Source organism: Methylomonas methanica (assembly GCF_001644035.1).
In the GTDB taxonomy this organism is placed as follows: domain Bacteria; phylum Pseudomonadota; class Gammaproteobacteria; order Methylococcales; family Methylomonadaceae; genus Methylomonas; species Methylomonas methanica_A.
This window is the reverse complement of the sequence record NZ_LUUG01000054.1, coordinates 1-57,671: the sequence shown is the minus strand read 5'-3', so window position 1 is coordinate 57,671 and position 57,671 is coordinate 1. Positions and strand designations below refer to the sequence as shown.

The 57,671-nt window shown below is 50.1% G+C and carries 59 protein-coding genes (1 of these 59 running past the window's edge); 15 read left to right on the top strand and 44 right to left on the bottom strand.

From position 1 onward, the window contains the following. The 4 genes in view from tsaB to A1332_RS07230 are tightly spaced (at most 25 nt apart) and all read right to left on the bottom strand, a layout consistent with a single transcriptional unit that may run on beyond the window. Nucleotides 1–38 carry the 5' end (the start) of a tRNA (adenosine(37)-N6)-threonylcarbamoyltransferase complex dimerization subunit type 1 TsaB gene (gene tsaB, locus A1332_RS07245; protein ID WP_064007878.1) on the bottom strand. It extends 649 nt beyond the left edge of the window, so only the first 38 of its 687 coding nucleotides appear in the window; it begins with the start codon at nt 36–38; the stop codon falls past the left edge of the window. Beyond that, nucleotides 35–1,990 (bottom strand): ATP-dependent DNA helicase, encoded by a 1,956-nt coding sequence (locus A1332_RS07240; RefSeq protein ID WP_064007877.1) that lies wholly within the window; start codon nt 1,988–1,990, stop codon nt 35–37. The genes tsaB and A1332_RS07240 overlap by 4 nt, the downstream gene beginning before the upstream one ends. After that, nucleotides 1,990–2,706: a tetratricopeptide repeat protein gene (locus tag A1332_RS07235; RefSeq protein ID WP_064007876.1), complete on the bottom strand. Its 717-nt coding sequence runs from the start codon at nt 2,704–2,706 to the stop codon at nt 1,990–1,992. Before A1332_RS07235 ends, A1332_RS07240 begins: the two co-directional genes overlap by 1 nt. A 25-nt stretch (nt 2,707–2,731) precedes the next feature. Further along, the gene (locus A1332_RS07230) at nt 2,732–3,271 is read right to left on the bottom strand and encodes a hypothetical protein (RefSeq protein WP_064007875.1); all 540 of its coding nucleotides are present in this window, start codon (nt 3,269–3,271) and stop codon (nt 2,732–2,734) included. Between the two features lie 323 nt (nt 3,272–3,594). Between A1332_RS07230 and A1332_RS07225 the strand changes: the two genes are divergently transcribed. Further along, a complete protein-coding gene (locus tag A1332_RS07225) occupies nt 3,595–5,007 on the top strand; it encodes a PhoH family protein (RefSeq protein ID WP_064007874.1) in 1,413 nt (470 codons plus the stop codon). 5 nt (nt 5,008–5,012) lie between these two features. Here the strand turns inward: A1332_RS07225 and A1332_RS07220 are convergent, their stop codons facing one another. The 13 genes from A1332_RS07220 to A1332_RS07160 form a co-directional block, all read right to left on the bottom strand. After that, a complete protein-coding gene (locus A1332_RS07220; RefSeq protein WP_064007873.1) occupies nt 5,013–6,110 on the bottom strand; it encodes an AI-2E family transporter in 1,098 nt (365 codons plus the stop codon). Between the two features lie 72 nt (nt 6,111–6,182). Continuing rightward, nucleotides 6,183–6,482: an STAS domain-containing protein gene (locus A1332_RS07215; protein ID WP_064007872.1), complete on the bottom strand. Its 300-nt coding sequence runs from the start codon at nt 6,480–6,482 to the stop codon at nt 6,183–6,185. 44 nt (nt 6,483–6,526) lie between these two features. Next, nucleotides 6,527–7,729 carry a methyl-accepting chemotaxis protein gene (locus tag A1332_RS07210; RefSeq protein WP_064007871.1) on the bottom strand — a complete coding sequence of 401 codons (1,203 nt, stop codon included), beginning with the start codon at nt 7,727–7,729 and terminating at the stop codon, nt 6,527–6,529. Between the two features lie 4 nt (nt 7,730–7,733). After that, nucleotides 7,734–8,795 carry a protein-glutamate methylesterase/protein-glutamine glutaminase gene (locus A1332_RS07205; protein ID WP_064007870.1) on the bottom strand — a complete coding sequence of 354 codons (1,062 nt, stop codon included), beginning with the start codon at nt 8,793–8,795 and terminating at the stop codon, nt 7,734–7,736. Between the two features lie 9 nt (nt 8,796–8,804). Further along, the gene (gene cheD / locus A1332_RS07200; RefSeq protein WP_064007869.1) at nt 8,805–9,434 is read right to left on the bottom strand and encodes a chemoreceptor glutamine deamidase CheD; all 630 of its coding nucleotides are present in this window, start codon (nt 9,432–9,434) and stop codon (nt 8,805–8,807) included. Nucleotides 9,435–9,439: 5 nt separating this feature from the next. Then, nucleotides 9,440–10,276: a CheR family methyltransferase gene (locus A1332_RS07195; RefSeq protein WP_064007868.1), complete on the bottom strand. Its 837-nt coding sequence runs from the start codon at nt 10,274–10,276 to the stop codon at nt 9,440–9,442. 24 nt (nt 10,277–10,300) lie between these two features. Beyond that, entirely contained in the window at nt 10,301–10,813 is a 513-nt protein-coding gene (locus tag A1332_RS07190) for an STAS domain-containing protein (RefSeq protein WP_082879580.1), read from the bottom strand. Then, nucleotides 10,813–11,574, bottom strand: coding sequence for a ParA family protein (locus tag A1332_RS07185; RefSeq protein WP_064007867.1), 762 nt, complete (start codon nt 11,572–11,574; stop codon nt 10,813–10,815). Before A1332_RS07185 ends, A1332_RS07190 begins: the two co-directional genes overlap by 1 nt. After that, complete coding sequence (locus tag A1332_RS07180) at nt 11,571–12,077, bottom strand: chemotaxis protein CheW (RefSeq protein ID WP_064007866.1); 507 nt, start codon at nt 12,075–12,077, stop codon at nt 11,571–11,573. The genes A1332_RS07185 and A1332_RS07180 overlap by 4 nt, the downstream gene beginning before the upstream one ends. A gap of 45 nt (nt 12,078–12,122) precedes the next feature. Further along, nucleotides 12,123–14,468: a PAS domain-containing methyl-accepting chemotaxis protein gene (locus A1332_RS07175; protein WP_064007865.1), complete on the bottom strand. Its 2,346-nt coding sequence runs from the start codon at nt 14,466–14,468 to the stop codon at nt 12,123–12,125. A gap of 42 nt (nt 14,469–14,510) precedes the next feature. Then, on the bottom strand, nt 14,511–15,026 hold the full coding sequence (locus A1332_RS07170; protein WP_064007864.1) for a chemotaxis protein CheW: 516 nt from the start codon (nt 15,024–15,026) through the stop codon (nt 14,511–14,513). A gap of 19 nt (nt 15,027–15,045) precedes the next feature. Further along, a complete protein-coding gene (locus A1332_RS07165; RefSeq protein WP_064007863.1) occupies nt 15,046–17,136 on the bottom strand; it encodes a chemotaxis protein CheA in 2,091 nt (696 codons plus the stop codon). Between the two features lie 39 nt (nt 17,137–17,175). Continuing rightward, nucleotides 17,176–17,541, bottom strand: a complete 366-nt coding sequence (locus A1332_RS07160) for a response regulator (protein ID WP_197027008.1) — start codon at nt 17,539–17,541, stop codon at nt 17,176–17,178. Between the two features lie 409 nt (nt 17,542–17,950). Here A1332_RS07160 and A1332_RS07155 point away from each other — a divergent pair, with 409 nt between their 5' ends. The 6 genes from A1332_RS07155 to A1332_RS07130 all read left to right on the top strand — a co-directional run bounded on the left by A1332_RS07155 (nt 17,951) and on the right by A1332_RS07130 (nt 26,325). Next, entirely contained in the window at nt 17,951–18,583 is a 633-nt protein-coding gene (locus A1332_RS07155; RefSeq protein ID WP_064007862.1) for a GspH/FimT family pseudopilin, read from the top strand. Between the two features lie 6 nt (nt 18,584–18,589). Beyond that, a complete protein-coding gene (gene pilV, locus A1332_RS07150) occupies nt 18,590–19,060 on the top strand; it encodes a type IV pilus modification protein PilV (protein WP_064007861.1) in 471 nt (156 codons plus the stop codon). Further along, entirely contained in the window at nt 19,057–20,124 is a 1,068-nt protein-coding gene (locus A1332_RS07145; protein WP_064007860.1) for a PilW family protein, read from the top strand. The genes pilV and A1332_RS07145 overlap by 4 nt, the downstream gene beginning before the upstream one ends. Before the next feature lie 8 nt (nt 20,125–20,132). Next, on the top strand, nt 20,133–20,633 hold the full coding sequence (locus tag A1332_RS07140) for a pilus assembly PilX family protein (RefSeq protein ID WP_082879579.1): 501 nt from the start codon (nt 20,133–20,135) through the stop codon (nt 20,631–20,633). A 52-nt stretch (nt 20,634–20,685) separates the two neighbouring features. Then, nucleotides 20,686–25,752, top strand: a complete 5,067-nt coding sequence (locus A1332_RS07135) for a PilC/PilY family type IV pilus protein (RefSeq protein WP_064007858.1) — start codon at nt 20,686–20,688, stop codon at nt 25,750–25,752. A gap of 102 nt (nt 25,753–25,854) precedes the next feature. Beyond that, a complete protein-coding gene (locus A1332_RS07130) occupies nt 25,855–26,325 on the top strand; it encodes a type IV pilin protein (protein ID WP_064007857.1) in 471 nt (156 codons plus the stop codon). A gap of 19 nt (nt 26,326–26,344) precedes the next feature. Here the strand turns inward: A1332_RS07130 and queA are convergent, their stop codons facing one another. The 8 genes from queA to A1332_RS07095 form a co-directional block, all read right to left on the bottom strand. Next, entirely contained in the window at nt 26,345–27,364 is a 1,020-nt protein-coding gene (gene queA, locus A1332_RS07125) for a tRNA preQ1(34) S-adenosylmethionine ribosyltransferase-isomerase QueA (RefSeq protein WP_064007856.1), read from the bottom strand. Between the two features lie 146 nt (nt 27,365–27,510). Then, a complete protein-coding gene (locus tag A1332_RS07120; RefSeq protein WP_064007855.1) occupies nt 27,511–27,753 on the bottom strand; it encodes a succinate dehydrogenase assembly factor 2 in 243 nt (80 codons plus the stop codon). Then, nucleotides 27,750–28,532 carry a succinate dehydrogenase iron-sulfur subunit gene (locus A1332_RS07115; RefSeq protein WP_064007854.1) on the bottom strand — a complete coding sequence of 261 codons (783 nt, stop codon included), beginning with the start codon at nt 28,530–28,532 and terminating at the stop codon, nt 27,750–27,752. Before A1332_RS07115 ends, A1332_RS07120 begins: the two co-directional genes overlap by 4 nt. After that, nucleotides 28,532–30,316, bottom strand: coding sequence for a succinate dehydrogenase flavoprotein subunit (gene sdhA / locus A1332_RS07110; RefSeq protein ID WP_064007853.1), 1,785 nt, complete (start codon nt 30,314–30,316; stop codon nt 28,532–28,534). Before sdhA ends, A1332_RS07115 begins: the two co-directional genes overlap by 1 nt. Before the next feature lie 3 nt (nt 30,317–30,319). After that, the gene (gene sdhD, locus A1332_RS07105) at nt 30,320–30,700 is read right to left on the bottom strand and encodes a succinate dehydrogenase, hydrophobic membrane anchor protein (protein ID WP_064007852.1); all 381 of its coding nucleotides are present in this window, start codon (nt 30,698–30,700) and stop codon (nt 30,320–30,322) included. 13 nt (nt 30,701–30,713) lie between these two features. Beyond that, nucleotides 30,714–31,085 (bottom strand): succinate dehydrogenase, cytochrome b556 subunit, encoded by a 372-nt coding sequence (sdhC, locus tag A1332_RS07100; protein ID WP_033193911.1) that lies wholly within the window; start codon nt 31,083–31,085, stop codon nt 30,714–30,716. A 36-nt stretch (nt 31,086–31,121) separates the two neighbouring features. Continuing rightward, the gene (locus A1332_RS24675; RefSeq protein ID WP_157203965.1) at nt 31,122–31,298 is read right to left on the bottom strand and encodes a DUF1674 domain-containing protein; all 177 of its coding nucleotides are present in this window, start codon (nt 31,296–31,298) and stop codon (nt 31,122–31,124) included. 18 nt (nt 31,299–31,316) lie between these two features. After that, on the bottom strand, nt 31,317–32,624 hold the full coding sequence (locus A1332_RS07095) for a citrate synthase (protein ID WP_064007851.1): 1,308 nt from the start codon (nt 32,622–32,624) through the stop codon (nt 31,317–31,319). A 430-nt stretch (nt 32,625–33,054) separates the two neighbouring features. Between A1332_RS07095 and A1332_RS07090 the strand changes: the two genes are divergently transcribed. Beyond that, on the top strand, nt 33,055–33,600 hold the full coding sequence (locus tag A1332_RS07090) for a flavodoxin (RefSeq protein WP_064007850.1): 546 nt from the start codon (nt 33,055–33,057) through the stop codon (nt 33,598–33,600). A gap of 173 nt (nt 33,601–33,773) precedes the next feature. On the opposite strand, the gene A1332_RS07085 is transcribed toward A1332_RS07090, so the two are convergent. After that, nucleotides 33,774–34,955, bottom strand: a complete 1,182-nt coding sequence (locus tag A1332_RS07085; protein ID WP_064007885.1) for an NAD(P)/FAD-dependent oxidoreductase — start codon at nt 34,953–34,955, stop codon at nt 33,774–33,776. Nucleotides 34,956–35,098: 143 nt separating this feature from the next. Here A1332_RS07085 and ppdK point away from each other — a divergent pair, with 143 nt between their 5' ends. After that, nucleotides 35,099–37,837, top strand: a complete 2,739-nt coding sequence (gene ppdK, locus A1332_RS07080) for a pyruvate, phosphate dikinase (RefSeq protein ID WP_064007849.1) — start codon at nt 35,099–35,101, stop codon at nt 37,835–37,837. Nucleotides 37,838–37,879: 42 nt separating this feature from the next. Here ppdK and A1332_RS07075 read toward each other — a convergent pair whose 3' ends face one another. Continuing rightward, a complete protein-coding gene (locus A1332_RS07075) occupies nt 37,880–39,115 on the bottom strand; it encodes a diguanylate cyclase (protein WP_064007848.1) in 1,236 nt (411 codons plus the stop codon). Nucleotides 39,116–39,313: 198 nt separating this feature from the next. Here A1332_RS07075 and A1332_RS07070 point away from each other — a divergent pair, with 198 nt between their 5' ends. The 5 genes from A1332_RS07070 to A1332_RS07050 all read left to right on the top strand — a co-directional run bounded on the left by A1332_RS07070 (nt 39,314) and on the right by A1332_RS07050 (nt 43,595). Beyond that, nucleotides 39,314–39,826 carry a transcriptional repressor gene (locus tag A1332_RS07070; RefSeq protein WP_231890233.1) on the top strand — a complete coding sequence of 171 codons (513 nt, stop codon included), beginning with the start codon at nt 39,314–39,316 and terminating at the stop codon, nt 39,824–39,826. Nucleotides 39,827–40,019: 193 nt separating this feature from the next. Then, complete coding sequence (locus A1332_RS07065) at nt 40,020–41,975, top strand: BRCT domain-containing protein (RefSeq protein WP_064007846.1); 1,956 nt, start codon at nt 40,020–40,022, stop codon at nt 41,973–41,975. Next, nucleotides 41,972–42,757 carry a bifunctional hydroxymethylpyrimidine kinase/phosphomethylpyrimidine kinase gene (thiD, locus tag A1332_RS07060; protein WP_064007845.1) on the top strand — a complete coding sequence of 262 codons (786 nt, stop codon included), beginning with the start codon at nt 41,972–41,974 and terminating at the stop codon, nt 42,755–42,757. Before A1332_RS07065 ends, thiD begins: the two co-directional genes overlap by 4 nt. Beyond that, entirely contained in the window at nt 42,754–43,380 is a 627-nt protein-coding gene (gene thiE / locus A1332_RS07055; protein WP_064007844.1) for a thiamine phosphate synthase, read from the top strand. Before thiD ends, thiE begins: the two co-directional genes overlap by 4 nt. A gap of 5 nt (nt 43,381–43,385) precedes the next feature. Further along, complete coding sequence (locus tag A1332_RS07050; protein WP_064007843.1) at nt 43,386–43,595, top strand: dodecin; 210 nt, start codon at nt 43,386–43,388, stop codon at nt 43,593–43,595. A 4-nt stretch (nt 43,596–43,599) separates the two neighbouring features. Here A1332_RS07050 and A1332_RS07045 read toward each other — a convergent pair whose 3' ends face one another. The 14 genes from A1332_RS07045 to A1332_RS06980 form a co-directional block, all read right to left on the bottom strand. After that, nucleotides 43,600–44,649 carry a hypothetical protein gene (locus tag A1332_RS07045; protein WP_064007842.1) on the bottom strand — a complete coding sequence of 350 codons (1,050 nt, stop codon included), beginning with the start codon at nt 44,647–44,649 and terminating at the stop codon, nt 43,600–43,602. A 101-nt stretch (nt 44,650–44,750) separates the two neighbouring features. Further along, nucleotides 44,751–45,665 carry a 1-aminocyclopropane-1-carboxylate deaminase/D-cysteine desulfhydrase gene (locus A1332_RS07040; protein ID WP_064007841.1) on the bottom strand — a complete coding sequence of 305 codons (915 nt, stop codon included), beginning with the start codon at nt 45,663–45,665 and terminating at the stop codon, nt 44,751–44,753. Beyond that, entirely contained in the window at nt 45,662–46,480 is an 819-nt protein-coding gene (gene folP / locus A1332_RS07035; RefSeq protein ID WP_064007840.1) for a dihydropteroate synthase, read from the bottom strand. Before folP ends, A1332_RS07040 begins: the two co-directional genes overlap by 4 nt. 134 nt (nt 46,481–46,614) lie before the next feature. Next, entirely contained in the window at nt 46,615–46,833 is a 219-nt protein-coding gene (locus A1332_RS07030; protein ID WP_020482391.1) for a Nif11-like leader peptide family natural product precursor, read from the bottom strand. Nucleotides 46,834–47,051: 218 nt separating this feature from the next. Continuing rightward, the gene (locus tag A1332_RS07025; protein WP_064007839.1) at nt 47,052–47,540 is read right to left on the bottom strand and encodes a flavin reductase family protein; all 489 of its coding nucleotides are present in this window, start codon (nt 47,538–47,540) and stop codon (nt 47,052–47,054) included. Between the two features lie 54 nt (nt 47,541–47,594). Beyond that, nucleotides 47,595–49,091: a lysine--tRNA ligase gene (lysS, locus tag A1332_RS07020; RefSeq protein WP_064007838.1), complete on the bottom strand. Its 1,497-nt coding sequence runs from the start codon at nt 49,089–49,091 to the stop codon at nt 47,595–47,597. A gap of 88 nt (nt 49,092–49,179) precedes the next feature. After that, on the bottom strand, nt 49,180–49,548 hold the full coding sequence (locus tag A1332_RS07015; protein WP_064007837.1) for a DUF5615 family PIN-like protein: 369 nt from the start codon (nt 49,546–49,548) through the stop codon (nt 49,180–49,182). Next, a complete protein-coding gene (locus A1332_RS07010) occupies nt 49,545–49,775 on the bottom strand; it encodes a DUF433 domain-containing protein (RefSeq protein WP_064007836.1) in 231 nt (76 codons plus the stop codon). The genes A1332_RS07015 and A1332_RS07010 overlap by 4 nt, the downstream gene beginning before the upstream one ends. A gap of 35 nt (nt 49,776–49,810) precedes the next feature. Continuing rightward, nucleotides 49,811–50,908: a peptide chain release factor 2 gene (gene prfB / locus A1332_RS07005; protein ID WP_036277670.1), complete on the bottom strand. Its 1,098-nt coding sequence runs from the start codon at nt 50,906–50,908 to the stop codon at nt 49,811–49,813. Nucleotides 50,909–50,996: 88 nt separating this feature from the next. Further along, on the bottom strand, nt 50,997–51,785 hold the full coding sequence (lgt, locus tag A1332_RS07000) for a prolipoprotein diacylglyceryl transferase (RefSeq protein WP_064007835.1): 789 nt from the start codon (nt 51,783–51,785) through the stop codon (nt 50,997–50,999). A gap of 95 nt (nt 51,786–51,880) precedes the next feature. Beyond that, nucleotides 51,881–52,195 carry a non-heme iron oxygenase ferredoxin subunit gene (locus A1332_RS06995; RefSeq protein ID WP_064007834.1) on the bottom strand — a complete coding sequence of 105 codons (315 nt, stop codon included), beginning with the start codon at nt 52,193–52,195 and terminating at the stop codon, nt 51,881–51,883. A 34-nt stretch (nt 52,196–52,229) separates the two neighbouring features. Further along, nucleotides 52,230–52,952, bottom strand: a complete 723-nt coding sequence (locus A1332_RS06990) for a class I SAM-dependent methyltransferase (RefSeq protein WP_064007833.1) — start codon at nt 52,950–52,952, stop codon at nt 52,230–52,232. 58 nt (nt 52,953–53,010) lie between these two features. Continuing rightward, complete coding sequence (gene sufU, locus A1332_RS06985; protein WP_064007832.1) at nt 53,011–53,463, bottom strand: Fe-S cluster assembly sulfur transfer protein SufU; 453 nt, start codon at nt 53,461–53,463, stop codon at nt 53,011–53,013. Next, the gene (locus tag A1332_RS06980; protein ID WP_064007831.1) at nt 53,463–54,686 is read right to left on the bottom strand and encodes a cysteine desulfurase; all 1,224 of its coding nucleotides are present in this window, start codon (nt 54,684–54,686) and stop codon (nt 53,463–53,465) included. The genes sufU and A1332_RS06980 overlap by 1 nt, the downstream gene beginning before the upstream one ends. A gap of 68 nt (nt 54,687–54,754) precedes the next feature. On the opposite strand from A1332_RS06980, the gene A1332_RS06975 reads away from it, so the two are divergent. Next, nucleotides 54,755–55,327 (top strand): Uma2 family endonuclease, encoded by a 573-nt coding sequence (locus A1332_RS06975; RefSeq protein WP_231890232.1) that lies wholly within the window; start codon nt 54,755–54,757, stop codon nt 55,325–55,327. Here A1332_RS06975 and sufD read toward each other — a convergent pair. The 3 genes from sufD to A1332_RS25925 all read right to left on the bottom strand — a co-directional run. Further along, nucleotides 55,322–56,611, bottom strand: coding sequence for a Fe-S cluster assembly protein SufD (gene sufD, locus A1332_RS06970; RefSeq protein WP_064007830.1), 1,290 nt, complete (start codon nt 56,609–56,611; stop codon nt 55,322–55,324). The two genes, A1332_RS06975 and sufD, sit on opposite strands and share 6 nt — an antisense overlap. Then, nucleotides 56,608–57,357 carry a Fe-S cluster assembly ATPase SufC gene (gene sufC / locus A1332_RS06965; protein ID WP_036277688.1) on the bottom strand — a complete coding sequence of 250 codons (750 nt, stop codon included), beginning with the start codon at nt 57,355–57,357 and terminating at the stop codon, nt 56,608–56,610. The genes sufD and sufC overlap by 4 nt, the downstream gene beginning before the upstream one ends. Before the next feature lie 58 nt (nt 57,358–57,415). Continuing rightward, the coding region (locus A1332_RS25925) for a hypothetical protein (RefSeq protein ID WP_064007829.1) at nt 57,416–57,671 on the bottom strand (256 nt) is incomplete at its 5' end.

The window sequence follows — 57,671 nt, the reverse complement described above, 5'->3', positions numbered from 1 at the left end:
CAGGCGTCGGTGGAAGTTTCTACTGCCAATAATTTCAACTGCTTTCCTCTGTTGCAAAAAACTGCCGCACGTCCTCGATCTCGCGGCTGCGTTTCATGGCCGGCACGCTGTCCAGAAACATTTGGCCGTAGGAACGTTTTAACAAGCGGGGATCGCAGACCATCAATACGCCACGGTCATTGACGTCGCGAATTAAGCGGCCCACCCCTTGCCGCAACATGATGATGGCGCTGGGCAATTGATGTTCGAAAAACGGATTACGGCCCTGCTTTTCCATCGCGTTCATGCGTGCCTTTAATACCGGATCGCCGGGCGAAGCGAACGGCAGTTTGTCGATGATCACGCAGGACAAGGCATCCCCGCGTACGTCCACGCCTTCCCAGAAACTGGCGGTTGCCAGCAATACGGCATTGCCCAACTCCTTGAATTGATCCAGCAACACGCCTTTGGAGCGCGTGCCTTGTACCAAGATAGGATGATCGATTTTACCTTCCAGCAACTGCGCGGCGCGTTGCAAGGCGCGGTGGCTGGTAAACAGGAAAAACGCCCGGCCCCGGCTGGCTTCCAGCACCGGTAACGCGAACTCAACAATCTTGTCGGTAAAGTCCGGATCGCTGGGTTGCGGTAAACCTTTAGGATGATAAAACAAGGCCTGGTTCGGATAATCAAACGGGCTCTCCCAACTCTGGCTCAGCGCACCGCTCAAACCCAGGTTCTTGGAAAAATGCACAAAATTATTAGCGACGCTCAGAGTAGCCGAGGTAAAAATCCAGGTGGCTTTATGCCGCGCCATGAAGCCGCGAAATTCCTTCGCGATATCCAGCGGCGTGCGACTGAGGGTAAACGACTTGCTGTAGGTCTCGTACCATTTAATCCACTGCCCGTCCTGGTCGTTAATCAGGGTTTCCAGTTGCGCGTCCAGCGCTTCGGCGCGATCAAAGCAGGATTCTAGGCCTTTGCTGCGCACCGAGGCGCGTTCCAATTGGTCGGTCAGCCGGGCCAACTGTTTTTGCAAGGATTCCAACGCGCCGGCAATTTTCGGATTGGTTTCGATGTCCTGCCAGTCGCCACGGCGCAGTTCCAGACCAAACGCCAAGCGCAAATCCTTGACCTCATGCTGCAAGTCTTCGCAGGCGGTGCGCAAGTCCGGCATATCCTTGGCGTCGGTGAAATACTCGGCCAAGCTGTCGTCGGCCAGATCGACCAACTGCTTGCCGCTGATCGTCACCCCCAAAAAATTGGAGGCGGTATCGGCCAGTTGATGGGCTTCGTCGATGATGGCTACGTCGGCATCGGGCAACAATTCGCCGAAACCGGTTTCGCGAATCGACCAGTCGGCGCACAGTAGATGATGATTGACCACGACAATCTCAGCTTCTTGCGCCTGTTTGCGAGCTTTGGTGAGAAAGCAATCGGCATAGTCCGGGCAGTTCTGCCCCAGGCAATTGTCGGTGGTGGAGGTAGCATGAAACCAGACCGGATCGCCGTCGTGTACATCGGCTACTTCCGAAACGTCGCCGGCCTTGGTGCGTTTCGACCAGGCTTTGATTTGCGCCAGCGCCGCCGCATCTTCCTGACTGTAACCGAACGCGGAATTCAAGGCTTGTTCCAGCCGATACGTGCACAAATAATTGGCGCGGCCTTTCAACAAACTGGCTTTAAACGGCCGTCCGCTCAAGGCTTTGCGTATCACCGGCAAATCCTTGTTGAACAATTGGTCTTGTAGATTTTTGGTACCGGTGGAGACGATGACTTTCTTGCCGGACAGGATCGCGGGAATCAGATAAGCAAAGGTTTTGCCGGTGCCGGTGCCGGCTTCGGCAATTAGGTTTTGCTGCGACTCAATGGCATACGCAATCTGCTCTGCCATCTCGATCTGCGCGGCGCGCGGCGAGTAACCGCTGATAATCTCGGCCAGGGCGCCGCCCTCGCCGAAAATATCCGCCAATTTTGCGGCAGTGGACTGCGCCGGCTTGGAACTCTCAGCCACTAGCGACCGAAAAAGCTGTCCGCTTTGGCTTTAGCTTCTCTGGCCCCTTGGGAGTTTTGCTGCATTTGCCGGGCTTCGGCGATCAGCAGCCAGCTTTTGCGTTTCAGACCGAGGTCACCGCCAGCCAGCAGAGCCGCCTTGCCAGCCAACTCTTCCGCGAGTTGCGGTTTATTTTGTTTGATTCTAAGCTGCGCCAATTTATAGGTCAGCGTGGGGTTGCGCGAATCGATGCGTAGCGCGCGTTCCATCACTACCACCGCAGCGTCAAGGTCGCCACTATTACGACTGCGGTCGGACTCGCTAATTAAAGCTACCACGGCCGGCGGCGTGCCGCTGGGGATACGTGCGTCTTCTATGACAAACTTCGGTGCCGGCGCAGTTGCTGTTGCCACGGCCGCGGGCGCAATCACAGCCGGACTAGCTGGCGCAGGCGGTGGAATATCGGCCGGCGGCATCAACGGCTCGGCGCGAAAGGTCGGCAAATTCGGTTCATCTTTAAAGTTATTGCTAACGCTTTCGATGGGATAGGTCGCGGTATCTGGAGTAGACACCGGTTTTTTAGCGGTGACTGCGGGTGCTTTATTGGCCGCCGATTTTTTAGACGGGGCTTTTTTGGCAGGTACGCTGCCGGCCACCGGCGGTTCGGAGCCGGGATTACTACACGCCGTTAATATCAGTAACAGAGGGCACAAAATTAACAGAGATTTCTTTTTCATTTACGATTTAAGTAGCCAAGTAAAGTTAAAACAGTTCGATTTCATCATCATCGCTTTGCCGATTTGCTTGTTGAAACAAGGCTAGCGCTTCATCGACGCTTTTGCCCTGATGGATAGCATCAAACATCACTTTTTCAGATTCCATAGTGTACTGGTTACGAATGCTTTCCTGAAACTTATACCATTCGGCAGGATTATATAACCTGTGCGGGGTATCTATGATGATCGACAAGCCTTTTAGATTGTTGGACACGTGTTGCAAGCATTGCTGCAGGCGATCATAAAACTGAAACGCCACAATCGCCGAATAGATTTTATGCTGGGTCGCCTCGCAATGTGTCAAAGCCTGATCGCGGCTCTCGCTCTGCTGAAAACCGCTCAGTAATTGATGGATGTTTTTCATATCTTCAACCATACCGGTAAACGAGTCGGCCAAGGCTGACACCGATTCGTCGCCGGCTTTCATACTGCCTTCAACCTGAGCAACCGAGACGGTCAACAGTTTGATGGTTTCCCTAATCTGGCTCCAATCCAAGTCTGGCTGGCTTGATGGTGAAAATGTCATAAATAGCTATCCTAAAAATACCGATACAAATTAAGTTGTCGCGACATATGCGCGCTATTGTAACCGACTATACAAAACCAATGACGACGGCTTAAGTATAGAGAACCTGGAGAGTAGTCGATTATTGGGGCAAGTATTTTTAAAAAAAACCGGAATTGACGAAGAGATCGCAATACTCGTTATGTCCATGGCACCGGCGCTTATCGGACACACGCCAAGCGATAGTTCGGTTGACGATAACTCCACAGATAGAGTAGAAATACATTCAGCGCAGCACCGGGTTTCTGTTGAAGCCGCCTTTCCACGCTTTTTATAAGGATAATATGAATATTCAATCCGCCGGCAAAAAATTGTTCGTGTTGGACACCAACGTACTGATGCACGACCCAACGTCCATCTTTCGCTTTCAAGAACACAATGTTTTCATTCCAATGGTAGTGCTGGAAGAATTGGATCACGCCAAAAAAGGCTTATCCGATGTATCGCGCAACGTCCGCCAAGTTAGCCGGTTTTTGGACGAATTAATCCGCGATGCCGATCAACAAACTATCAACGCCGGCTTGCCGTTGTCGCGCATCGATTATTCTCTGAATGGCGAGCGAGAATTCGACGGCCGTCTGTATTTTCAAACCCGGCAATTGTCGCATCTACTCCCCGCCGACCTGCCCGGGCAAATTGCCGATAATTCTATCCTGAGTATCGTATTGGCCTTAGGTAAGGAATACCCGGATGTGAATGTAATCCTGGTCTCCAAAGACATCAATATGCGCATCAAAGCCGCGGCGCTGCAAATCAGTGCCGAGGATTACCATAACGATCAAACCATCGAAGACATAGACCTGCTCTACACGGGCACGATGGCGCTGGACAGCGATTTCTGGGAGGAACACGGCGGCAAGATGGAATCGTGGCAAGAAAACGACCATACATACTACCGGGTGAATGGTCCGCTGGTTGCCGAATGGTATCCCAACCAATATTTGTATATGGAAGGCGAAGATAATTTCGAAGCCATTGTGAAAAGCCGTGAAGGCGATACGGCGGTGTTGCAATTGGCCCGCGATTACCGCACCAAGCACAATAGCATTTGGGGCATTTCCGCCAAAAACCGCGAGCAAAACTTTGCTTTAAATGCCCTGCTGGATCCGAACGTGGATTTCGTGACGCTGATAGGCTCGGCCGGCACCGGTAAAACCTTGCTGGCACTGGCGGCCGGCCTGTCTTTGACGCTGGAAAGTAAACTCTATCTGGAAATCATCATGACGCGGGAAACCATGCCGGTTGGCGAAGACATTGGTTTTTTACCCGGCACGGAAGAAGAAAAAATGGCACCCTGGATGGGGGCTTTGATGGACAATCTGGAATTGCTGGGCAGCCGTTCCGGCACGACCGAATGGGAACAAGGCGCATCGCAAAACGTGATGATGAATCGGGTAAAAATTCGTTCGCTAAACTTTATGCGCGGCCGGACTTTTCTGAATCGTTATTTAATTATCGACGAAGCGCAGAATCTTACACCCAAACAGATGAAGACTTTAATTACCCGAGCGGGGCCGGGTACAAAAATCATCTGCATCGGTAACCTGGCGCAGATCGATACGCCGTATCTAACCGCCACCAGCTCCGGTTTGACTTACGTGGTTGATCGCTTCAAGTCTTGGCCGAACAGCGCTCATATTACGCTACGCCGCGGCGAGCGTTCTCGCCTGGCGGATTTTGCATCCGATAATTTGTAAAGCCATCAAGCCAATGATCGACTGATTTCAGCCTTTGGCCACGCCATTAACACCGCTTTAACCAGCGTGGCCAAGGGTATCGCAAAAAACACCCCCCAAAATCCCCACAAACCGCCAAAAAACAGGATGGCCACAATAATCGCGATAGGATGCAAATTCACCGCTTCGGAAAACAGCAGCGGCACCAATATCACCCCGTCCAGTGCCTGAATCACCGAATAAGCGATAAACACGTACATAAAGTGATCACTACCGCCCACACCCCACTGCACATAGGCCACCGCTAATACCGGAAAAGTCACTAATGTCGCGCCGACATACGGAATCACCACGGACAAGCCCATCAGTACCGCGAGCAACATCGCGTAATTCAAGCCCAACAACCAGAAGACTATGTAACTGATCGCCCACAGGATAAACACTTCAAGAAATTTGCCTCTCACGTAGTTGGCGATTTGCCTATCCACCTCATGCCAGACTCGCAAGCTGAGACTGGTATCTTTCGGCAGAAACTGTACAAACCAGCCCAATAAAACCTGCTTATCCTTCAGAAAGAAGAACACCATCAACGGCACCAAAAACAGATAAATAATCACCGCCACCAATCCCACAAACGATTGGGCGGAGCCGGAGATTAAATCCTGACCATACTTGAGCAAGTCTTGCTGAATGGAAAACATGATTTCCCGAATTCGGACTTCCGAAATGAGTTCCGGATGGCGCTCGGGGAAACGCATGATTTCGGCTTGGGTGCTGGAGACAATCTCCGGTATGTGTTGCACCAGTTGCACCGTTTGCTCGGACACTATCGGCACTAGCACGAACAACACAAAACCCAGTACAGCCATAAACGCAAAGAACACGAGATGCACCGAAATCAAACGACCAAGTTGGCGTTGTTCGGCTTTAACCACCAGCCCTTCCAGTAGATACGCTAAAACGATGGCCACAAAAACCGGCATCAGCAAATCCAACAAGCCGTATATCAATAAAAAGCCGCCCAGCAAGACTATGGCTAGGGAAACAACTTGGGAATTGGGCAGAAATCGCTGGAAAAAATTTCTAATGAAATCGGAACTGGAAAAGTCAGTCTGTTGGTTCATGGAATGTTGGCGGCTACGCAACCCGTTGCCGGTTTGATCGCGCCATTAGATTATATAAAAAAGCGGGATTGCTCAGGACAGTGTAAATAATTTATCAAAATTAGCGATTTCCAAAATTTTTTTCACTTCGGTACGCGAATTTTTAATCCGTATTGCCGACTTATCGCCAGCCATTTTGTCTCGTAGCACCAATAGCATCCCCAGCGCGGAGCTATCTAAGTATTCAGTACCGTTCAAATCCACCTCTATCAGCTTTACGCCACTTTCAACAAGCTTGGTTGCTTCGCGAAATTCATTATGCACACCGAAATCGAACCGGCCGCTTATTTTAATCGACAGCACTCCCCCATCAACGCGTGCCTCAATACCCATAATCTTTAACCTCACGTATTATCATGTCATTCCCTACATTTGTACTAAAACAGATCCACTTCGCCTTCCTCCATGGAAGATTGCGAAACAATATGCGATTTTCGGACTTGCCACTGCTGCTTCATAATTTTCAAGCGATCAGAACCTTGCTGTAATTGATCGCGCCAATTTGCATCGCTACCGGTTTTAAATACACCCAACCCTATGCTTACCTCGTCGGATAGCGAGCCGAAATGCTGTAGATTAAACTGTAGGTATTCGATCAATTGTCGGGCCATATCCTCAAATTGCAGCCCTCTGACGGCATTACCGACACTGAACTCAATTTTGTTGGTCAATTGGGAAATTTCGCCGACATTGTTGGAGATATTGGCATTAATGACGGCGATATCATCCATCATCTTGTCGATACTGGCCTTGGAACTAATCGCCACATTCATGTCCTTGGATGCCATTATTTCTATCATGGTTTGCGCTTCGTGGATATTATCCTTGGAGGCCTTTACCACGCGCTTAATTTCTTCACTGAACTTATCCGAGTTTTTCGATAGATTCCGCACTTCTCCCGCAACCACCGCGAAACCTCGACCGGCTTCTCCTGCCCTGGCGGCTTCGATGGCAGCATTCAGCGCCAACAAATTGGTTTGATCGGCAATTTTTTGCACGTCGCCCAACAGTTTTTCAACATGAGCCATATGGCCGCCAACATCGTTGATGACCGCTACCATTTCCATACTCTGCTTACTGATTTGCAGAATATGGTCGATAAAAAACTGCAAGACATTATCGGTTTCCTGGGCAAAACTAGAGAAATTAAGCGTACTACGCCCCTTTTCGGTAGTTCCTTCCAAATCAGTTACCAACGAACATACTATCGACGACTGCCCGGATGTCAAACTAGCCAAACTATTGAAACTACTGGACATAGTGTTCACCGCGTCGGCGAGCATGGCTTTGAGCTGTTCCAATTCCGCGCGGAAATAGGATGCTTCTTGGTCAATACAATCTTTGAGGTGTACTAAATAGTCATCAATCGCGCGCACCAATTCGGCTTCGCTTAGCTCCTTGCTAGATGTCGAGGCTGACAGCTGAGCACGTTGCGCACGAAATGTTTTAAGCATCCACAATATCGTTGGAATTGGGGCCGCTAGCCAATAGACCAAGGCATTGGCAGAAAACAACGGCAATAACAAAACCACCAGCGTCAATAAAACAAGGAGCACGTTGTCTTTAAGGAACTGCAACATAAATTCAATTCACCAGGGCCAGGATTTTTTCCGCTATTTTCTCCAAGGATAACACATGATGCGCGGCCCCCAGTTTATAGGCTTCGCCGGGCATGCCCCAGACTACACTGGATGCTTCATCCTGCACTATGTTGACGGCGCCGGCCTCGCGCATCTCCAGCATGGCTCTAGCACCATCCGCCCCCATACCCGTCAACATAACGCCAACCGCATTGCTGCCAACATTTTCGGCAACTGATCTGAACAGGACATCCACGGAAGGTTTATGTCTATTGACTGGAGGACCGTCATCAAGGCGACACGCGTAACGCGCACCATCTCTCACAACCATTAGGTGTTGATCGCCTGGCGCGATATAGATATGTCCGGGCAATATCAGTTGCCCATCGCTCGCCACGCAAGCAGTCATTTCGGACGCATCGTCCACATGCTTGGCAAACGAAGCACTGAAGGCGAGGGGCAAATGTTGTGTAATGACAATCGCCGGTGCCGTTCTGGGCAGGCTTTTTACTAATTGCTTGACGGCTTCCGTGCCGCCCGTAGAAGAACCCAACGCTACTATTTTATGAGTCGTTTTGAAATGCTTTTTCATCGCAGCAGCTGCATTCTCATTCACTGAACTAATGGGAGAGACATTAGCCCGATTGGTTTCCAAAGCTTTGACTTTTGCCTGCGCAGCCATCCTGATCTTACCGATAATCTCATCGGCATAGGCTCGCAAGCCATGAGAGACATCGACTTTTGGTTTCGCCACAAAATCAACCGCACCCAGCGCCAGCGCGTCAAGGGTCACTTCGGCGCCTTTTTCAGTCAACGTTGAAATCATGACCACCGGCATCGGCCGTAAGCGCATCAAATTCCGTAAAAATGTGAGTCCATCCATTCGCGGCATTTCTACGTCCAATGTCAATACATCGGGATTCAAGGCCTTAATTTTTTCCCTAGCGATAATCGGATCACTTGCCGTGCCGACTACTTGAATATCGCCTGCCTCATTAAAAATTTGCGTCAGCATTTGGCGAATCAGCGCCGAGTCATCAACAATCAATAGCTTAATTTTTGTCATCCTGGTTTCCTAAAATAGCTCTACGCTACCTTCAACCGGTGCGTCCTTGATACTCGAACTATATTGCTTCTCGCGCAGGAAGATAGTTTGATTGTGTAGATCTTTAATTTTTTTCATTCGGACTCGTCCGGTATGCGGAAAGAAATTCACCTTACGCGGATAAATATCGCCCAAATCCTGTGAAACCAGATTCAACGCTTCGGTATCCACATAATCCAAAACGAATTGAATGTTTCTGGCCCCGACATCACCCAGGGTAGCGATGATTTTGCCGCCGCCGAACAACTTAACTTCCAAGTTTTTACGCTTCCCGCCATTTTGCAAAATAGAGTTGATCAAATGTTCCATCGCGTAATTGCCATAGCGTGAGGCATTACCAACCACGGCTTCGTCTCTGTCGTTCAAACGGCTTTTACTCGTCTCCGGCAACATGAAATGATTCATCCCCCCCACGCCGGTCACCACGTCACGTATACAGGCTGCCACGCAAGAACCCAGCACAGTAGTAATCATTTCATCCTGTTTGGTGACGTAGTAGTCACCAGGCATCAATTTTGCCGCCACAATTTGATTTTCTTGATCCCAATAACGGTTGACGTTTTCAAAGCCGGCGATAAGCGGTCTTTCCACATGCGGCATATGACTCACTTACTCGACTTCCTATAGATGGTGTTACCTATCAAACTGAATCCGGTATCGAGCTGATGCAAGGATTCTGAATGTCCAATGAATAAATGTGACCCTTCTTCCAATAAACCGCAGTAACGGTTCGCTAACATCGCCTTGGTTTCCCGATCAAAATAGATCAAAACGTTTCGGCAAAAAATAAAATCAAAACCCCCCTTCAAAGGCCATTCCTGCATCAAATTCAATTGTTTAAACTCTATCAATTCTTTCAATTCCGGTTTAATTCGTACCTTGTTCGCTTGTCCACCCACACCTTTTTGAAACCAGCGCTTGAGGCGTTGCTCGGCTATGCCTGTCACCCGATCAGCCATGTAAATGCCGGCTGCGGCGGTAGCTAAAACATTTGTATCAAGATCGGTAGCCAAGATATTTATGGTCCAATCAGCCGGGACACTTTCCTTCAAGGTCATCGCCAAAGAATAAGGCTCCTCACCTGTTGAGCAACCTGCGGACCAAACTTTAATCTGTTTAGTCGCGGCATGTTTTTTAAGCAAACCCGGCACAACCGTCTTGCTTAAATATTCAAAATGGTGATTTTCGCGAAAAAAAGAAGTGAGGTTAGTGGTGACAGCATTAATAAATTCAGTAAACTCAGTATCCGGGTTATCTTTCAAATAGTGACAATACTGTTTGAAGCTGGTGAAGCCCAACATGCGGACCCGTTTCGACAATCTCGAGTAAAACATATCGAATTTATCGTCCGGCACCAAGATTCCGGAATATTGGTTGGATATTTTTCTTAGAACGTCAAAATCTGCTTGGGTATATTCAAACTCGCGCGCTTTTTCTTTCATTTTGTATATTCGGGTAGTACCCCATCAAAAGAAGCCGGATGCAACCTGATCAACTTCCAGCATTTCGGCAATCCCCAACAACTCCGATGCTTCAATAAATTTATCGGAAGGAAAATCGATAGAAATGGATTTCTGCAAGCCAATTGCGGTTTGCTTTAAAATCAATAACAGTTGCAAAGTCGCCGTATCTATCATCATCACACCAGAAGCGTCGATATCGATAGCCTCAAAATTGCTGAGCATCTGCGTAAGGCGTTGGTGGAGAAGCGCTACATTTTGAATATTCAGTACCGGCTCCAATACTAAAATCGCTCTTTCTCCCTGTTCGGAAGGGAACGACTCCGATGCGATGGTTGGCTCTTCATCATGATTCATTGCCTGGCCTGGGACTTCGGCATTCTCGCTTACGAATGCACTGGCGGCATGTGATTCCAATTTATCGACGTCATCCCGTTGCGAATCTTGATTGAAATCAGATCGATGCATCCAGGCCAGGGGATCGAAACCGATTAAACTATCTTCGTCTTTTTCCGCCATTACATCATCCTCCCTTCCAAAAAGTCTTTAGCAAGTGCCGTAAAATCTCGTGCGGAACGGCAGCCGGGGCGATATTCAAAAATGGTTTTACCAAAACTGGGGCACTCGGCAAGTAAGGCAGTTTCCCGAATTGTGGTCGCCAAAATTTGCCCTGGGAAGTATTTTTGTATGACACTCAACACCTCCTTTGAAATGCGTCTGGTCGGTATATATCTGGACATGACCAGAGAAATTTTATAGGGCCTTTTCAAAGCGCTTTCAAATTTCTTGATGGTTCCCATCAAATGCGACAGGCCTTGTAATGCCAAATAATCACTGGTCATCGGCACCAATATTTCATCGGCCGCAAACAAGGCATTGGCTACCAATACCCCGGAAGAAGGGGGACAATCGATAAAGATAAAATCTTCATCGCGATGGCCATCAAGCAAAGCTTTGCGAAGAAGATCGCCGCTCCTGGCGCCACCGTCCATCAATTGCTCGATTTCCTGCAACCTGGGACCGGCAACCACCAAATTCAGATTTTTTCTAACCGAAATTAATTGCTGCGCGAGACTTACCCCTTCCAGCAAAACCCTATCAATCCCACTTTTTTGCGGATCCACCACACCTAGCGAAACGGCCAAATGACTCTGCGGATCGAAATCTATCACCGTAATTTTCTTACCCAGTTTAGCCAGGGCGTGGGTCAAATTTACCGACGTCGTGGTTTTTCCTACCCCGCCTTTCTGGTTAAGGACCGCTACAATCCTTGCGCTCATTTACCCTCGGCAATAGCAGCAAGCCCGGTAATATCAACAAACTCTTCCGGATTCAAAAGCTTGTCGACATCTAATAACATCACCATATTTTTCTTGCCGACGAACATGCCGCGCATATATTGAGTATTGATTCTCGACCCCAAATTCGGTGCTTCTTTAATATCGGACAGCTTAATATCCAACACATCGGATACCGCATCAGCGACGATACCCATCACCGAGGCGCCAGAAGGAGTGTTGACACTCATCACAATCACTACCGTCACGGGCGTATATTCAACTTTTTCCATCTGAAAACGTTCGCGCAGATCGACAATCGGCACAATGGAGCCACGTAAATTCAATGCACCTTTAACAAAATCAGGCGTATTGGGAATTTTTCTGATCGGCTCCCAGCCCCTGATCTCTTGGACTTTCAAAATTTCGATGCCATATGCTTCGCCCTCTAACTCGAAAGTCAGAAATTGCTCAACGTGCTGATTGGATTCTAAATCGGCTGTCATGGCATTTATTCCCTATCTAATGTATTGGTCAATCAGGCAACTCCGCTAAAAATCCTGCCATTCGTCGTCGGCATTGGAGGTCTGCTTAAAACTACTCGGCTGACGAACCGGCTGCGACGATGTCGCTCTATTGGCTTCCGCCCGCACGACACTAGAACGATCTGCATGATGGGAAACTTGATGCTCAGCAGCTTTCTTTTCTGTTTTGAAAAATGCCAACATCTCGACCATATTGGTCGACAAGTCACTCATTGAAACGCTGGCAGCAGATGCTTCTTCGGCTAACGCGGCGTTTTGTTGGGTAATTTCATCCATCTGCGCCACGGCCTGATTGACTTGGCCAATACCGGCGGACTGCTCGACACTGGCGTCGGCAATCTGAGCCACAATGTCGCCGACCTTTTGCACACCAGCGACAATTTCGCTAAGGGATTTACCCGTTTCGTTGACAAATTCGGTACCAGCTCTGACCTTCTGCACACTGGTTTGAATGAGTTCTTTGCTTTCCTTCGCTGCTGTAGCGCTGCGCTGAGCCAAATTCCTTACTTCCGTGGCGACCACCGAAAATCCTCGGCCTTGCTCGCCAGCTCTGGCAGCTTCCACTGAAGCGTTCAAAGCCAATAAATTGGTTTGAAAAGCAATTTCATCGATCACGCTGATAATATCCGCTATCTTATTGCTGCTCTCGTTGATCTCTTGCATCGCGGAAACCGCAGCCTTAACAACATTACCGCCCTTTTCAGCCAGCTCTTTGGCATTATTAGCAACGAGATTCGCTTGTTGCGCGTTATCAGCGTTATTTTTAACGGTACTGGTCAGCTCTTCCATACTGGCAGCGGTTTGTTGCAGATTCGCCGCTTGTTGCTCCGCGCGTTGCGATAAATTGTTATTGCCGCTGGCAATTTCTTGGGATGAGTTATTAATGAAGTGCGCCGACTCGCTAACCTGACCAAAAATCTCGTTCAGCTTATCAATCGTGGTGTTGATATCGTTCTTACAGTTTAAATAGACACCTTGGTAATCGCTAGTAATTCGATTGGTCAGATCGCCTGCCGCCATGCTTTGCATGGTGCTGCCGACATCTCTGAATACATTTTCTATCACATCGGTCAATTCGTTGATGCCTTCGCTAAGCGTTTCAAAAAAGCCTTGTTTATCAGCTAGTTCGATCCGACTAGATAGCTCGCCGGCCTTGACTTCTTCAACAATGCTGGCAATTTCCTGCTCAATTTTAACTTCATGTGTTCGATCTAGCCACTCAACCACGATACCAATGCGTTCGTTTTCGTCGCTCTTAACCGGATTGGCAACGATATTCATGTGTCGACCGCCAATCACCAACGCCGAACTAAACGTGCTGGATAGGTTTGCTAACAAACCGCGTTGATGCGCCGGTTTTTTATGGAATTGATCGATATTTGCGCCCATCAGCTTGCTGGCATCAAATTCAGGCAATTGTTTGCGAATGTCCGCTTCGGCATTTTGAAACATTTCCGCTACGGTCTTATTCATATAAATGATGTCTAAATCGTTGTTAGCCACCATGACGCAGGACTGCACATTGTCGAGCGCTTGTTTAATCCGCATCGCTTCTGACGCTACCTGTTTGGAATAAGCCAAATCAGAATTCAATTTAACCTGCATGCCGTATAAGGCCCGATAGAAGTCGCCTATTTCATCGCCGCGATCCAGATCTATGGTATTTCTGAATTGTTCATCCGCCATCCGGTAACAAATGCGTATCGAATTCTCTAAAGCCTTTACAACACTACGAATCACCGAATATCCCAATATTGATGCAAATCCGGCCAAGCCCAAAAACAGGAACATCTCCGGGTATTTTTGTTCAAGATAATGATCGTAGATTGAATTGATCGTCGGCAACAAGAAGATCAGGTAGATAATCCCGACTTTTTTCCACAAGCCCAATTCCAGCAATTTTTTGATTACCGCACTAATCCCGGTCGGCCGTATTGTGGCTTTGTTGGCATTCAGTTTTTCGTATAAGGACTCGGCTTGTTGAATTTGTTCTCGGGATGGCGCATAACGAACCGACAGATATTCCTGTACTTTGCCATTCTTAAAAACCGGCGTAACGTTGGCTTCTACCCAGTAGTAGTCTCCGGATTTGGTCCTATTTTTGACAGGTGCGGTCCATGGGCGCCCAGCCTTCAAACAATCCCATAAATCTTGGAATGCCGCCGGCGGCATGTCAGGATGCCGAACCATATTGTGATTGGCCCCGACCAGCTCATCTTTGCTAAAGCCGCTGATTTCGATAAAAGCGTCGTTTGCATAGGTAATAATGCCTTTCAAATTGGTGCGCGTGACCAAAATGGTGCCTGGCTTCATTAAGACTTCGCGATCGGTCACAGGGTGATTGAGTTTCATTGCATATCCTCCGTTACAACCCAGCCATAAACAGCTCTTTTTTCAACTTTCATCTTCACCATCCAGGCCATCAAGTTTTAATAATTTATCTACATCCAACAGCATCACCATTCGGCCGCTTACCGAAACCAAGCCATTAATAAATTCAGTACTGACTTTTGCGCCAAAATTCGGTGCGCTCTGGATACTTTTTTTATTGACATCGACAACATCGGAAACAGAATCCACCACAACCCCGATGATTCTGGTTTTATCGGCCATTCGCGCTTGCAAGACCACAACTACCGTCAAAGGCGAATAATCGCTGTGTCCCAGTTGAAAGCGCTCGCGTAAATCGATGATAGGCACAATCGCACCGCGTAGATTGACCACGCCTTTTTCGTAGCTTGGCACATTAGGAATTCGCGACACCGGTTCCCAACTGCGAATTTCCTGAACTCGCAGAATATCCACGCCATATTCTTCCTGGCCCAAGGTAAAGCTTAAAAACTGCAAACTAGTGTCCAACCTTTTTGCATCTTGCTGGTCTGCACTGCTAAGTTCGATTATTTCGGACATGACACGCTTAAGATTAGGTTTATTGATTGGCTAAACGCACCAGACCGGGGATATCAAGTATCAGAGCCACCGAACCATCGCCCAGAATAGTTGCTCCGGATACGCCTTCGATACGTCGATAATTCGCTTCCAGTGACTTGATCACCACTTGCTGCTGCCCAAGTAGATCATCCACGAACAATCCGCAACGCAAACCTTGTCCTTCTACGACAACTATTAAACCTTCGGTAAGCTTGGTGGTTTTCGCAGTGAGTACATTAAAAATTTGATGCATTCTGATAATCGGCAGATATTGGCCGCGTAACAGGAAGGTTTCTCCTTTGCCAGCCACCCGATTGAGCCTGTCCTCCTTAACGTGGAGCGACTCGATAATAGAACCCAAGGGTAAAATGTAGGTTTCATCACCAACCGCAATCGACTGACCATCAAGGATAGCCAGAGTAAGCGGCAGGTGAATGGAAATGGTGGATCCTTTACCTAACTCGGAAAGGATTTCTATGTTACCGCCCAAAGCCTGGATATTGCGCCGAACCACATCCATCCCCACCCCGCGACCGGAAATATCGGTAAGCTTTTCGGCTGTAGAGAACCCGGGCATAAAAATAAGCTCATATGTTTGCTTATCGCTCAAGATTGCATCGGCATCGATCAGACCCTTTTCAATTGCTTTGGCCCGCAATTTATCCTTGTCGAGGCCTTTACCATCGTCAGCCACTTCAATCACTATATTCCCGCCGCGATGATAGGCTTCCAGCGTGACCGTACCCGTTTCAGGTTTTCCTGCCGCCAGCCTGACATCGGGCATTTCAATGCCGTGATCCAGACTGTTTCTGACTAAATGAACCAAGGGATCGCTGAGCAGTTCGACGACTGTCTTATCCACTTCGGTATTTTCACCCACCAATTTGAGTTCGATTTTTTTGCCGAGTTTGCTGCTGATATCATGCGCCAGTCGCGGGAAACGACTAAACACAAAGCTGATAGGTAGCATGCGTATATTCATCACGCTTTCCTGCAGCTCGCGGGTGTGCCGTTCTAGCTGAGAAAGACCGTTTTTCAATTGATCCAGTTTATTCAGTTCGAAATGCTCGCCTAATAAGCTGAGCATGGATTGCGTAATAACCAACTCCCCCACCATATTGATCAAGGTATCGATTTTACTGGTATCCACACGTATGGAACTTGAACCTTTCGGTGCGGCTTTTGCGTCCTCTTTTTTGCCGCTTTTACGCTCTAGCGAATTCGACTCGGATTCTTCGGCACTCGTCAGCTCTGGGCTTACGTCTTTGGAAACGCAATTTGCTGCGGGATTTATCGCTACGTCTGGAGCGCTGTGTAATGGCGGCGCTTCTGTTGGCGTTTGATAAATGGGTTGTTTAGCCAAATCGCAATCGTCTTCGACCCAATCGAAAATCTCGTCGATTTCTGTCTCCGGAATATCGCCCAAAACACTCAATTTCCAGGATAGATGACACTCTTCAGGATCCAAATCGTAAAGATCGGGTACCCCTTGTAAATCGACAGTTGTCGTCAAATGCCCCAAGGATGCCAGCTCCCTAAACATCCGCACCGGTTCGTTACCGGTCTTCAGCAAATGTAAATGCGGACTGAAGGCGATAACCCAACCCGCTATTTGCTTTGATTCATCAGCAGGTAAAGCCGCAGCGCTGTTTGACGCTAAGGCTTCTGGAGTGTGTTTTCCAGCCGAGGAACTCTGCGCGGCATTGTTCAGCTCGTTATCCAAAGCGAACTTATGCTCAGCGACATCGGACTGGTCAACTTCGCTGCCGTTTTGTATCGATTGCAGCATATCTCTCAGACAATCGACTGACCCCAACAACACATCGACCGCCGGTTGCGTGATTTTTCTACGCCCGTCCCGCATTTCATCGAGCAAGGTCTCCATGACGTGGGTAAAGTCCGAAACAGAGGTAAAACCGAACGTTCCGCTACCGCCTTTTATCGAATGCGCTGCGCGGAAAATTGTGTTGATGTCTTCGGCGTTAACATCCCCCAAATCAAGATTGAGCAACCCCGATTCCATCGCGTCAAGCCCTTCGAAACTTTCTTCGAAAAAAACCTGATGAAATTGAGCCATATCGATTGACATAGAATTACCCAGTGCTGATATCTCTGAAGAGGCGGATATTTAACCCATCACTTTTTTGATGGTTTTCAAGAGCTGGTCGGGATTGAATGGCTTTACAATCCACCCGGTCGCACCGGCATCTTTGCCCTGCTGCTTTTTATCCGTTCCAGCCTCTGTAGTCAGCATCAACATCGGCGTAAACTTGTAGTTGGGCAAAGCCCGCAAGTCTCTAATCAACTCGATTCCGTCCTTATTGGGCATATTCACATCGGTAACAACGCAATCAAAGGCTTGCGCTTTAGCTTTGTTCAAGGCATCCGCTCCGTCCACCGCTTCCACCACGTTGTAACCCGCGCCTTTTAAGGTAAACGCCACCATCTGCCTCATTGATGCGGAATCGTCTACAGCAAGAATTGTTGCCACAATTTTCTCCTCCAAATTTATCGAACATAGTTTAAAACTGTTAAATCCTTTCAGACTGCCATTGTCAGTTCACCTTGATCAGATTTACTTTGCTGAGATTGTAGCTAAGCTCAGCTAAGATTGTAGTTAGAGAAAGTTGATCTTGCCGAAAAACACTCATTTTAAAAATCTCAGACGTTTCGTTGCCTACATCGCTATCTTGGCGAAAATCCGTAAACACTCGCACTACGATTGTGGTTTAACTCGCATAACTTTGTTAAATCCTGTGCTATCTTCAAATTCGATTTTGACGAGCCAACGCTTTCCTGCACCAACTTTGGAAAAGCACTTTTCAGAGGTCGGAACGGCAAATAACAGCAGTTAAATTTGAGTTCATTTCCGCCCAATTACCTGAGTCACAATCAAATAAATTATGCAAAAATTATTCACCGAAACATCTAAAGGATTCACGTTGGTTGAGCTGATGGTGACCATCGCCATCGCCGGCATTCTGGTGGGTATTGCAATTCCAAGCTTTACGTCGATTATCTCTAGCAACCGCTTGACAACATCAGCAAACGAATTAGTCACAGCGTTGAATTTAGCGCGAAGCGAGGCGGTAAAACGTGGTAGATCGGTGACAGTGCGCAAAGTTGACGACAAATCGTCGACGCACTTAAATCTAACAGCATGGGCTTCAGCTAACTGGGAGCAAGGCTGGGATGTTTTCACGGACGCAAATGAAAATGGAGAGTTCGACACAGGCAATGATGAACTTCTAAAAACTTATGCGGCGCTAAGCGCCTCTTATACCCTGCGCGGAAATAATTTTTCCAACTTCATTCGATTTACCCCATCCGGGCAAAGCAATACCAACGGCAGCTTTGTGATTTGTAACAACAGCGACAGCAACAACACTCCAGAAGCAAACACTTCCAGACTAATTATCGTCAACTCGATAGGTCGAGTCCGCATGGGCCTCGATACCAACAATGACGGCATACCAAACACTGACACGGTGGCAAGCACCGCTTCGAATATCACTTCTTGCTTACCCCCATTTTAGTTACCCATGAAAACAGCCAACGGTTTTACATTAATAGAAGTCTTGATCGCGGTGGTGATTCTTGCGCTGGGTTTGCTTGGCTTGGCCGGCTTGCAATCGACAAGCCTACGAAATAACCAAAGCGCGTATTTCCGCTCTCAGGCCACCTTACTTGCTTACGATATAGCTGATCGAGTCCGCGCAAATTCAGTGGGCGACTACAACAATCAAGGGGAAACGAATAATGATTGCGTGGCAAACACCTGTACACCTGCGCAAATGGCAGGTTACGATCTAAAGCAATGGAACAGCCAATTAAGCAGTCAATTACCCAGCGGCGAAGGGGTAGTTTGTAAAGACAAAACCCCTGGGGATGGAAATTCAAAATCCGCACACAACTGCGACGGGATAGGTGAAGCGTACGCGGTAAAAATTTGGTGGGATGACGACCACGATGGGGCGGCTACGCAACGGTTTGTAATGAGTTTTCAGCCATGAAAAAAAATCAGATCCGTTCCCTGCAAACAGGTATGACTCTCATAGAAATTATGATTGCACTGCTACTCGGTGCGTTTTTGCTGGGAGGGGTAATCAAGATTTTCGTGAATGCCAAGCAGACTTACGGAATGCAAGAAGGCTTATCCCGATTACAAGAAAACAGCCGTTATGCATTGGAAATTCTCAGCAAGGATTTGCGCTTAAGCGGTTTTCAAGGCTGTATATCTGTAACTGCTTTAACACCCACCAATACCGCAACAACAGCAATTACCTCCCCGTATGCGGCGCCGGCTATCTCGTCGCCAACGCCTGCCACAATCCTCGTTGGCTACAACGGTAGCGAAGCGTCCCCAGCAACCACTACATGGTCACCAACCTTACCTGTGGCTTTATCGGTTTTGGCTACTCCGGTTACACCAGGCTCTGATGTAATCACTGTAGTTTACGGCGAAAGTTGCGGTGGTTACTTGTCGCAAAATATGACCAGCTCGACCGATGATATTCATATCACTAGCCCAAACACTTGTGGTATCGCTGATGGCGATCCCGTGCTCATATCTAGTTGCACTAACGCCGATCTTTTCCGCGCAACAACAGGCACCACATCGACACTGATAAAGCACAATGCAGTGTCTTTACCGGCAACTTGTGCCTCCCCACCATGTTACAAAACTACGGCGGAAGTCTTCACCTATCGAGCCTACAGCTATTTCATTCGTCCCGGCGCAAGCGGCGAACCTGCGCTTTGGCGATACGACAACACTAAGGCTGCAAGTAGCAGCAATCCCGTTGAAATACTGGATGGCATCGAAAACCTGCAAATTCTCTATGGTGAAGATACTGATGCCGATGGGGTAGCCAACCAATATAAAACCGCCGCTAACGTCACCGATATCACCGCTGTAGCCAGTGTGCGTATCTCAATCTTGGCGCGCACCAGTGAGAATCTAGCCTCGCAAACCCTCACTTACGATTACAACGGAGCCACCGGCATCAACCCTGGCGACCGGCGAATTCGTCGCGTGTTCAACGCGACGCTTGCAGTGCGTAATCGGCTGCAATAGGGGGCGCCGTGAATAACCCGAAGACAAAACAGACCGGTGCGGTGCTAATCGTCAGCTTAATCATGCTGATGCTTCTGACGATAATTGGCGTAACAGGCACCAATGTAACAAGCCTGGAAGAGAAAATGGCCGGCAATATGCGTGACCGCAATCTCGCCTTTCAAGCTGCGGAATCTGCTTTACAAGCGGGGGAAACCTGGCTAACCACACATACTTTCACATGCAGCGCTGCCGGCGGCAGATTCAATCCGCGCGATAAGGATTGCAATACCGCGACGGCGGAAACCTCTGAAGTTTGGGACAGCATCAACTGGAACGACAACGACTCGGTACTTTACACCGGCGTTTTATCAAACCTGAGCGCCAATCCCCGTTACATAATCGAAGACCTAGGCTGCTTACCCGCACCAGCAGCATGTCCAGGAACTCACAACTATCGAATTACCGCCAGAGCAACCGGCGGCACAGCGGACACTATCGTCATGCTCCAGTCTATTTACCAAATTTAGTCAGTCATACCGGCTATTTATTTTCAGACAGAAACACGCAGAGGGCAAAGCCATGAAAACCAAGCAACTCCAAATAAAAGCCTTCTATTTGCTGATTCTGTCTCAGACATTGCTGCCAGGCTTCAATGCGTCTGCGGGTATTTCTCAACAACCCTTATTTCTGACCTCCAGCGTTCCACCTATCGTCATGCTTACCATGGGCCGCGATCACAAACTGTTTTACGAAGCTTATAACGATGCATCCGACCTCAACGGCGACGGATTAATTGACGTTGGCTATAAACCGACAATTGACTACTACGGCTATTTCGATTCAAAACGTTGTTACGATTACAACAGTACGGGATATTTCGAACCCAAAGATGCCACAACCGATAAAAAGTGCTCAAGCGTGGCCGGTGATTGGAGTGGCGACTTCCTTAATTATCTGACCACTGCCCGCATAGATGCATTGCGCAAAGTGTTGTACGGTGGTTACCGGGGTGAAGACAGCACCACGCAAACGCTATTGAAACGCTCGTTTATTCCCCAAGACGCCCACGCATGGGGAAAAGAGTACGATCCAGCCAATACCCCCGGCTACTTAATTTCGGACTACACCCCACTTAGCGAACCGGAATTGGGTAAGCGGCACTTATTTGCCAACGTTTCTCTGAGTTACTCCGGCCAGCCGTTACTGCGCGTACTGGACAATAGCCAATACAGAATATGGGAGTGGGTATCGATAGAGCGCCCCGTTGCCGGCACTAAATGTTTACACGGCGGTACGGGACCGAATTGCACGGTAGCGAGCACTTCCAGCTGGTCAGTGGTTCCGAGCAGCGTACTGAGTAGTCTGGTGCGAACCACCTACGACGTATCGTCTAGCGATGAGAGCGGCCACCCCGACAACCATAGCGACTTTAACAGTTGGGTACTAGCCTACGCCAAAACATCTAAAGAATTCGGCAGCGGCTCTATGACTAGGCTAGAGGGTAACGATCAAAACCCCTACGGCCGCGACGAATATTACATGACGGTTGTCAAAGGGAAGATCACCGTTCCGGCTACCGGCACCTACAAATTTTCCGTCGACGGAGACGACGCCATCGAAGTCATAATCGGCACTAGCGTGGTTGCAAGCTGGTATGGCGGACATGGTAAATGCAATTGTAACGATCATAGCGGTACCATATATCTAACTGGTGGGACGGCTTACGATATCGAGTTTCGCCATGAGGAACGCGCCGGCGAAGACAACTTTGTGTTGCGCTGGGAAACCACAACGGGCGGCTCCAGCATGACAGACTATAGCGTCAACGTTAAAGTCTGCGAAACCGGCAAATTGGAAGCCAACTGCAAAGCCTATACTAACGGTACCACCACCACTTACAAACCTACCGGCTTGTTACACACATACGGCGAAAACGACTCCATGGCGTTTGGTTTGTTAACCGGGTCTTACAAAAAGAACATATCCGGGGGCGTATTGCGGAAAAACATAGAATCCTTCAAAAACGAAGTTGACGCGAATACCGGGATATTCACCACGACCAACGGCATCGTAAATACCATCAACAATCTACGTATCAACACTTTTAACTATTCGGATCACGCCTACGCGTCCGGATGGATTACCACTCGGGCTATAAACCAAGGCGAAGCGGCCGAATGGGGCAATCCCATTGCGGAAATGATGTACGAAGGCTTACGGTATTTTGCCGGCAAAGCTGCGCCTACATCCGCTTACTCCATTACTTCCACGGATACGCCGGATGCAACCTTAGGATTACCGTTACCGAACTGGCTGGATCCCTACTCATCCACTGGCGGCAAGTATTTGAGTTGCGCCAAACCCATGCAGCTTGTGATAAGCGATATCAACGCATCGTACGATACCGACCAACTGCCTGGCAGTTATTTCAATTCATCCTTCACCGGCGATTTGGCAGGCCTAAGTGTGGAAACATTGGCGGATACGATATGGGGTAACGAATCAGAAGCCAGTAATCTGTTTATCGGTCAATCGGGGACTATAAGTGATGGCGCCCCCACGGCAAAATCGGCAAACAGCTTTAAAAATATCCGCGGCCTTGCTCCGGAAGAACCTACTAAATTAGGTGGCTTTTATGCCGGCAGCATTGCTCTGCACGGCAGAAAAACAGACTTAAACTCCGCTACCGGCGATCAGAAGACCGATACTTTGGCCGTCGCATTGGCGTCGCCGCTACCCAGAATCGAAATACCGGTAAACGATAAGATAGTAACCTTGGTACCGTTCGCGAAATCCGTAGCGGGCTCCAGCATCACCGCGACCTCAACCAGCTTTCAACCCACCAATCAGATCGTAGACTTTTATGTGGAAAAGATTGTCAACACGGTAGAACCTGTATCCGGTGTGACAACAGGGAATAAAGATACCTCGATTAACGACGGACGCCCGTACGGAAAATTCCGTATAAATTACGAGGACGTCGAGCAAGCCGCCGATCATGATATGGACGCAATTGTGGAATACACATTTACGGTCAATGCATCAAATCAAGTAGTGGTCGATCTAAATTCAACCTATGCCGCTGGTGGCATAACCCAACACATGGGATACGTTATTTCCGGCACCACCAAGGACGGCGTTTACCTGGAAGTCCGTGACAAACCTGACTCTGGAGAAAATGATAAAGATTATTTTCTTGATACACCTCCAGGTCAGTTTCCTGGTGGTACTTGGGCAGATGGCGTAGCTTTACCACTCACGGCATCCAGAACATTTACCGTCGGCACTACAACTTCAGCCAGTTTCGTGAAACACGACCCGCTCTGGTATGCGGCGAAGTGGGGCGTAAGCGACAAAAACAAAGATAACATTCTCGACACGAGTGAATGGGATGAAGACAACAACGGAATCCCGGACGGTTATTTCCTGGTCACCAATGCCGGCAAACTTTCTGAACAATTGGGAAAAGCTTTCGCCAAAATACTGAGCAATGTCAGCTCCGCATCAGCAGTAGCTGCGAATACAACCAAACTCAACACCGGAACGCTCGTCTATCAAGCCAAGTTTGATCCGCGAGACTGGAGTGGTGAACTGCTGGCTCTTCCTGTAGATGACGTCACTGGAGCACCGGATACTAGCAATCCGAATTGGGAGGCTGCTTCGTTGTTACCATCAGCAACAAGCCGCAATATTTATACCTTTAATCCGATTGCAACTAGCGCCCCTCGCGGCATACCGTTTCAATGGGCTAGCTTGACAACCACCCCCATTGGCACCTCACAGCAGGATTATTTGAACCAACTACTGGGAGTTGCAGATGGCAAGGGAGAACTAAGACTGAACTGGTTACGCGGCGACAATGCGCAAGAGTTGCGTCTAAGCGGTAGTTTAAGAAACAGAATCAAGAAATTTGATGGTTCATTCCTGACAACCAGCACAGAACTGGCAAATAATACTATTAAGACCAACAAGTTAGGAGACATCGTTAACTCAGACCCTATTTATGTCGGCACAGACGATTACGGTTACGGTACATTGCCTGGCGCCGAAGGCAGCGACTATATCTCCTTCCGCGCCAGCAGCAGCTATCAAAACCGCATCCCAATGATCTATGTCGGAGCTAACGATGGTGTATTGCATGGTTTTGACGCCAGAAAAAATGGGGGCACTATTACCACTGGAGGGACCGAAATGTTTGCCTATATCCCGAACGCACTGTTCCCGGAACTGAGCAAACTCACCTCAACCAGCTATTCACATCAGTATTTTGTCGACGGCATATCCAACGTTGGTGATGTCTATTACGATTCCAGCTGGCACACCTTACTTGCGGGAGTAACGGGAGCGGGCGGCCGAGCCGTATTCGCACTTGACGTAACTAATCCGAGCAGTTTCGGCACAACTAGCCCTTTATGGGAGTTTACCAACCTAAACGATATCGATTTGGGCTACACCATAGGTCAACCGACGCTGGCAAAAATGGAAGACGGTCATTGGGCGGTAATTGTTGCGAATGGATATAACAGCGATGCCGGAAAAGCAGTGTTATTTGTTCTCGACGCAAAAACCGGGGCAATAATCAAAAAATTAGATACCGGAGTCGGCGACGCCACGCTAAAAAACGGCCTATCGTCGCCAGTAGCTGTAGATACCGATGCGGACAGAATGATCGATACTATATACGCAGGTGATCTATACGGTAACTTGTGGAAATTCGATGTAAGTACAAACTCCACAAGCAGTTGGGTTGTTGCCAATAGTGGTTCACCACTTTTTGTAGCATGCACCACAACGGGTACTACCTGCGCGTCTGCCGACCGACAACCGATTACCGGAAAACCGAGTATTGGCGCAGTAGGGGCGGATCAATCCGGCGGAATCATGGTTTATTTCGGCACGGGAAAATATTTTGAAACCACCGACAATGTGATACCCACTAATCCACAAGTCCAGTCTTTTTATGGGTTATGGGATGACAACACGGGAGTGATAACTGATAGGGCAAAACTGCTCGAGCAAACCATTACCTTCGAAGGCACTCCGGTAAATAGCGCTAATACGACAGGCACTGGCATAATCAGAGTGACATCAAGGAACACGGTGTGTTATTCCGCTTCTACAGCTCCATCGACAGACGACGACACTCCTACAACTACATGCACATCTTCAAACCTTAAAAAAGGTTGGGCTATGAATCTTCTTAAACCGACCAATATCGCTCAAGGCGAACGAGTTGTAAGTCCGCCTGTGATGTATCAGGATTTGGTTATTTTCTCGACGATAATTCCTAGCGCGGATGCATGTACAGGTGGTGGTGTAAGCCGACTTATGCTGCTTGAAGCGGTAACGGGTAAACGCCCGGCCACTTCAGCATTCGATTTGTTTGGAGGCACATCTAGCTCACCAACCACATCGAAAGACGGAAAAGTCGATACTGCGGATCTGGTAAAAATCAATGGCAAGGTAGTCGCTGCATCCGGCATGGATATGGGTATCGGCATACATAAGAACCTTAGTGTGGTGGGAACCCACGGCTACGCATCCGGTTCAACAGGGGATTTGGGCACGATTACTTTGAAAGGAACTAATAGTGGCACGGGCGGCGGAAATAGCGGCAAAAGAACTTCTTGGCGCCAGTTAAGGTAATCAAATCGCCACTGCGGAGTTGGCTTGATCGGAACTTAACTAGTTGACTTCCCGGCTCCCGGTTTCGCGGGAGCCATCCATAAACATAACTCAGTCAAAAAAATGAATAAAATAGGCAAAATTCAACAAGGCGTAACGCTTATAGAATTGATGGTTACTGTAGCAATTATCGGCATACTTGCAGGTATTGCGATACCCAGCTACCAAGAGAGTGTGCGCAAATCACGAAGAGCCGATGTGAAAGGCGTATTGCTGGGACTAACCAACGCAATGGAGCGACGTTTTACGGAAGCCAATAGTTTCTGTGACGCAGCGGCGGGAGGAGCTGCGGTAACCGGTTGTGGAACAGCAACCGGAGATACCGGCACACCATCGATCTACACAATCCCTACCGAAACCGCCAGTTTTTACACGGTAGAGATTAGTGCCGCCAGTGCTAATAGCTATACGCTGAGGGCTGTTCCAGCCGGAGCCCAAGCCAGCGACAGCTGCGGTACTTTGTTAATTGACAATACCGGCAGCAAAACGGTAGCGAGTGCAACATTAGATGCCTCCACATGCTGGAGCAGATAAACCCTGGCTCAACAATCGTTCAGATAACTAGCATGGCATCGCCATAGCTAAAAAACCGATACCGTTGATCAATAGCATGACGATATGCGTTCATTACTGAGTCATAACCGGCAAAGGCCGAAACCAACATTAACAAGGTCGACTCCGGCAAATGGAAGTTGGTCAGTAGAGCGTCCACCGTTTTAAACGAGTACCCTGGCGTGATAAATAAATCGGTATCGCCGAATCCAGCCTGCAACAGACCGCTGCGCGATGCTGACTCCAACGCTCTCACCGCCGTGGTACCTATAGCTACGACCCTGCCACCTCGGGCTCTTGCCTGGACTACCGCGTCTACACAAGTTTGAGAGACGCTGTAAGATTCTTTATGCATCACATGCTCTGATAAGTCTTCGACACGTACCGGGCGAAATGTGCCGCTGCCTACATGTAAAGTGACGAAACTACGGGCCACACCTTTTTGATCTAAGCGATCCAATATTGCATGATCGAAATGTAACCCGGCTGTGGGTGCCGCGACGGCCCCGATTTGTTCGGCAAACACGGTTTGATAACGATCCAAATCGCTCGCTTCGTCAGTCCGGCTAATGTAGGGTGGCAGCGGAATATGCCCAACTTCGTCCAATAGCTTCAACAAGCCAGCTTCGGTTTCAAACCGCAGTCGAAACAAATCGTTATATCTGCCAATTACCCTGCAAATCGCACCATTCTCCAAGGTCAACAAAGCATCGGTCTTTGGCGACTTACTTGCTTTAACATGAGCAAGTGCGGTATGAGTATCCTCGATACGCTCTATCAGCATTTCGACCTTACCGCCGCTAGACTTATGCGCGAACAAGCGAGCAGGCATCACTTTGGTATTGTTAAACACCAATAAATCGTTGCTGCCTATCATGTCGACAAAATCAGCAAACTGGCAGTCTGCGATTGCCGCACTTTGTCTATCCAAACGCAGCAACCGACTGGCGCTCCGTTCCGGTAGCGGATATTGAGCAATAAGTTGCTCAGGCAACTGGTAATTGAAGTCGCTCTTTTTCATTACAGATATTATTTAAATGACTTTTGAACAGTCTTGGGACTCTATAATCCGCAAGATAGATAAAGGAGATTTTTTACGGTTTTTAAATACTTAAGATATTGGTATCGAACGCAATATTCGCTACGGGAATAGGCGTTAATCAAGATTTAAACTGGCAAAGCCCTTATTGCCAAGACCAGATTTTTCAAACTCTCGTCGTTCGGCAATTGTTCGCCCATCAAGTATCGCATCAATTCAGTGTCTTCAAGTTCCAGCATTCGCAAAAACGTCTGCTGTTCCGAAAGCTCTGCGGCCAGATAACGATTTTCCAAATACCTCAGCAGCATCAAATCAAGCTCAAGAGTACCGCGCCGGCAACGCCAGCGCAGTTTATTGATGTTTTCGTTCACAGATGGTCGCGTTCTACCAATAGTTTCTTGATTTCGGCAATAGCCTTGGCCGGATTAAGCCCCTTGGGACAAGTATCCGTGCAGTTCATGATGGTGTGGCAACGATACAATTTAAACGACTCATCGAGTTCGTCCAGACGTTCCTTATCGTTTTCGTCACGGCTGTCGGCCAACCAACGATAGGCTTGCAATAGGATTGCCGGTCCGAGATATTTATCGCTGTTCCACCAATAGCTCGGACAACTGGTCGAACAACACGCGCAGAGCACGCATTCGTACAGGCCGTCCAACTTAGCCCGCTCATCCCTACTTTGCAGACGTTCGGTGTTCTCCGGGGCTGCGGATTCGGTGGTTAACCAGGGCTTTATCGACGTATATTGCTCAAAGAAATGTGTCATATCCGCAACCAAATCTTTGACCACCGACATATGCGGCAACGGGAATATTTTCACGGTGCCTTTATAGTCGCTGATCGCTTTAGTGCACGCCAACGTGTTTTTGCCGTTGATGTTCATCGCGCACGATCCGCAGACCCCTTCGCGGCAGGAGCGACGAAAGGTCAGGCTGCTGTCGATTTCATTTTTTATTTTGAGAATCGCATCCAGCACCATGGGCCCGCATTGATCCATATCGATCTCATAAGTATCGATGCGCGGATTCTCACCAGAATCAGGGTCCCAGCGATAAACTTCGAAATTACGGATGTTGGTGGCGCCTCCGGCTTTATAGGTTTTACCCTTTTTTATGACCGAGTTTTTGGGCAGTGTAAATTCAACCATTAGTAAACCCTCTCTTTAGGCGCAACGACTTCGACTTCGTCGGTGAGCGTATACAGGTGGACGGGGCGGTAGTCGATTTTGACTTTGTTGTCTTCCCGCCAGGTCAAAGTGTGCTTCATCCAGTTTTTGTCGTCGCGTTTCGGGAAGTCTTCGCGCGCGTGGCCGCCGCGACTCTCCTGACGATTACCGGCAGCGGTGATCGTGACTTGGGCCTGGCCGAGCAGGTTATCCAGTTCCAGTGTTTCCACCAGATCAGTGTTCCAGATCAGCGATTTATCGCCCACGTTAACATCGTCAAACGATGCGGCAATTTCGCCTATGGCCTTGATACCTTCGTTGAGGGTGGATTCAGTTCTGAATACTGCCGCTTTGGACTGCATTGTGGTTTGCATATCCATACGAATTTCCGCCGTTTTGCGGCTACCGTTGGCATTGCGAATTTTATCGAAGCGGGAAAGCGCCTGGTCCGTGGCGTCTTTTGCCAACTGCTTATGCGGCATGCCCGGTTTAATCAGCTCAGTGCAACGAATCGCCGCCGCCCGACCAAATACCACTAAATCCAGTAACGAATTGGAACCCAAACGATTGGCGCCATGCACTGAAACGCAGGCGGTTTCGCCGATCGCCATCAAGCCCGGCACCACGTAGTCGGGATTGCCGTCTTTCAGCGTCACGACTTCAGCCTTATAGTTGGTCGGGATACCGCCCATGTTGTAATGCACTGTCGGCAACACCGGAATTGGTTGCTTGGTCGCATCGACACCGGCAAAAATTCGGGCGGTTTCGGTGATACCTGGCAGGCGCTCATGGATGATGGCCGGATCAAGATGCTCCAGATGCAAATGCACATGATCTTTCTTGGGACCGATGCCGCGGCCTTCGTTAATCTCGACCGTAATCGCCCGGCTGACCACGTCGCGAGAAGCCAGGTCTTTGGCATGCGGCGCGTAACGCGCCATGAAGTGCTCGCCTTCGGAGTTGGTCAAATAACCGCCTTCCCCGCGCGCACCTTCAGTCATCAAGCAACCGGAACCATAGATACCGGTTGGGTGGAATTGTACAAACTCCATATCTTGCAAAGGCAAACCGGCTCTCAAGATCATACCGTTACCGTCACCGGTAACGGTGTGCGCTGAGGTGCAGGATAAAAAGGTACGACCGTAACCGCCGGTTGCCATTACCGTTTGATGTCCGCGAAACAGATGAATGGAACCGTCATCCAGACACCAGGCCAAGACGCCGCGACACTCACCCTCTTCCATGATCAAATCCAGCGCGATGTACTCGACGAAAAATTCGGCGTTGTGTTTTAAAGCCTGTTGATACAAGGTGTGCAGAATCGCGTGCCCGGTCACGTCGGCCGCCGCGCAGGTTCTTTGCGCCTGGCCTTTGCCGTAATGCGTGGACATACCGCCGAAAGCCCGCTGGTAGATTTTCCCTTCCGCAGTCCGCGAAAACGGTACGCCATAGTGTTCCAATTCGATGATGGCCGGAATCGCTTCCCGGCACATGTATTCGATCGCATCCTGATCGCCCAGCCAATCCGAACCTTTTACCGTGTCGTACATGTGAAAACGCCAATCGTCTTCGCCCATATTCCCCAGCGCGGCGCTGATACCGCCTTGTGCCGCCACGGTGTGACTGCGAGTAGGAAACACTTTACTGATACAAGCGGTTTTTAGACCTTTTTCCACCATGCCGAAAGTGGCCCGCAAGCCGGCCCCGCCGGCGCCAACCACCACGACGTCATGTTGGTGTTCGATGATGTTATATGCTGAGGCCATGAGTTACCTTGCCAAAAGAATGATGATAATCGCGAGCAATGCCGCAACACCCAAAACTAAAAAAATCAGGTTGGTGGCGCGTATCGCCAAGTTCCTTACCGGAATAGTCGAGACATAATCTTCGATCACCACCTGCACCCCCAAAGCGGCGTGGTAAACCACCGCCACGGTCCAGGCGATAATCGCCAAGGTGTTTAGCGGGGAAGACAACCACTCGACAGTATCCGCATAGGGTGCGTTTAAGGCCTTGTTTAGAAGAACAATCAACCAAATCGACAACGGCACCAAGGCCACTGCGGTTACGCGCTGGTACCAAAAATGACCTGAGCCGCTATGTACCGAGAAAAAATCGGCGGCTTTTTCCAATGTTGCTTTGTAATCCATAACCAACCCTCCTTTAAGAAACCACAAAGGTAATCAGTGTCAACGATGCGGAAGCAATCAGTTCGTACACTGCGTATTTATCCAAGGTCATGCGCTCGAACGTTTTGCAAAAATCCCAAATCAGATGCCGAATACCGTGCACCAAATGGAAAAATAGCGCATAAATAAAGCCCCAATACACCAGCTTAAACAACCAGTACGACATAAATGCCTGCATGGCACCGTAAGCACCTTCGCCGACGGCGATGGCGAACAGCACATAAACAAATAGCACCAAGCCCATGGAAAGAAATACGCCGGTCATCCGATGCGTGATTGAAACCAGGCCGGTTAAGGGCAATCGATAGACTTGGAGATGGGGCGAAAGTGGTCTGTTTGCTGACATGATTTACCCTAGGTTAAGTTGAAAAATAATGTGTAATCAAAAATCGACGCAACGGCCTTTCCGTTCCCAGTCACCGAAGCGAGTGGGTTCAGGCCCTTTTGGGCCATTAATTTCTGTCGGAATGGCAGGATTTTGCTCCGTGGACGGCGTCTTCTCGGATTCTGTCTGAGCGCTTTCAGGCGGTTCTTGCTTGGTAGTTTGAGCTGACTTCATGTCGGTTTTCTGCATAATTTAGCGATTATTGACAGCCACATAATCACGACGCGGCGGGCCGACGTAGAGCTGTCTCGGCCTGCTGATCGGCGTCGCCGGCTCTTCCATCATCTCCAACCAATGTGAAATCCAACCTGCGGTTCGGGCTATCGCAAACATCACGGTGAACATTTCGACGGGGATGTGCAAGGCTTTATAGATAATGCCTGAATAGAAATCGACATTGGGGTAGAGTTTTTTCTCGATGAAATACTCGTCTTTCAACGCATATTCTTCCAGGGCCAAGGCCAGTTCAAACAAAGGGTCGCTGGTGTTGGTTCTACTCAACACTTCATAGCAGGTTTTGCGGATGATGGTAGCGCGAGGATCGAAGTTTTTATAAACCCGATGCCCAAAGCCCATTAAGCGGAACGGGTCATCATGGTCCTTGGCTTTGGCGATGTATTTGGGTACGTTTTCGACGCTACCGATTTGCGCCAGCATGTTCAGAACAGCTTCGTTGGCACCGCCGTGCGCCGGTCCCCACAACGCCGCTATGCCGGCTGCAACGCAGGCATAAGGATTGGCACCGGTACTGCCTGCCATGCGCACCGTAGAGGTACTGGCGTTTTGCTCGTGGTCGGCATGCAGAATAAACAACAGATTCAATGCTTGGACCAGATTGGGATCGATGTAGTGTTCCTGATCGATATAATTTTGCGAGGAACGCGAGAACATCATGTTCAGGAAGTTCTCACAATAACTCAGATCCATGCGGGGGTAAACAAAAGGTCTACCTATGGAATGCCTATAAGATGCTGCGGCAATGGTTGGCATCTTGCCTATCAGCCTGGTCGCACAGATCATACGGCTAGCGGGATCTTTAATATTCAGATCGCTGTGATAAAACGCCGATAAGGACCCCACCACCCCCACCAGCATCGCCATAGGATGGGCATCGTAATGGAAACCATCGAAGAATTTGCGCAAGGCTTCATGGATGATGGCCCTATCGCTGATTTCCTCGTTAAAGTCGCGCAACTGCACCGCGTCCGGCAGTTCGCCGTTCATCAGCAAATAGGCAACTTCAGTAAATTCGCAGTTCTCCGCCAATTGCTCGATGGGATAACCGCGATACAACAAAATCCCGTTATCGCCGTCGATGTATGTAATTTTGCTTTTGCAAGCAGCCGTGGCAATAAAGCCCGGATCGTAAGTAAAACACCCAAGATCTTTGTTTAAAGAGCGAATATCGACAGTATCTGCACCCAAAGACCCCTTCAACAACGGATATTCAACTTCTTTTCCGGTGGCATTGTGCCTGACCAGTAAAGTATCGTTTGACATGGTTTCCTCAGTTTTCTGTTAGCAAAAGCTTAGCAGTTGAATTCGATTATCACACAGCCAATGTGATTAGGCCAAACGCTTATGCCATGATCCATCTTTAGCTTAAGCCCATAGCGATTAGCTCCTATTACCCGGAAAGGTTCAAGCCATTGTTCGGCTGATTGATAAAAACACCGCTTGGTTCAGAAAAAGCGTTATGCATTAGCCAAACACTGCAACATTTCTGTCAGATTTTGTAAGCAAAGGACAGAGTGTCTGTTTCATTGTTACAAAGATAACCAAATACGTTAGTCACTGTTTCGCCCCTTTCCACTGGGCAGTCTACCGCAAAGCGTTGAAGTTACCGACTTAGCTAGAACTCAGAACCGAAGATAACTGATGGTTTAAATTTTGCTTTGCTGCTTGTAGACAATTCGATGGAGATTTAACAATGAACAAGATTGGAATTTTCTACGGCACCGAGAAAGGTATGACAGCGATGATGGCGCAGGTCATGTACCGAGTTTTGGGCGACGAAATTGCCAGCGAGCCGGTGAATGTCAACCGAGCCTCAATAGCACAATTGCTTGGTTACAAAGCCCTGATTTTAGGCATGCCCAGTTACGGCGTCGGCGAAATACCCGGCAGAACCACCGGCAGCGAAGAAGGCAACTGGGAAGAGTTTTTGTTCCGTCTGGACCAGGCCGATTTATCCGGAAAACGGGTTGCTCTATTCGGTTTGGGGAATCAGCAAAAATACTACGCGCGCTTCGCTAGCTCGTTGATTCATTTGTATCACCACGTTCGCTCTTATGGTGCCGAGGTGACCGGCGCCTGGAGCACGGACGGCTATCACTTCACCCATTCCAGTTCCGTCGTCGACGGCAAATTTGTCGGCCTGGTATTGGATCATCACAACCAACCCGAATTGACCAAAACCCGGATTCTGGATTGGCTTGAGCAGGTAAAGCCGGCATTGTTGGAGAAGCTGAATTAAATTTGACCTAGAACAAATGCGCTAGGAACGAATCGTAACAGCCGAGAGGCTGGACCAAAGGGCGAAAACCTGGGAATACTTTCTTAGCGACAGTATCTTGATCGTTGGTCCGACAACCGAGATCAGAATACCCGTCGCACCAGCGACACCAATTAAAATACTAAAACCAGCCCTCAAACAAACTGCCCTGCACACCACCCAGACGCCCAAGCCCACTGGAAGTTATACCCCCCCAGCCACCCCGTGACATCCAATACTTCCCCAACAAAATACAGCCCTGGCACTTGCAAACTCTGCATGGTTTTCGAAGAAATCGCATCGCAATCGACGCCGCCGACGGTTACTTCTGCGGTGCGATAGCCTTCGGTGGCGTTGGGTTTGATCGTCCAGCTATGCACACTTTCCGCTATGGCGTTCAGGTCTTTGTCGGCGCAATTGGCAACTGTAATATCTAGCTGCCGCTCGTCCAATAACGCTTGCAACAAACGTTTCGGAAGGTATTCGGCTAATAGATTTTGGATTTTTAATTTGCTGCCTTGCCGCCGCTTTTCTTTCAATTCCTGCGACAAATCCAGGTCCGGCAATAAATCCACCTGTAACGCTTCGCCGGGATGCCAATACGAGGAAATTTGCAGAATGGCTGGCCCGCTCAAACCACGATGGGTGAATAAAATATTTTCTTTGAAAGACTGCTGTTGATTGCTTACCCGACACGGCACCGCTATGCCGGAAAGGGGCGTGAAGCGTTGTGAGTCGTCCGGTTGCAGCGTTAACGGCACCAAACCGGCCCGCGTCGGCCAGACTTTGATGCCAAATTGTTCCGCGACTTTATAACCAAACGGCGTGGCGCCCATTTTCGGTATGGATAGACCGCCACTGGCAATCACCAAGGCCGATGCAGAAATCTCACCGTTGCTGGTGTGCAGTAAAAACTCGCCGTATCTGAGTTTCTCTAATCGGTCCACCCGACAATTTAACTCCAGGGTCACGCCGGCTTGGGCGCATTCTTTCAATAGTGCATCCAGAATGTCCTTGGCACTGTTATCGCAAAACAATTGCCCGTGCAGGCGTTCGTGAAATGGGATTTGGTGGCGCTGCACAAAGCCTAAAAAATCCCACTGCGTGAAACGACTAAGCGCGGACTTGCAAAAATGCGGGTTATTGGAAATGTAATTTTCCGGCGCTATGCTGTAGTTGGTGAAATTACAACGGCCGCCACCGGACATCAGAATTTTCTTACCCGGCTTGTTGGCGTGTTCCACTATTTTCACCCGCCGGCCCCGTTTGGCGGCTTCGATTGCGCACATTAAACCGGACGCGCCGGCTCCGACGATGATGACATCAAATTTATCCATGGCGCATAACTTGTAATGACTCGGAAAAATAGGTAAAAAGTGGGGTATTGTAACCGCAATATCCGGCATCCCGAGACGCCAACGAGGTACTCAAGGCGTTTCCCGCAGCCATCATCCAACTTCAACACTTCAACAAGGCCATAATGACTCCAAAATACAGCTATTCATTCAATACGGGCGACGGCAAAAACAAGGCATTACTGGGCGGCAAAGGCGCAAACCTTTGCGAAATGACGCAAATGGGCTTTAACGTACCGCCCGGCTTTGTGATTACCACGCAAACCTGCCTGACTTACCTGGAAAACAAACAATTACCCAGCGATTTAATGGACGAGGTCCGCCAGCAAATCGCCGAAATCGAACGTCTGAGCGGTAAGTCGTTTGGTGGCGCCAGCGACCCGCTGCTGGTTTCGGTACGCTCGGGCTCGGCCATCTCGATGCCGGGCATGATGGACACCATTCTAAATTTGGGCTTGAACAAGCAAACCCTGGCCGGTTTGATCGAAATGACCGATGACCCGCGCTTTGCCTACGATGCGTATCGCCGTTTCATCCAATTATTCGGCAAGGTTGCATTGGGTATCGAAGACGAGAAGTTCGACGTGCATTTCAACAACGTCAAACGCGCTGCCGGCATCAAAGCCGATGTCGCATTGACCGCCGACCAACTTCAGGAAATTAGCGAACTGTTCCTGACGGTAGTCCATGAAGAAACCGGCCGGCCGTTTCCGGAAGACGTTTACCAACAGCTGGAAATCGCCATTCGCGCGGTATTCAACTCCTGGTTGGGCCGACGTGCAGTAGATTACCGCCGCGAGTTCCACATCACACCGGACGTTGCCAATGGTACGGCGGTTAATATCGTCACGATGGTTTTCGGCAATATGGGCGACGACTGCGCCACCGGCGTTGGCTTTACCCGCAACCCAGGCACCGGCATAAACGAGATGTACGGCGAATACCTGGTCAACGCTCAAGGCGAAGACGTGGTAGCCGGCATACGCACGCCTAAGCCGGTGCAGGAAATGGCCAAGGAAATGCCCGAGCAATACCGGCAACTGGTAGAACTGCGCAACAAGCTGGAAGCCCATTATCACGAGGTGCAGGATTACGAATACACCATAGAACGCGGCGTGTTGTATTGCCTGCAAACCCGCAACGGCAAAATGAATGCGACTGCGATGGTCAAAACCTCCATCGATATGGTGGCGGAAGGCCTGATCACCAAGGAACAAGCCTTGCTGCGGATCAACCCCGACATGCTGGAACAATTGCTGCATCCGCAATTGGCCCCCAATCACGAGGTCAAAGCCATCGCCCAAGGACTGCCCGCCTCTCCCGGCGCGGCTTGCGGCCATTGTGTATTCGATGCCGATACCGCCGTGCGTTTGGGCAAAACCGGCCAAGACTTGATCCTGCTGCGCGAGGAAACCAAACCGGAAGACATCCACGGCTTTTTCGCCGCGCAAGGTATCTTGACCAGTCGCGGCGGCAAAACCTCACACGCAGCCGTGGTAGCACGCGGCATGGGCAAGGCCTGTGTGGCCGGCGCGGAAGACATCAAAGTCGATGTGCGCGCTCGTTTGGCCATCGTCGGTGACATCCATATCAAGGAAGGTGACCTGATCACAATAGACGGCAGCAACGGCAACATTTACTTGGGCCGCATTCCGACCATTCCGCCGTCCTTCTCCGAGGAACTGAAAACCCTGTTGGGCTGGGCCGACAGCATTGCCCGCCTGCGTGTGCATGCCAATGTCGATACGCCGGAAACCGCGAGACTGGCGGTCAGCTATGGTGCCAAGGGTGTAGGCCTGTGCCGTACCGAACGCATGTTCAACGCTGCCGACCGTTTGCCGTTGGTGGTAGATATGATTCTGGCGCACAACACCGAAGAGCGCGAAGCCGCATTGGCCAAGCTGTTCCCGATTCAGCGCGACGACTTCCAGCAGTTGTTTGAAGCCATGTCGCCGCACCCGGTTACCGTGCGCCTGCTCGACCCGCCGATGCACGAGTTTTTGCCTAACGAACATCAATTGATCGATGAGTTGGACGCGCTGAAACATTATCTGACCATCGTTAAAGGCCAGCGCGTTACGCTGGATACGTTGGCGCATCCAGCGGAAATGCCGGCGCCGTTCAATATGCTGAACGAAGACGTGATTTTGGAAGCGATCAGCAAAAAACAAATGATGCTGGACAAAGTGCTGGAGCTGTACGAAGTCAACCCGATGCTGGGTCATCGCGGCGTCAGGCTGGGCATGAGCTATCCGGAAATCTACAAAATGCAGATCCGCTCGATTCTGGAAGCGGCGGCGCTTTGTGTGAAACAGCGGATTCCGGTCGAGCCGGAAATCATGGTGCCACAAGTAATCACCGCACAGGAATTGAAAACCGTGAAAGCCTATGTCGACGAGATACAAGCCGAAGTGGAAGCGCAATACAAACTCAAGCTCAACTTCAAATTCGGCACGATGATCGAAACGGTGCGGGCTTGCACCCGTGCCGACCGTCTTGCCGCGACAGCAGCCTTCTTCTCGTTTGGCACCAACGATTTAACCCAAGCCACCTTCTCGTTCTCACGCGAGGACGCCGAAAACAAATTCTTGCCATTGTACGAAGAATCCGGATTGCTGGAAGACAACCCGTTCGAAACCTTAGACGTCGAGGGTTTGGGCAAACTGATGAAAATGGCCGTGGAGTTGGGTCGTCAGCAACGGCCGGATTTGAAAATCGGCATTTGCGGTGAGCATGGCGGGCACCCGCGCTCCATTCGGTTCGTGCATGACCTGGGCTTAAACTATGTATCTTGCTCCGCACCCCGGATCCCAGTGGCTCGGTTGGCAGCGGCTCATGCCAAACTATTGGAAAAGCACTCGTAAATACACCGCATGGCAAGGGCCGGTTAACACCGGCCCATCATTTCAAATCCGGCGTTTTCCAACCCGGTTTCTGCCAGTGGCCTTGGCATCGTAAAGTGCCTGATCAGCCGCATGCAGCAAACTTTCGAAAGACAGGTCGTCACCCGGTACGATACTGGCAACGCCAAGACTGATAGTCACAAATTCGGAAACTTTAGAAGCGGGATGCGGTAAGCGCATATTCTCGACAGCTTTACGCAGAATTTCGGCCAGCACCATGATTTGCTCGGCATCGCAAGCCGCGACCACGCAAAACTCTTCTCCGCCATAACGGGCAATCAAATCGCCAGGTCGCCTAAAGAAACGCTTCAAGGTTTTGGCCACTTGCCGCAAACAATGATCGCCTTCGATATGTCCAAGATTGTCGTTGTACAGCTTAAAGAAATCGATATCGATCATGATCATCGAGATGGGGTATTTATGCCTTAAGGCCCGCTTCCATTCCCTTTTTACAAAGGCATCGTAGTAACGGCGATTGGGTAGCAAGGTCAAAGAATCCAAATAAGCCAGTTGCATACGGCTTTTGGCTTTATCCAGACGCTGGCTTAGTCTGGCTTGCGCCAAATAAGACAACAGCAACACGATTAAACCGACGAACGCCACAATCGCATGAGTGATGGTCAGATGCTCCAGGCGCTCGTTCACAAAGCCATCGATACTGGCGCTGGGTATACTGACACTAATACCGCCGCGAATATCGCCCTCTCTGTAGCCTTGCCGCTGATGGCAAACGAGGCAACTCTGGTCCACATGAAGCGGCGCCATGTAACGATAGAAAGATTGCCCATTGATAGTACCGATACTACTCACGCTTTTTTGACCTTGCTGAAAGGCCAACAAAGCTTCGGACTCCCATTGGTCCGGCCGATTTTCCGGGCGAATCGGATTAAAGCCGGTAACGTGAAAGGCAATACCCGAGTCGTCGCTCATTTCAGCGAGTTGCCGAGTCATATAGGCAGGATTGATCAAAGTAAGGCGCTTGCCATCCGTGGTTTCGACATCCCGTTGCGGAACATCCAGGTAAGGATTGGGCTGAGTAGTTTCAGTAATAGGAACATAAACGCCACCGTGCAACGCATTCCATTTTCTGATCAGCACGATGTGATCGAAAAACATCTCGGCCTGCCGCGTGGCAATTTTTTGCGCGTACTGTTTAGTATCCGTTACTTGCTGGTATAGGTTCAGGCTAATCAACAAAATCCATAGCACTGCATAAACCAGGAATGTAATCCTTCTCATTAATTGCCTCAAAAATACTTATAGCCGCTTCGCAAAAGTCCGCCGAGAAACTGCCAAACAACCATACTATGGCGCTCAAGCGCGCGCCTTAAAAGTACACAAACTCTATTTGGTAATCCGATTTGAAATGGGTTGTTTATGCTGGCACTATAACTTACCGCGTCCACAAAATGAATGAACCTAATCACCCTTTGTAAAATGACCGACAAAGCAATCTTCCCGGCTCCCGAGCATGACCATAACGTATGCATCCACAAGGCGATAAGTGTAGCCGAACAACTTTGCTTAACACGCGGCGTGCAACTCACCCCCATTCGCCATAAAATTTTGGAGTTGATCTGGAACAGTCATAAGGCGGTTAAAGCATACGACTTACTGGATCAAATCAGGCCGGTAAACGACGCCGCAAAACCGTCAACAGTCTACCGGGCTTTGGACTTTCTGTTGGAGCAAGGCCTTATTCATCGAGTGGAGAGTTTAAACGCATTTGTCGGCTGTCATTGCTCCGGCACCCAACACGATCAACTGTTGTTAATTTGCACCGCGTGCCATACGGTTCAGGAACGCGCCGCGCCTTCGGTACTAAGCGCGTTATCCAAAGAACTTGGCGACGCAGGCTTCGTACCGCAGCGTAAAACCATCGAAATTCATGGCTTATGCAAAACCTGCAACCCTGCCACAAATACTCTGGATGAACAGGTTGTTCAATAACCCGACAAATATTGACCTAGATCAACGCTTTTCCCGCGTAAAACTTTATATTAAGCCCATGTCACGCGTTTTCCTACCGTCGACATGATCCTCTTGAAAGATAGATGCTTCGGCGGGCGAGTTCTCTCTCCCGCCTTTTTTTTGCGATATTATCCTCTATAATCGCTGCCCTACCCGACACATCTATCCCCGCATGCTTACCGACAGTCAAAAAGCCATTCTTTTGCAAACCACATTAGATCCTAACGATATTGGTGAGCAACGTTTTTGCGAATTGTGCGAACAAGCGGATCTGCTGAATACCGTCACGGACAACGAATTAGTCGCATTCCTGGAAATTGCCAACGCCTTGTATCGCGGCGGCGAGCCGATTATCAGCGATGCCGATTACGATTTTGTGTATTTGGCGGAATTGAAAAAACGTCAGCCCGAGCATCCGCTGCTGCACACTGTCGAGCCGGAACCGGCATTCGCCGGCAAAACCGTCGATCTGCCAATCATCATGCTGTCCACCGACAAAGCTTACAGCCGTGAAGAAGTGGAGCGCTGGGCCGGGCGCATCGAGAAGGCCGCATTGGAACTTGATAAAAATTTCGCAGAATTGATCTTTAAGGTCACGCCAAAGCTCGATGGCTACGCCGCCTACGACGACGGCCAGATGCTGTATACCCGTGGCGATGGCCGCAAGGGCACGGACATTACCCGCGTATTCGAGCGTGGCTTGCAAGTCGCCGATCAAGGCCAACGCGGTTTGGGTGCCGGTGAGATCGTGATCAGCCGCAGTTATTTCGACACCCATCTGGCCGAATTTTTCGACAACGCCCGTAACTTCCAGGCCAGCGTCATCAAGGAAAAAGAACTGGACGAATATGCCGAACGCGCCATCGCCGATCATGCGGCGGTGTTTTATCCGTTTGCGATACTGCCGAACTGGACCGGCGTGTGGCAGGACCTGATCGACAACTTCGAAACCATCGTCAAAGACATCTGGCATAAACTGGATTACGACGTCGACGGCGTGATTCTGGAAATCGTCGACGAGCAACTCAAGCAAGTGATGGGCGCCACCCGCCATCATCACCGCTGGCAACTGGCTTACAAGGAAAACCTGGAAACGGCTGAAGTGACTGTGATAGGCGTCACGCCGCAAACCTCTCGCTCCGGTCGTATCACCCCAGTCGCCGAATTGGAACCGGTGCGTCTCAGTGGCGCCTTACTATCCCGCGCTACCGCCCATCATTACAAAATGGTGTTGGAGAAAGGCATCGGCGCCGGCGCCTTGATTCGTCTGGCTCGCTCAGGTGAAGTGATACCCAAAATCGAGGAAGTGCTGCGTCCAGCCGAGCCGGCAATACCCAGCGCCTGCCCCAGCTGCGGTCATGACTTGATTTGGGATAACGACTACCTGATCTGTCCCAACAACCTGGAATGCCCGGCGCAAATCAGTAACAGCATGGAGCATTTCTTTCGTGTGTTAAAAAACAACGACGGCTTCGGGGCCGCGACCATCAAGAAGCTTTACGAATACGGCATCCGCCGCGTCGACGAAATTTACGCATTGACCGCAGAGCAATTCGAAAGCATGGGCTTTGGCCCCAAACAATCGCAAAACTTGGTCGATCAATTAGTCCGCAGCCGCAACGAAGCCATCGAAGACTGGCGCTTTCTGGCGGCGTTTGGGGTGTTTCGGATGGGCTTGGGCAACTGCGAACGACTATTGGCTCATTACACCTTGGCGGATATTTTCAATCTCAGCGAAGCCGACATCGTCGCTATCGAAGGTTTTGCGGAGAAAACCGCAGCGGTCATCACGGAAGGCTTTACCAAAATCAAACCCTTGTTCGACAGCCTGATGTCACTAGGTTTTAATCTCACCCCGACGCAAAACCAGGCCACCGACAACGCCCATCCCTTAGCCGGCAAAACCCTGGTATTCACCGGCACCCTGCATAGCGGCAGCCGCGACGATCTCAGCAAACTAGCCAAAGCCAATGGCGCCAAAGTCGGTAGTTCGGTCTCGGCGAAGACCGACTATTTGGTAGCCGGCGATAATGTGGGCGCCAATAAAATCAACGCAGCCCGTGAAAAAGGCGTCAGCGTTATTACCGAGCAGGAATTTCTAAAATTACTGGAAGGTGCAGAAGCATGAGCGGCAACCGCCCAGTGGTACTGTGTTTTTCCGGCCACGATCCCAGCGGCGGCGCCGGCGTGCAAGCCGATATCGAAGCCATCGTCAGCCACCAATGCCATGCGGCTAGTGTGATTACTGCATTAACCGAACAAGACAGCCGCAACGTCAAAAAATTGATTCCACAACAGACCACAGACATTATCAGCCAGGCGCAAACGCTATTGGCTGACTTTAAAGTCTCCGCATTCAAAATCGGCCTAATTGGCGATGCCGGCGTAGCCGAAGCGATTGCACAAATTTTGCGGCAATATCCATCAATTCCGGTAGTACTGGACCCGGTACTGGCAGCGGGCGGCGGCACCGTATTGGCCGGCCAGCAATTGCTTGATGTCATCGTCGAGCAACTGCTGCCGTTGACCACCTTATTGACCCCCAACAGCGAGGAAGCCCGCCGCCTGTCCGGGCAAGACGACTTGGGCGACTGCGGTTGTTTCTTGCGAGGCAAAGGCACCGAATACGTGCTGATCACCGGCACCCACGAAAGCTCCGAGCTGGTACACAACCGCTTATACATGCCCGATGATCTGCATGAAACCTTTAACTGGGAACGCTTGCCGCACAGCTATCATGGCTCGGGCTGCACGCTGGCCAGCGCCTGCGCCGCGCTGCTGGCGCAAGGCCTGGACGTGTTTACCGCTGTCAGCGAAGCCCAGGAATTTACCTGGCAGTCGTTGGCCGCCGCCTATCGTCCCGGTCAAGGTCAATACAATCCGGATCGGCTATTTTGGGTGGAAGCATGAAATTTCCTCACCACGGTCTGTACGCCATCACCCAACCGGAAAACAAAACTATTGCCCAAGTGGTGAAAGACGTAGAGGCTGCCTTGCGCGGCGGCGCAACAGTGATTCAATACCGCGATAAAAATCCGCTGGACGCTAAGCAACTTGCGGGTCAATTATTGAAAATATGTCACGCCTACGATGCTCCGCTACTAGTTAACGATAGCATCGAACTGGCATTGGCGGTTTGCGCGGACGGTGTGCATTTAGGTCGAGACGACGGCGATATTTCCGAAGCGCGACGCTTGCTTGGACCCAATGCGATCATCGGCGTATCCTGTTACAACGATGTGGAAAAAGCCCGGACCATGTCCCAGGCTGGCGCGGATTACGTGGCATTTGGTCGCTTCTTCCCGTCCGGATCGAAACCGCTGGCCGCACCGGCCGACATCGTCAGCCTGGCACGTGCTAAACAATCGATAACCGTGCCGATAGTCGCCATCGGCGGCATTCTGCCGGAAAACGGTGGAACTTTACTGGCGGCGGGTGCAGACTTATTGGCGGTGATAGGCGGCGTATTCGACCATGAACCGGAAGCGGCGGCGCGCGCCTACCAAGCCTTATTCACCCATCAACCGGAGTAAACCTCATGCCAGAACATGTCTATCAAAAAATCGAACTTACCGGCTCATCCAGTCTAGGCATCCAGCAAGCCATCGAAAACGCCGTCGCCAAAGCCGGCGAGACTATCCAGAATATGCGTTGGCTTGAAGTGGTGGAAACCCGCGGCCATATCGACGGCGGTAAAGTGGCGCATTGGCAGGTCACCATTAAACTGGGTTACACGCTTCCGCATTAGGCCATTAGACGCCGCTAAAGCGAATATAGCGCCTTAGCGGCGAGCCGGCGGCCCACACGAAGGCCTCGGTGTAGTAATGCATCAGGGCCAAATAACCGAGAAAACCCAAGGTTACGGCTTTATAAATTTGTGTGGAAAACAGGGTTTGCAGCAATAAATTCACCAGATCATCGCCATAAGCCTGCAATAGATAGGTCAAAACAAACGATAGCAGCGGCAACACTAGCCAAATAGGTAATCGAAACACAGTGGCCGCTCGAAACAGACTATTCTGCGGCTGTTCGCCGTGGCGATTCACATCGTGAGTCACGTAAAAGCTGTAAGCGGTAATGTCGTGCACCAAGCGCGGCATCAAGATCGCCAGAAAATAATACTGCTGGCTGTAAACATACCAACTGCTGACGACCAGCAAAGTGTTAGCCCACAGAAAATACAGCCCAAAGCGACTGGGCACATAGCGTTGACATACCAAAGTGCTAAGCAATAAACCCACGGTCAGCACGCTAGCAACCTGCAACACTAACACCGCTTGCTCCGGCTCCAGGCTATTTTTTAGAAATATCCCCATGTAGATAAAAATCCCGGCGCTGACGCTGAGCCACAATTGCAAATAAAACGCCCAATTTGGCAAGCGACACACTGCCTTGGCGATGCCGTGCTGTTGCTTCAAGACGTGATATACCGTCCAGCAGGCGGTGATGATGTAAAGCGCTCGATAAGGAATAAACAGACTACCGATGCCGAAAAAAACCATGATGAATAAGGTCATGGCGATTAATTTGTATTTAAAGGCTTGTAGATAGTCATGGTGACTGACCAACAACAGACTGCTGGCGATGATATGCGGGGTACCGAACAGGATCTGAAATAGTAAAAAATGACTGGGACTGCTGGGCAGCATATCCCTAAGGGCGTGATCGAAACCTAAGCTATCCAGCCACAGTATCAATAGACACAGCGGCACAATGGCGTACAAACTCAGTAAAAAGCGGAAAGACACCGCCAGTTTATTGCTACTTTTTTGTTCGGGGAATGAAATGATCTGCGCAACCATGATGCCACCTTTTTATTATTTTTTAGGCAGCGGCTATTATCACTATTTTGAGTGCTGACTCAATATCTATCTGATTTTTAACCGGTAAAACGTTAGGCGCATTAATTACGCTTTCCTTGTAAACCCCCTGTGTGTATCGCCACTATCCTCTGCCCGGCGGGGAAATAGTCCTGCCGGATTAAATCGTAGATCGCAAACAGCAATTTTCCGGTATAGATAGGCTCCAGTTCGATGCCGTGCCGCTGCTGAAAATCCTGCATAAACGCCAGCAATGCCGGCGTCGTTTTGGCGAATCCGCCGAAATGGTAATCCACTAAAATTCGCCAGTCAGCCTGACTGGTCATTCCCTGTTTACTCAGCAATTGTTCGACATCGTCGATTAGAAAGTCGCCACCTTTCAGCGCCGCCACGCCGAGAGCGGTTTGAGTTAGCGGTGATGCCAACAAACCTGCCAGGGTGGTGCCGGTACCGCAAGCCACGGCCAAGATATCGAAATCGATTTCGATTTCATCGACCAGTTCGGCAACGCCTTGCAAAGCCAGCTCCGTGGCCCCGCCTTCCGGCAACCAAAATTGACCGGACCGAAATTTGGGTAAGCTATCGTGATCTTGGTAATCACGTAATTGCCGGTAGTCGCTACGCGTCACAAAGCGCAGTTCCATTCCCCAATCAAGCAGATCATGCAGCGTGGCATTCAGTTGCGCGGGCCGCTCGCCGCGAATATAGCCTATGGTTTTCAGCCCCAAGGCTTTACCGGTATAAGCCAGGGCATGTAGATGATTGGAATAGGCGCCGCCCATGCTGACGACGCTGTCGGCGCCACAGTGTAAGGCATGATTGAGGATGTATTTGAGCTTGCGCCATTTATTGCCGGAGATAATCGGATGCAGCAAGTCGTCGCGCTTGATCCACAATTCCAACTGCCGGTCGGTTAACTCCGGATCGTTAATCCTGGTCAGCGGCGATGCAGCCAATTTCGACTGCAACACCTGCAGACGCGGATGTAGATCGGTCACTGCGCTTGCTTGATGGCCCAAGCCACATCCGCAGCCTGGCGATTGGCTTTGACATCATGAACCCGAAACATCTGCACCCCCACCATTACCCCCAACGCAGTGGTCACCGCGGTCGCAGTGACCAATTCGGCCGGTTCGCTGACATTGCAAATACTACCCATGAAGCGCTTACGGCTGGTACCCAGCAACACCGGGTAACCCAACTCAACAAAGCTTCGCAAATGCGCCAAAAGATCGATATTGTCTTGCTTACCTTTGCCAAAACCAATACCGGGATCTATCGCGATATTTTCCGGCAACACGCCCGTCGCCAACGCTTCGGCAATACGTTGTTGCAAAGCGGCGATTACATCGGCCAGCACATCGTCGTAATGCGGCTGATCCTGCATGGTTTTCGGAGTACCCTGCATATGCATCAAGATAATTGGAACATGGGCTGTTGCCGCAAAAGCCAACATCTTGGGATCGCCCAGGCCGGCCGAGACATCGTTGATGATACTCGCCCCCGCCGCCACCGCTGCTGAAGCAACTTGGCTTAAAGTGGTATCTATGCTGATCTGAATTTGGGGATAGCTCGTACGGATCGCAGTAATCACCGGCACCACTCGGCGAATTTGCTCGTCCGCGGCAACGGGATCGGAACCGGGCCGAGTCGACTCGCCGCCGACATCGATAATATCGGCACCCTCGGCTATCATTTTCTCAGCTTGTGCTATTGCTGCCGCCACACCGGTGAATTTACCGCCATCAGAAAAACTATCGGGAGTGACGTTGAGTATCCCCATCAGTCGGGGACTATTGACAGCATTGAACATGTTTGAAAACTCCTCGATAGCAGCAAACGCGTAGTTTACCGTTGTCGAGTCGTTTTTAGAATTTACCGGCTACCGTTTTACGCTATGCCGATAACTGGCGGCCATCCCGCCTAGGGCAGGATGGCACTCAGTCGTTAAACTCTTAGTAGAGCTTTAGCAAGTTTTTCTGAAAGCTGCTCTTCAACAAATTGTGGTTCGTTAGGTGGATACAGTTCATCCTCCTCAATTTCAAACCCGCTTTCCTTAGCCAATAGCAGCATTTCCTTAATTTTGACGCAGGCTTTCAGTTTTTCTTTCAGCCCCTCATCGCCTTTGGCTTTTTCAGAAAATTCTTTGATGACCTTAATTGACATTGATAACTCCGTGATAACTCTGAAGGTTGGATAAAACTCAAAGTTATCTAAGCAAAATAACGGCCATTTTTTTAAAAGCCGTTATTTCTTTTGTAGTTCAAGGTATTACAAAAAAGGTGCCACCAAAAATGGCAGCTATTCACCTAAAGTTCATGCGGCATTTGTAGCAAATACAACAATTGTCGGAGCGTATAGACATAGCTAACGACAGTAAATCTTTAGCCTTGTGTAGCAACCGTACGATAAGCGGAATGGTAATACAGCAATGGATCACCTTCCCGGCACACCACACTATCGACTTCACCAATAATCACCCAATGGCTACCGGCCTGAACTTGTTGCACTACCCGACATTCCAGTGCCGCCAGCGCTTCGCTCAAAATCGGCGCCCCGTTGTCACCCGCTTGCCAGGCGATACTGGCAAAGCGCTGTTCTTGGGTGGTACTACCGGCAAATTGATTGGATACGTCTTCTTGCGCGCTATTAAGAATATTGACTGCAAAGCGGCGGCTTTCCAGCAAGGCGGCGCCGGTATCGGTCGCTTGATTCAAACACACCAAAATTTGCGGCGGATCCAAGGACACGCTGCTAAACGCGGTCGCAGTCATGCCTCTGGGCTGATTGTCACGGCCCTGAGTCGTAACCACCGTTACGCCGCTGGCCCATAATTTAAGGGCATTTTTAAATTGTTTGGCTTCAACGCTCATAATTTTCTCTTAGATCCAATAGCGATAACACAGCATAGATGTCTGATTGTGCAATCAGTTTTTAGGACGCATATGCGGGAATAGCAACACATCGCGAATACTTGGCGAGTTGGTGAACAGCATCACCAAACGGTCGATACCGATGCCCTCCCCTGCGGTCGGTGGCATACCGTGCTCCAGCGCGGTGATGTAATCGGCATCGAAATGCATGGCCTCGTTGTCGCCGGCTTCCTTTTCTTCTACCTGTTTCTGGAAGCGCTCGGCTTGGTCCTCGGCATCGTTCAACTCGGTAAAGCCATTGGCAATCTCGCGGCCGCCGACGAAGAATTCGAAACGGTCGGTCACATGAGGATCGTTGTCGTTGCGTCGGGCTAGTGGTGAGACTTCCACAGGATAGGCGGTGATGAAAGTCGGGTTCATCAAGCGATGTTCGACGGTTTTTTCGAAAATCTCGATTTGCACTTTGCCCAAACCGTAACTGTCTTTGACCGGAATTTTCAGCTTCTCGGCGACTTTCACCGCCGCTTCGCGAGTCGTCAGGTCCGCCAACGTCAAGTCCGGGTTGAAATGCAGGATCGATTCCAACACTGTCATCCGCGCGAACGGCTTCCCGAAATCGTACTGATCCCCTTGATATTCGATCACCGAGCTACCCACCACATCTTCGGCTATGCCTTTCAGCATCGCTTCGGTCAGATCCATCAAATCGCCGTATTCGGCGTAGGCTTGGTAGAACTCCATCATCGTGAACTCGGGATTATGCCGAGTGGACAAACCTTCATTGCGGAAATTGCGGTTGATCTCGAACACTCGCTCGAAACCACCTACGACCAAGCGTTTCAGATACAGCTCAGGCGCAATGCGCAAATACAGTTCCATATCCAACGCATTGTGAAAAGTAGTAAACGGCCGAGCGGTCGCGCCACCGGGGATGACTTGCATCATCGGTGTTTCCACTTCCAGAAAGTCGCGGGCGATCAAAAATTCGCGAATGTAATTAACGATCTTCGAACGCATCAGGAACGTCTGGCGCGTCTCGTCGCTCATGATCAAATCCAAATAGCGCTGGCGATATTTGATCTCCTGATCGGCAATGCCATGAAACTTTTCCGGCAAGGGCCGCAGGGCTTTGGTCAGTAAGCGAATATCGTCCAGCCTAACGCTCAGCTCGCCGACCTTGGTTTTAAACAAAGTACCTTCGGCTCCGACAATGTCGCCAATATCCCATTTCTTGAACTGATCGTTGTAGACTCCTTCCGGCAGATTATCCCGCGCGACATAAACCTGAATCTGCCCGGACATGTCTTGCAAATGACAAAAGCTGGCCTTACCCATGATGCGACGCGTCATCATCCGCCCGGCGATTTTCACCCGAATCGGCTCTGCCAACAGCTCTTCCTCGGTTTTCTCGCCGTATTCGGCCAGCAATTCACCGGCTACCACATTGCGCCGAAAATCAGTTGGGAATGCGATGCCTTCCTCACGCAAGGCGTTAAGTTTTTCGCGGCGTTGTTTGATCTGTTCTTGTTCGTCGTGTTCGAGTTCTGACATTTTGGTAATCGATAAAATCAAATGTGGATAAGGTTTATGGAATTAGGTTTGATGAGGGCTGCATCCAGATGCCCATTGACGACAATAACTATCTCGATAATGGCAATAGACGCACCCTCTCGCGCAGTTCATCGGCAACGATGAGAGCTCCTTCACTTAGCTCTCTTTCAAATCGGCGCAACAAGCAAATAGCTCTCGGACCGAGCACAGAAGGTGAAACATCATGAGTGCGTATCTGAAAAACACTGGGCGATTCCGCATTCGTCAGTGCCAGTAAAGTGCCAAAATCAAGGTCGTGCGTAAAAACGATAGCATTCCGAGCGCGGGCCCAGTCAAATATTTCCGCATCCAAAGCATCAACAGCTCCCACTTCAATCCAGTGCACTGCGTCGAATCCAGCCTCCACCAGCAGTGGTGCCCAGGCAGGCGAAAGATTCATATCCAATAAGATTTTCATGCCGCCACAAGCGGCAGCTCAACTTCTTCGGATCGCCAAGCTGCATAACGTAACGCTTCGGTTATATCGTCCGCTTCTAAATAAGGGTATAAATCAAGGACGTCTGCAAATGTATAGCCACTCGCAATCAGTCCTACAACGGTACCTACTGTAACCCTAAGCCCGCGTAAACAGGGCTTGCCACCCATCACAGCAGGGTTGAAAGTAATGCGATCAAAATTTTTCATGTCGACCTCACTGGCTCTTGCCAATACTGCGAAATTTACAACCCGCTCTTCAAACTAGCCTCAATAAACTGATCCAGCGCCCCATCCAAAACCGCTTGGGTATTGCCGGTTTCAACGTTGGTGCGCAGATCTTTGATTCGGGATTGGTCCAACACGTAGGAGCGAATCTGGCTGCCCCAACCGATGTCGGACTTGGAATCTTCTATCGCCTGCAAGCCTTCGCTACGTTTCAGCATTTCCATCTCATAGAGCTTGGCTTTGAGCTGTTTCATCGCCGTGTCTTTGTTTTTATGCTGAGACCTATCGCTCTGGCACTGGGTCACAATGCCGCTGGGACCATGCGTAATCCGCACGGCCGATTCGGTCCGGTTGACGTGCTGACCACCGGCACCGCTGGCCCGGTAAACGTCGATGCGCAAATCTGCCGGATTGATATCCACTTCGATGTCATCGTCGATTTCCGGTGATACGAATACCGATGCAAACGAGGTATGTCGGCGGTTACCGGAATCGAATGGCGATTTTCTGACCAAACGATGCACCCCGGTTTCGGTACGCAGCCAACCAAAGGCATAGGGGCCTTCGAATTTGATAGTCGCACTCTTGATGCCGGCCACGTCACCTGGCGATTCTTCGATTAACTCGGTTTTAAAGCCTTTGGCTTCGCCCCAACGCAGATACATCCGTTCGATCATTGATGCCCAGTCTTGCGCCTCGGTACCACCGGAACCGGATTGGACATCCAGGAACGCGTTGTTGGCGTCCATCTCGCCGGAGAACATCCGTTGAAACTCCAACGCAGCTACTTTCTTTTCATACTCTTCAAGATCGGCGGCCACGGTATCGACGGTTTCTTCGTCGTTTTCTTCCACCGCCATCAACAGCAGCTCTTCGGCGTCGGATAAACCTTGTTCCAATTCCAGGATAGTGTTGACGATGCCTTCCAACATAGCCCGCTCCTTACCCATGGCTTGCGCTTGCTCCGGTTTATTCCAGATAGCCGGATCTTCCAACTCGCGCAACACTTCCACCAGGCGCTCGCTTTTGCTGTCGAAATCAAGATAACTTTTCAGGCCCGCACTTCGCTCGCGCAGGTCGGCTATCTTGTATTTAATCGGATTAATTTCTTGCATGAACCTCAAAACCCAAGCCAATACCCACACGGGGCACGAAACGCCGAGCTATGCCCGGCGCATTCAAAAAACCGTGGATTATAAACGATTACGCCACCGGGTTGGGCTGACGGTTTTTTAAAGACCAGACGATGCAAGCAATGCCCGCCAGCACAAACGGCACGCTGAGCAACTGGCCGGTGGTAAACATCACACCGGTATCGTACATAGCTTGCTCGGTTTTGAAGTATTCCAGGAAAAAACGCACAGTGAACAACATGCTGATGAAACAACCGAACACAAAGCCTGGCTTATCGGCCTGCTTTTTATAGATCGCCAGTGAAATCAGATAAATCATCAGGTAACAAGCGGCTTCATAAAGCTGTACGGGGTGACGCGGCAGTGGATCTATCCGCGAAAACACCACGGCCCACGGTTGTTCGGAGGGAACCCCAAGAATCTCGGAATTAAAGAAATTGCCGATGCGGATTAGCGCGCCGGCCAGCGCGGTCGGAATACTGACTCTATCCAACAACCAGAAATAGCTATCGCCGTATTTGCGCCTATACAAATACAGGGCCAGGATGATACCCAGCGTCGCGCCATGGCTGGCCAAGCCGCCCTCCCAGACCGCCAAGATCTTTAAGGGGTGCGATAAATAATAGGCAGGATCGTAAAGCAGGGTATGCCCCAGACGGGCACCGACAATGGTCGCGATGACCATATACCAAAGCAGGGTGTCCAGTTCTTCGATGTTCTTGCCTTCGCGCTGGTAAATCCATTGCATGGTCAAAAAACTGCCGACAAAGCCGGATGCGAACATCAAGCCGTACCAGCGAATTTTCAGAAAGCCGAAATCGACAAGAATGGGGTCAATATTCCAGATCAAATGTTCCATGATTATGCGGAAAGTGGGTACGGTTTAAGCAAATGAGCGGCGATTCTAACGCCGACTGAGATTTTTCGCCGTTTATCTTGCGCTAGTCACGCAGGTTAATTTGGGTCGGCTACTTGAATTCTGCCGTCGACGATCCGTACCGGAAAGGTGGCAACATCTTCATAAGCCGGCGCGCATTTGACGGCGCCGGTTTTAACGCAAAAGCGCGCGCCATGCCGCGGACAGACAATTTCATCGCCATCCAGCTCGCCGCTAGCGATTTCAGCACCGTCATGGGTGCACACGTCTTCTATCGCATAAAGTTGATCATCGATTTTAAAAATTGCCACATCGGTACCGTCGACATCAACCAACACATGTTCGCCATTTGCCAGTGCCGATTCGGCTACCACATCAATCCAATCGCTCATATCTGCCTCGTTTGGGTTTAAGTTTTCTGCCAATTTATTTCAGATAAACATCGTATCGGAGCAATTTGCCCTGATAGCTTTCGCTGGGTTTGCCGCCCAGCGGCTCCGCATAATCGGGGCTTTTGACTACTACGCGCTTCCCCGTCGCCTGCCATGCCGCCTGAAACAGATCGGCTCTGTCCAGGTCGTCGCCCAAGATTTCGCGGAGGATAGCCATTGATTTGCGCGTCGCTGCGGTTTGCTTACGTTTGGGAGGAAACATGGGGTCCAGGTAAATGCAATCCGGCGCATCAGGCAAACTGGCCAACAGCTCAATTGCGTTACCCACCATTAGAGCGGGCGGTTGCAATTGCCGGCTCTGCACCCAGTCTTTTTGCGCCAAACGCTGAAGGCCATCTCGAATCAATTCGGCCATTACCGGCGATCTCTCGATGCACTGCACGTCATAACCCATGCGAAACAAAGCCAAGCTGTCCTGCGCCCAGCCCGTTGTGGCATCGATGACAGTTTTGGTTTTCTTGCCGATCGCCTGAGCTAACAAGTCTTTTTTGGGGGCTGGATAGGAGTGTTGCTCGCCGGGACGCGGATCGACATCGACCGCCAAACCGCCTTTTTTCAGCGTCTGTCTATCCAATAGCTTCAGACAACCCTCCCTGAAACACAGGAAGAACTCTTGCGGCATTTCCGAACGCAAACTCTGCAGGGCCAGCAAGGACCAGCCTAAACGCTCGGCAAGGGCTCGACTGGCCGGCAACATCGAGTCATCGGCATAAACGACCGCCCCATGTTCGGACAAACCTGTCACGCGCGATAAATTACTCGGTGGAAATCGACTGAGCTTCGTTTTTCAGCGCCGCGTCAAGAGTATGCCAAGCCAGCGTCGCACATTTCACCCTGGCTGGATATTCGCGCACACCGGCCAAAACTGCCAGCTTGCCGACCGCTTCCAGATTAATTTCTTCGGATTTGCCCGTCGTCATTTCATGGAACTGTTTAAATAAAGCATCTGCCTCGGCTTCGGTTTTGCCCTTGACGATCTCAGTCATTAAAGACACCGACGCCGTGGAAATGGCGCAACCAGAGCCCTGAAAACTGGCATCGATGATGACGTGATCATCTATTTTCAAAAACAAAGTAAGCCTGTCGCCGCACAACGGATTGAAACCTTCCACTTGGCGATTGGCATTGTCCATCACCCGAAAATTGCGGGGATTGCGGTTGTGGTCGAATATAACCTCTTGATATAGATCGCGTAAATCTTCAAACATTAGCCGAACACCTCTATTAGGGATTTGATGCCTTGCATCAACACATCGATTTCTTGGCGGGTATTGTACATGGCAAACGAAGCCCGCGCCGTGGCGGGTACGCCGTAAAAGTCCATCACCGGCATCGCGCAGTGGTGGCCGGCGCGAATTGCGATACCCAAACTATCCAGCATGGTGCCGATATCGTGCGGATGGATACGATCCAGTGTGAAGGACAAAATGCCGCCCTTATGCGCCGCTTGCCCTATGATATTGAGACGTTTAATCTGCTCGGCCTGCTGGGTGGCATAATCCAGCAACTCGGCTTCGTAAGCGGCGATCTTATCCATACCAATGGTAGTGACGTAATCTATCGCCGCGCCCAAGCCGATGATTTCAGCAATGGCCGGGGTGCCCGCTTCGAACTTATGCGGCAGGCCGGCGTATTCGGTTTTTTCGAAAGTGACCTGCCGAATCATGTCGCCGCCGCCTTGGTAGGGCGGCATGGCTTCCAACAATGCCTGCTTGCCATACAGCACGCCGGTGCCTGACGGCCCATACAGCTTGTGGCCGGAAAACACGTAAAAGTCGCAATCCAGAGCCTGCACATCCACCGCCATATGCGGAATCGCCTGCGCGCCGTCCAGCAATACTGGAATGCCTTTAGCGTGGGCGGCAGCAATAATTTTTTCCACCGGGTTGATCGTACCCAGGGCATTGGACATTTGGGTGATAGCCACTAGCTTGGTTTTGGCGTTCATCAATTGCTCAAACTCGTCGAACAGCAACTCGCCTTGCTGATTCATCGGCGCCACCTTCAGAACCGCCCCGATCTGCTGGCAAAGCATTTGCCAAGGCACGATATTGGCGTGATGCTCCATCGCGCTGATGACAATTTCATCGCAGGCTTGCAGTTGCGATTTACCATAACTCTGCGCCACCAGATTGATCGCTTCGGTCGCACCACGCACAAAGATAATTTCCTTCGTGCTGGCAGCGTTGATAAACGCCCTAACCTTTTCCCGCGCGCCTTCGAACTTGTCCGTAGCCCGCACGCTTAAGGTATGCACGCCACGATGGATGTTGGCGTATTCGTGGCTATAGGTGTACACGATGCTGTCGATCACCGCTTGCGGCTTCTGACAGCTGGCGGCGTTATCCAAATAAACCAAAGGCTTGTTACGGATTGTTTCGCCGAGGATTGGAAAATCGGCGCGGATTTGTTCGATTGGAAATATGCTCATCGCTAACTGTTTGGTTTAATTGATTTCGTCGTTACTAAACACTAGAATCGAGATAGTCGATTCGATAAATGGATAAAACTATGGTCGCTGTCTTTCCGCAAAAACACCTTACTGACATCGCCGAGTGGCACCGCATGGGCGAAGCCGGGATTTTCCCGCCGGAAACCCGTATGGAACTCATCGAAGGAGAAATCTTACACATGGCGCCGATAGGATTTAATCATGCCGGACATCTACGGCGCATCAGTACGGTGTTTACTTTTCTAGTTGGTGACAATGCCGTAGTCAGCATTCAAAGCCCTGTGCAACTCGGCGACTTATCCGAGCCGGAGCCGGATTTTGCGTTGTTGCGTCCGGAGCCCAACTTCTATAGTAGCCGCCACCCAACTGCCATCGATACTCTGTTGTTGATCGAAATTTCCGACAGCACCCTGCGCTTCGACCGCACCCAAAAACTACGCCTCTACGCCAGTCACAACATCCCCGAATATTGGATCGTCAACCTGATCGACAACTGCCTGGAAGTTTATCGACAACCCCAGGACGGCGACTATCTGGAAAAATCGGTGCTGGCAACAGCCGATAGCATCGCTCTAGTAGTCTTACCGGAGCTTCAAATCTCTGTCGCTTCGATCTTATAAACTGATCGCCGGAAACCGCTCCAATAACTCTTTCAGCAGTAAGGCCTTTAATTCGGCGTTCTCGACCTTATCCACCATCTCATTGGCAAACGCAAACGTCAGAATGTTTCTGGCCGCCTCTTCATCAAGCCCGCGCGATTGCAGATAAAACACCGATTTTTCCTCCAACTGCCCCACCGTGACGCCATGCGAACATTTCACATCGTCGGCATAAATCTCCAACTGCGGTTTGGTGTCCACTTCGGCATCCGCCGATAACAGCAGGTTGCGGTTATTCATTTCCGAATCGGTTTGCTGAGCATCCTCTGCCACGACCACCCGACCTTGAAATACCCCGCGCGCCTTATTATCAAGCACACCTTTATAAAACTCGCGGCTGATGCCGTGCGGTTTAAGATGGTTGATGCGGGTGTGATTGTCGATATGTTGGCGCTTGCTCGCCACAAACAAACCGTTGAGAGAACATTCCGCCGCCGTATCCAGATCGCTGTGAATATCGCTGCGCGCCAGCCCGCTGCCCAAGGCAAAATTGTGATGGTTAAAGCGACTATCTCGCGCCTGTTTTACGTAGGTACCGCCAAAATGCTGAGCCTTTTCCGCTTCAAGCTGCACTTTATAAAGCGTCAAACCCGCATTGTTAGCCAACAGACATTCATTGACCGATGCAGTGAAATAGCTATCGATGCTGCCGACATAGGTTTCGATAATTTCCGCTTCGGCTTGCTCATTCAGGACAAACAAATTCCGGGTTGCTGCCAGCGCATCGGCTTGGGTAACCACGTGCAGAATCTGCAGAGGCTTTTCCAATTGCTGCTTAGCCGCCACTTCGATCACCACACCGTCGGCGAACCAGGCATTATTGAACGCCACCAGATTATGTTCAGCACTGGTCACAGCTTGTCCCAAACGACTTTCCAGCCACGCTGGCTTATCTTGCAAAGCCTGTTTCACACAGGAAACAGACACTTTGTCTGACAAATCTTGCAGCCGAGACAAGGAGGGCGAAAACAGTCCGTTGACGAATACCACACTCGCTGCATCGTCCAAGCGGTATTGATTCAACCAGTCCTCATCAACAATTTGACTACCGCTGGGAGCAAACAGGGTTTTATTCAGTGCCGACAGATTGGTATACCGCCACTCTTCTTCGCGGTTGCCCGGAAAGCCGCTGACACCAAACGCCTGTAGGGCCTGCTGTCTGAAGCCTTGTAGCCAAGGCAAATCCAGCCCCGGCAAACTCGCCGCCAAGCCGGAATAGTCTGTTAAATACGCCGCGCCGCTCATGCCGCTTGCCCTTCCAGCCAGCTATAACCGCGTTCTTCCAGCTCCAATGCCAATTCCGGTCCACCGGATTTAACAATCTTGCCGTCGGCCAACACGTGCACCACATCAGGCTTGATATAGTCCAGCAGACGTTGGTAATGGGTAATCATCAAAAACGAGCGCTCGGCGTTACGCAAGGAATTCACGCCTTCGGAAACGATACGCAACGCGTCGATGTCCAAACCGGAATCGGTTTCGTCGAGAATACATAACTTGGGTTCCAATATCGCCGCCTGCAAAATCTCGTTACGTTTTTTCTCGCCTCCGGAAAAGCCTTCGTTAACCGCTCGGTACAAAAACTTTTCGTCCATCTGCAACAGCTTGACCTTGCTTTTAACAATCGTCAGAAAATCCATCGCATCCACTTCCGGCAGACCTTGATGCTTGCGCATCGCATTCAATGCGGCTTTCAAAAGATAGATATTGCTGACACCGGGGATTTCCACCGGATATTGAAACGCCAGAAACACCCCTTCTCGGGCGCGGATTTCCGGAGCCAATTCCAGCAAGTCTTTGCCGTTATAGGTCACACTGCCTTCGGTGACCGTGTAACCGGCTTTGCCGGACAACACGTGCGACAAGGTACTCTTGCCGGCGCCGTTGGGGCCCATGATGGCGTGGACTTCGCCTGGGTTTATGTCCAGGGTTAGGCCTTTTAATATGGGCTTGTCGTTGATGGTTACGTGGAGATTTTTTATGCTGAGCATACGTTTTTTACCTAAGTTTTTAAAATGTAGGCTGGGTAGAACAAAGTGAAACCCAGCATTAAATCTTTTTTGTGTCGCTACCGCGACGGCTTAATTTAATGTCGGTTCGCGGACCGACAACCGCGATACTTTTCTTTGCTTGTCCAAAGAAAAGTATCCAAAAGAAAAGACACCCGGATGCCGCTTTTTCCCTGCGCTCCTCGCTTTTGAACGGGGTTGCCGAAAGGGGCTTCCTGCCCCTTCGGCAACGTGCGGCATCCCTGCCGCACCCCTTCGGGCTATTCCGTTCAAAAGCTCCGGTGCTCGGCGCGGCA

Bases quoted from the DNA above. Each gene is read 5' to 3' on its own strand.
- A1332_RS07235 (WP_064007876.1), bottom strand. From the start codon at position 2,706: ATGAAAAAGAAATCTCTGTTAATTTTGTGCCCTCTGTTACTGATATTA.
- A1332_RS07230 (WP_064007875.1), bottom strand. From the start codon at position 3,271: ATGACATTTTCACCATCAAGCCAGCCAGACTTGGATTGGAGCCAGATT.
- A1332_RS07225 (WP_064007874.1), top strand. From the start codon at position 3,595: ATGAATATTCAATCCGCCGGCAAAAAATTGTTCGTGTTGGACACCAAC.
- A1332_RS07220 (WP_064007873.1), bottom strand. From the start codon at position 6,110: ATGAACCAACAGACTGACTTTTCCAGTTCCGATTTCATTAGAAATTTT.
- A1332_RS07215 (WP_064007872.1), bottom strand. From the start codon at position 6,482: ATGGGTATTGAGGCACGCGTTGATGGGGGAGTGCTGTCGATTAAAATA.
- A1332_RS07210 (WP_064007871.1), bottom strand. From the start codon at position 7,729: ATGTTGCAGTTCCTTAAAGACAACGTGCTCCTTGTTTTATTGACGCTG.
- A1332_RS07205 (WP_064007870.1), bottom strand. From the start codon at position 8,795: ATGACAAAAATTAAGCTATTGATTGTTGATGACTCGGCGCTGATTCGC.
- cheD (WP_064007869.1), bottom strand. From the start codon at position 9,434: ATGCCGCATGTGGAAAGACCGCTTATCGCCGGCTTTGAAAACGTCAAC.
- A1332_RS07195 (WP_064007868.1), bottom strand. From the start codon at position 10,276: ATGAAAGAAAAAGCGCGCGAGTTTGAATATACCCAAGCAGATTTTGAC.
- A1332_RS07190 (WP_082879580.1), bottom strand. From the start codon at position 10,813: ATGGCGGAAAAAGACGAAGATAGTTTAATCGGTTTCGATCCCCTGGCC.
- A1332_RS07185 (WP_064007867.1), bottom strand. From the start codon at position 11,574: ATGAGCGCAAGGATTGTAGCGGTCCTTAACCAGAAAGGCGGGGTAGGA.
- A1332_RS07180 (WP_064007866.1), bottom strand. From the start codon at position 12,077: ATGACAGCCGATTTAGAATCCAATCAGCACGTTGAGCAATTTCTGACT.
- A1332_RS07175 (WP_064007865.1), bottom strand. From the start codon at position 14,468: ATGAAACTCAATCACCCTGTGACCGATCGCGAAGTCTTAATGAAGCCA.
- A1332_RS07170 (WP_064007864.1), bottom strand. From the start codon at position 15,026: ATGTCCGAAATAATCGAACTTAGCAGTGCAGACCAGCAAGATGCAAAA.
- A1332_RS07165 (WP_064007863.1), bottom strand. From the start codon at position 17,136: ATGTCAATCGATATGGCTCAATTTCATCAGGTTTTTTTCGAAGAAAGT.
- A1332_RS07155 (WP_064007862.1), top strand. From the start codon at position 17,951: ATGCAAAAATTATTCACCGAAACATCTAAAGGATTCACGTTGGTTGAG.
- pilV (WP_064007861.1), top strand. From the start codon at position 18,590: ATGAAAACAGCCAACGGTTTTACATTAATAGAAGTCTTGATCGCGGTG.
- A1332_RS07145 (WP_064007860.1), top strand. From the start codon at position 19,057: ATGAAAAAAAATCAGATCCGTTCCCTGCAAACAGGTATGACTCTCATA.
- A1332_RS07135 (WP_064007858.1), top strand. From the start codon at position 20,686: ATGAAAACCAAGCAACTCCAAATAAAAGCCTTCTATTTGCTGATTCTG.
- A1332_RS07130 (WP_064007857.1), top strand. From the start codon at position 25,855: ATGAATAAAATAGGCAAAATTCAACAAGGCGTAACGCTTATAGAATTG.
- queA (WP_064007856.1), bottom strand. From the start codon at position 27,364: ATGAAAAAGAGCGACTTCAATTACCAGTTGCCTGAGCAACTTATTGCT.
- A1332_RS07115 (WP_064007854.1), bottom strand. From the start codon at position 28,532: ATGGTTGAATTTACACTGCCCAAAAACTCGGTCATAAAAAAGGGTAAA.
- sdhA (WP_064007853.1), bottom strand. From the start codon at position 30,316: ATGGCCTCAGCATATAACATCATCGAACACCAACATGACGTCGTGGTG.
- sdhD (WP_064007852.1), bottom strand. From the start codon at position 30,700: ATGGATTACAAAGCAACATTGGAAAAAGCCGCCGATTTTTTCTCGGTA.
- sdhC (WP_033193911.1), bottom strand. From the start codon at position 31,085: ATGTCAGCAAACAGACCACTTTCGCCCCATCTCCAAGTCTATCGATTG.
- A1332_RS24675 (WP_157203965.1), bottom strand. From the start codon at position 31,298: ATGAAGTCAGCTCAAACTACCAAGCAAGAACCGCCTGAAAGCGCTCAG.
- A1332_RS07095 (WP_064007851.1), bottom strand. From the start codon at position 32,624: ATGTCAAACGATACTTTACTGGTCAGGCACAATGCCACCGGAAAAGAA.
- A1332_RS07090 (WP_064007850.1), top strand. From the start codon at position 33,055: ATGAACAAGATTGGAATTTTCTACGGCACCGAGAAAGGTATGACAGCG.
- A1332_RS07085 (WP_064007885.1), bottom strand. From the start codon at position 34,955: ATGGATAAATTTGATGTCATCATCGTCGGAGCCGGCGCGTCCGGTTTA.
- ppdK (WP_064007849.1), top strand. From the start codon at position 35,099: ATGACTCCAAAATACAGCTATTCATTCAATACGGGCGACGGCAAAAAC.
- A1332_RS07075 (WP_064007848.1), bottom strand. From the start codon at position 39,115: ATGAGAAGGATTACATTCCTGGTTTATGCAGTGCTATGGATTTTGTTG.
- A1332_RS07070 (WP_231890233.1), top strand. From the start codon at position 39,314: ATGACCGACAAAGCAATCTTCCCGGCTCCCGAGCATGACCATAACGTA.
- A1332_RS07065 (WP_064007846.1), top strand. From the start codon at position 40,020: ATGCTTACCGACAGTCAAAAAGCCATTCTTTTGCAAACCACATTAGAT.
- thiD (WP_064007845.1), top strand. From the start codon at position 41,972: ATGAGCGGCAACCGCCCAGTGGTACTGTGTTTTTCCGGCCACGATCCC.
- thiE (WP_064007844.1), top strand. From the start codon at position 42,754: ATGAAATTTCCTCACCACGGTCTGTACGCCATCACCCAACCGGAAAAC.
- A1332_RS07050 (WP_064007843.1), top strand. From the start codon at position 43,386: ATGCCAGAACATGTCTATCAAAAAATCGAACTTACCGGCTCATCCAGT.
- A1332_RS07045 (WP_064007842.1), bottom strand. From the start codon at position 44,649: ATGGTTGCGCAGATCATTTCATTCCCCGAACAAAAAAGTAGCAATAAA.
- folP (WP_064007840.1), bottom strand. From the start codon at position 46,480: ATGTTCAATGCTGTCAATAGTCCCCGACTGATGGGGATACTCAACGTC.
- A1332_RS07030 (WP_020482391.1), bottom strand. From the start codon at position 46,833: ATGTCAATTAAGGTCATCAAAGAATTTTCTGAAAAAGCCAAAGGCGAT.
- A1332_RS07025 (WP_064007839.1), bottom strand. From the start codon at position 47,540: ATGAGCGTTGAAGCCAAACAATTTAAAAATGCCCTTAAATTATGGGCC.
- lysS (WP_064007838.1), bottom strand. From the start codon at position 49,091: ATGTCAGAACTCGAACACGACGAACAAGAACAGATCAAACAACGCCGC.
- A1332_RS07015 (WP_064007837.1), bottom strand. From the start codon at position 49,548: ATGAAAATCTTATTGGATATGAATCTTTCGCCTGCCTGGGCACCACTG.
- A1332_RS07010 (WP_064007836.1), bottom strand. From the start codon at position 49,775: ATGAAAAATTTTGATCGCATTACTTTCAACCCTGCTGTGATGGGTGGC.
- prfB (WP_036277670.1), bottom strand. From the start codon at position 50,908: ATGCAAGAAATTAATCCGATTAAATACAAGATAGCCGACCTGCGCGAG.
- lgt (WP_064007835.1), bottom strand. From the start codon at position 51,785: ATGGAACATTTGATCTGGAATATTGACCCCATTCTTGTCGATTTCGGC.
- A1332_RS06995 (WP_064007834.1), bottom strand. From the start codon at position 52,195: ATGAGCGATTGGATTGATGTGGTAGCCGAATCGGCACTGGCAAATGGC.
- A1332_RS06990 (WP_064007833.1), bottom strand. From the start codon at position 52,952: ATGTTGCCGGCCAGTCGAGCCCTTGCCGAGCGTTTAGGCTGGTCCTTG.
- sufU (WP_064007832.1), bottom strand. From the start codon at position 53,463: ATGTTTGAAGATTTACGCGATCTATATCAAGAGGTTATATTCGACCAC.
- A1332_RS06980 (WP_064007831.1), bottom strand. From the start codon at position 54,686: ATGAGCATATTTCCAATCGAACAAATCCGCGCCGATTTTCCAATCCTC.
- A1332_RS06975 (WP_231890232.1), top strand. From the start codon at position 54,755: ATGGATAAAACTATGGTCGCTGTCTTTCCGCAAAAACACCTTACTGAC.
- sufD (WP_064007830.1), bottom strand. From the start codon at position 56,611: ATGAGCGGCGCGGCGTATTTAACAGACTATTCCGGCTTGGCGGCGAGT.
- sufC (WP_036277688.1), bottom strand. From the start codon at position 57,357: ATGCTCAGCATAAAAAATCTCCACGTAACCATCAACGACAAGCCCATA.